Consider the following 57,671-nt stretch of genomic DNA (forward strand, 5'->3'; position numbering starts at 1 on the left):
GTCGGCCAGATCCTCCGTCATCCGCTTCGTAAGGGTCGTCACGAGCACCCGCTCGTCCTTCTCGGCGCGTTTGCGAATCTCCTCCATCAGGTCGTCCACCTGATTGCCGGTCGGCCGGACGTCGACCTCGGGGTCGGGAATGCCGGTGGGGCGCACCACCTGCTCCACGAAGACGCCGCCGCTCTGCTCCAACTCGTAGTCGGCCGGGGTGGCGCTCATGTAGATGGTCTGCGGCGTCAATTCTTCGAACTCCTCAAACGTGAGGGGCCGGTTGTCGAGGGCCGACGGGAGGCGAAAGCCGTGCTCTACCAGCTTCAGCTTGCGCTGCCGGTCGCCGTTGTACATGGCGCGCACCTGTGGAATCGTGACGTGGCTCTCATCCACCACCAGCATGAAGTCGTCGGGGAAGTAGTCGAGCAGGCAGTAGGGACGCTCGCCCGGCTCGCGGCCCGTCAAGTGCCGGGAATAGTTTTCAATGCCCGAGCAGTAGCCGACCTCCTGCATCATCTCGATGTCGAACATGGTCCGCTGCTCCAGGCGCTGGGCCTCTACCATCTTGCCCTCCTCCCGTAGCACCGCCAGCCGCCAGCGCAGCTCCTCCTTGATGTCGTCGATGGCCTGCTCCAGACGATCTTCCGGGGTCACAAAGATCTGTGCCGGATACAGCGTAAACTGGTCCACCTCCTCCAGCTCACGCCCGCTCTCTGGCTCGAACAGGGCCAGGCGGTCGATCTCGTCGCCCCAGAATTCGATTCGGAGGGCGAGCTCTTCGCGGTAGGCCGGGAAGATGTCCACCACATCCCCACGGACCCGAAAGGTCCCGGGGGTGAATTCAATGTCGTTGCGCTCGTAGAACAGGTCAATAAAGCGCCGCAGCAGGTCATTGCGCTCCACTTCCAGTCCCCGTTTCAGAGGCAAAATCTCTTTCCGAAATTCCGCCGGCGAACCGAGCCCGTAGATGCAGGACACGCTCGCCACCACAATAACGTCGTCCCGCCCACTGATAAGTTCGGAGGTAGCCCGGAGCCGTAGCCGCTCGATGCGGTCGTTGATGGCCACGTCCTTCTCGATGTAGGTGTCGTTGGGGACGATGTACGACTCCGGCTGGTAGTAGTCGTAGTACGAGATGAAGTACTCGACCGCGTTGTCGGGAAAAAACTGCTTCAGTTCCCCGTAGAGCTGGGCCGCCAGGGTTTTGTTGTGGCTCATGACGAGGGTCGGTTTGTTCACCTCCTCAATCGCATTCGCCACGGTAAAGGTCTTGCCTGTTCCAGTGGCCCCAAGCAGCGTCTGGTGCGCATCGCCCCTCCCTATCCCATCCACCAGCTCCTGAATCGCCTGGGGCTGGTCGCCCATGGGCTCGAAGTCCGACTCGAGCTGAAACTGATCCGTCCGGTCGTTCAGGACCTCCGTCATGTCCGCAGAGCGGTTGTGTGCAGGGAAACTGTAGAAAAGCTTGAATCCGCTCGCATCTGTTGGGTTTTGACCGAACCACCAGAAATTGCACCGACGTCATTGTCCACGTTGCGCCTGCCCCGGAGCCCCCACAGGTTTGGGCGATTCAACAGAGGGTTGCCGTACATTCCAGAACTTGTCGCCGAATCTTGACCGGTTTCTGACAAAGATGTGTGAGCGTGCCCCTATTTTGGAAGCGGTTCCAGATTATAAAGGATCTCACTTCCATTTTCCATCGGTCTGAGTCGGTAGGTCGGCGCACATCCGCATGCCCGTCCGCACGCAGCGTACTCCCTACGCTCTCTCCAACATGCCTACATCCACGGTGTCCTCTCAGTCTGACGAGGCGTCCCCCGATTCTGGTGACTCATTTTCGTCCGCCAAACTTCCCCTCGACCACCCTGCATCGAGTCTCGAGGAAGCGGTTGAAGAGCTGCGGCGTCGACCCGAAGATGAACTGCGACGAGCCCGGAAGCACCACCAGCGTGCTCTCAAGGCCCTTCAAAACGGGGCGTACGAGGCCCTCTCGGAGGAGACGCGCGGACGCCTTACGAATCAGTTCCGCTCCGGCCTGCACGCCCTGAACCAGGCACTGGACGAGGTGGAAGCGTCCAACGGCTCGGACGAAGGCCCCTCTTCGTCTTCGTCCACTTCACTTGGAGACGTGCTGACGGGACTATGGTAGTCGCCAAATAGGGACTCGCCACGCCCCTATTCCGTCACGGACTGGGGCTGAAAGAGAACAAGTCCGCCGCGGGTGCCCCCCACGACGAGGTCTGTCACGCCATTTCCGTCCAGGTCTCCCCAGGCAGGCGTAGCGTTCTGGGGAATGCCGTCGAGATCAATCGAGGTGGGGGAGCCGAACTTTGGTGCATCAGCTGTTCCCTCGTTGCGGGCCAGGAGCAGTCCCGCCTCCGTCCCAATGATCAGGTCCAGTGTCCCGTCGCCGGTCACGTCGTGGAGGGTGGGGGCGGCCCGTCCATCCACCTCAGCGAGGGTCCGCCCCTCTGAGACAAAGTTGGGGGACGCCTCGGATCCCGTGTTGCGGTGGAGCGTGACGTCGCCGCTTGCGGTTCCCAGTACGAGATCCAGGGCGTCGTTGCCCGTCACGTCTCCCAGGGCCGGCACCAGATTGTTTCCGCCCGACAGGTCGCTCAAGGCCTTGTCCACCGCACTGAATGTGCCGTCGCCCTGGTTTTCGTGGTAGGAGAGGGTTCCCTGCCAGGTCCCAAGGACGAGATCATCGGTCCCGTCGCCGTTCAGGTCACCGAGAGCCGGAGCGTAGCGGTACGCCTCCGGCAGATCAAGTGCCGGTCGTTTTCGGAGGCGACTACTGCCACCGTCACCGGTGGGCGTCAACGGATACACCAGGGAGGTCGCCCCCTGCGTCGGGTCAATTTTGTTTGCCACGAGCACGTCGGTTTGCCCATCGCCCTGAATGTCCCCAAGCGCCACGGTGCTTTCACTTCCCACATCGAGCCCCCCGGCAAACTGGCGCGTCCGGAGCTGATATCCATCCGCCGTGTGTTCGTAGAAATAGAAATTGTCCGCGAGGCTACTGTTGGAATCATTTGCCCCCCCGAGGACCCCGACAAACAAGTCCGGGCGTCCGTTGCCCGACCAGTCGGTAAGGGCGGGGGCGTTGTACCCACTGGTCAGGAGCGGATTCGACGATGGAAAGCGTTCCGGCTCGCCGCTGAGAACGGGATTTCCGCCCCCCCCCGTGTTCTCGATCAGGAGAAGTCCGGGCTCGAAAAAGTCGCCCCAGAACAAGTCGGAGTCGCCGTCGCCGTCCAGGTCCGCAAAGGTGAGGGTATTGGCCCCGTGGAGCGACGGCCCCTTCTGGCCCGTCCCGCCAACAATCTTAATCCCTTCAAATTCGTCCGCTGCGTGGGCGAACTGGGGCATGCCCTCCGCCGTCTTGCTGACCGACTCGTAGTGCGTGATGGTTCCGTCGAGCCGCCCCAGGAAGAGGTCCATCTGGCCGTCGCAGCCGAGATCTGTGACGTTTGGGATGTTTTGGCGATCCGAGAAGATGGGCTCCCCCTCCACCGTCCGCAGCGTGTCGGCGTAAAGCTCAAATTTCGGCGCCGTGGCCGAGCCGACATTCCGGTAGGCACGGAGGTGGCTGTACGGCTCCTCCGTCAACAGATCGGGCACCCCGTCCTGGTCAAGGTCCGCAAACCGGTACCATTCGCCGATGTCCAGGTCCCGGTAGTGATCCGTGCGCCACACGAGACGCGACGAGTCCCCTTCGGTGACGTGCTCAAAAAACGCGAGCTGGCCGGGACGCTCCTGGACGAAGAGGTCCGAGTCCTTGTCCCCGTCAATGTCCACAAACTGCGGGCGCGGCGCGTTGAAGCCGCCGTAGAACGGGTTTGAGATGACGGCACCGTCGGCGTTGATCACCTCAACGGACGGAGCCACCACGCGCTGGTAGTCGTCCGGAAACGAGGCCGATGAGGCGTCCGACGACACCGATTGCGAGGACCCGGCACAGCCCGCCAGGAGGATTCCGACGAGACCGACGACAAAGGCACAAGTACGCGGCATCAAGACTACAGGGCTGTCACGTCAGCGGAGCGAGTGGACGCGCTCACCCGCTAGGAGCCGGTGGGCTGTGCTCCGCCAAAGGTGCCAACGCCAGTGGGGTAGGTCCCCACCTCGATCACCTTCACAATCTCGTTGGTTTGCGTGTCGATCACCGTCACCGTTCCGGCTTCGGGGTTGTCTCCACGGGGCTCGTAGGTGCCCTCTCGGTTGTTGTTCGACACGAAGAGATGCCGCCCATCAGCCGAAAGGACCGTGCCGTGGGGCTGAGCGAGGCCGTCGCCCCGAATGGTAGCCTGTACCGACGCGTTGTCAACATCCACCACACTGATGGAGTGCGATGTCTTGTTCGGGACGTATGCCAGTCCGCTTTGCCGACCGATGACGGGGTGCCACGGCTGATTCCCCACCATCAAGGTGTCGGTCACGGACAGAGCCGGGGCCTCGCTGGCGTCGAACACGAGGAGCTGTCCTGTCTTCTGTCCCCCGGCAATAAGGGTCGACCCATCGGCCGTCGCCGCAAATTGGACTGGGGTCTGGGTCGTCCCGTCCAGTCGGGTCAACTGCGTTTCACGGGTGTCGGTGTTGATGCCCATCAGCTGGTTGGTGCCCAGGCTCGCGATGAAGGCATGCTCGCCGTTCGGCGTCACGGCCAGGGGGTGGGGACGCGGAAAAAACGTCCCGACCCGCTCCATGATCTCCATGTTAGACCGTTGGATCATGCCTAGACTCTTCGGCGGGTTCACGGCGCTCATCGAACGGCCCGCGTACAGGACATCCTTCGATGGGTCAAGGGCCAGCAGTCCTGGCACCTCGAAGTTATCGAGGCGGCCGACGACCTCGTTTTGCCGATTCATCTTGAGAATCGTGTTCGCCCCAATTAGGCTCACGTACCAGTGGCTTCCATCGGGCTCGGCCACGACGTGGTGCGGCTTTGCGTTCTCCGAGAAGCCACGTTCTTTGAGGTCGACGGTCGTCTCGACGGCCATCGACTCCATGTCAATCACCGAGACGGTGGCCTCTCCCTGGTTGCACACGTATAGCTTCGAACTCGAGGCCTGCCCCCATGCTGGAAGGGTGGCACACAGGAGCATGCCGACGATCAAAACCGAAAGGAAACGACGCATGATGGCACGTAAGGCTATTGGTTCCGAAGAATCAACCCAGTGGGGCCACGCAGACTCCGTCTCCGCGGCCCCCAATACCCTACTCTACAGTTCCTGCTGCGATTCTTCCAGCACGAACAGCCCCTCACCAATGCTCGACACGATGATAATGCCGCTCTCGAAGTACGGGTAGTTGCTCCAGGAGCCCTGGAAGCCCGTCCCGTTGTCGTCGTAGGGCTGCGTGTCGAAGTGGGCCACCTCTTCCGGGTTCTCCCGGTTGCTAATGTCGAGGATGCGCAGTCCGCTCTTGTAGTTGGACTGGTACATCGTGGAGCCGTCTACATACAGGTTGTGATCAATGGACTCGTTCGGCAGCATGAGCTGGTTGACCAGCTTGGGGTTGTCAAGGTCCTTCATGTCCCACACCAGGGTGCGCGTGTGGTCTGCCTTGCCCTGCGCCTCGTCCAGTTCATCGTTCTGGTAGAAGTAGCGCTGCTGCTCGTCGAACCAACCCTGGTGGACGTAGCCGTAGTCCGGGTACGAGGCCGTGGAGATGGCCGAAGTGCTGTCCTTGTTTGTGACGTCCGCAACGCTGATGGCCGTCTCGTTGGAGCCGACGCAGATCTCGCGGCCCTGATACTCGGGATCCGGTCCTTCGTAGACGACACACTGAGCATCGTGGCTGTAGCCGGTGCCGGAGCGGCCCGTGGAGGGGTCGGAGAAGCAGCCCTCAAAGGAGGGATTGACCGGGTCCTGAATATTGATCATGTGGAGTCCGCCACCACAGGTCTTCCCACCGCCGCTGCTGCCCACGGCGTAGGCGTACCCGGTCTGCTCGTTGATGACCACATTGTGGACGCTATTGACCTGGTCGTAGAGAGCGTCGTGGTCGAAGGTCATGGGCATCTCGCCAGCATCCACATCGCGGAGACGGGTCAAGTCGAAGACCTGCATGCCATGGTCTCCGGCGTTATCCGCTACCACAAACGCGTGGTTGTCGTAGACCTTGATGTCCCGCCAGGAGTTGACACGCGCCCCCTCCGTGAGCGGAAGCTCACCAATGTACTGCGGGTTCGTAGGATCGCTCACATCCACAAAGGCCGTCCCGTCGGTGCGGCCCACGAGGGCGTACTCCGTTCCCGTCTCCGGGTCGGTCCAGCCCCAGATGTCGTTCAGGTTGATTCCACGCTCGCCCCCGATGGACTGAATCGGGAGGAAAGACTTCATGTCGACGCCCTCACAGGAGAACTGGGCGACGCTACCGTCCGCACAGTCTCGCTCCTCGCCCGTCATGGCACTGAGGGCCTGACCCGTCGAAGGAGCAATGGGGGTTGTCCGGGTCCACTCACCAGACGCGATGGAGTAGAGTCCCATCGTGCCGGCTCCGTGGTCGTCCCCCGGCAGCCCCGTCGCGAGCACGTCCTTGTTGCCCGCGAGCGTAGCCCCCAGCCCATTTCCGGATTCCGTCTCCGGGTGTGTGATCCGCGTAGCGCCGGTCCAGGAGCCGTCACTGTGACCGTAGCGGTAGAGGGCGCCGCTCCGATCCGTCGCGCCCGGTGCTCCCACCCAGAGGTCTGTGCCGTTGTAGGCAAAGGCCGCTCCGAAGAGATGACGGGACGCACCATCAAACGGAAGGAGCCGTCCGTCGACGGACCAACTCTCCGCCTCCGCGTCGAATGAGAGGGTGTAGGCCAGTCCTGTGGCGTCGTAGGCCCGCGGGGCCCCGACGAGGACCTGATCGCCGGCGGCCTCGATCGCCGTTCCAAATCGGGCGTTACTGCTCAACTCTCCAGGCGTGACCGTCTGGAGCTCCGTCCAGCCGTCATCGCCCTGATGGAAGGCCACGACAGCCCCCCCGTTGTGCTGCGGCGCCGTGGCGAGCAGGTGATCACCGGACGTGAGCAGGGCACTCGCGAACCCTGCGTCCGCCCCGACCTCTTCGCTTCGGAGTGTCTCGGTTTCCTGCCAGGTCCCATCCTGCTGTTCGAAGACGTGGACGGCACCGGTCGTCAGCGTGTCTTCCTCCATCATTGACACAGTCGAGGAGGTACCCACGAAAAGCCGGTCCCCGTCCAGCACCACACTCTGCCCGAACTCCGCGGTGCTGTCGGCCACCGTCAGGCGAGCGCTCTGGGTCCATCCGTTCGCGCTTGACTCAAACACGTAGGCGGCGTTGGCCGACGGGGCGCCCACGACGACTTGGTCGCCCGCGGCGTCGAGTGCCGAGCCAAAGCTGTCTCCGACCTCGCCGTCGGTCGCTTCAAAGTAGGCGGCTTCCGTCCAGCCGTCCATTTCGTCTTCGTAGACGTACACCCGACCAGGGGTGTGGATATTCTGCGACTCCCCGACGAAGACCCGATCGTCTTCTACATCGAGGGCACGGCTGAAGCCGTTCATCTGCGCGGCCGAACCGGTGGGTGTTGTCTGGGCCGAGGCGGGCAGGCCCCAGACCACGAGACAAAGTGCGAGGCTGAGAAAGAGCGATATTCGTTTCATGAGGATCGGGATGCGTGTCCGCGAGGATTACGAAGCGAGAGTCAAGACAAAGCGACATTCCATGATAGCCATCTCTGCCGATGGGGTTTCAGGGGGTCCGTCGTGTGTTTTTTAAACTTTCGTAATGGGGCAGCAGAAGATACAGGAATCTACTTCTTTCCGACCACATGGGACGTTCGGCCCACTAACGCGGCCATGTCTATCGCCGGAGAGAGGCCTCAGAGCAGAAGTCGGTTGGGTCTTTCTTCGTGGCAGGGAAATGCTGTTCCACAACACAAAAGGAGCCAGCAATGAAGTGTCGGCCTCTAAGAGCGGAGACTGGCATTGACATGGAGAGGGAGTGAAGGATCTGCCTACTCCATCAGGAGGTTGAGCAGCCGGACAATGCGGCGGCGGAGGCGGCGCCGGTCCACAATCATGTCGACGAACCCGTGCTCCTGCAAAAACTCCGACTTCTGGAACCCCTCCGGCAGGTCGGACCCAATGGTCTCACGGATCACGCGCGGCCCAGCGAATCCGATCAGCGCGTCCGGCTCGGCAATGTGGATGTCCCCGAGCATCGCGAAGGAGGCCGTGACGCCCCCCGTGGTCGGGTGCGTCAAGATGGAGATGAACGGCAGTCCTGCCTCGTCGAGCCGGGTGAGGTGCGCACTCGTCTTGGCCATCTGCATGAGACTGAGGGCCCCCTCCATCATGCGAGCCCCGCCGCTCTGAGCAATGGTGATAAGCGGCATGCCTTCCGTGTAGGCCCGCTTGATCGCCCGGGCCACAGTTTCTCCGACGACCGACCCCATCGACCCTCCGATGAAGCTAAAGTCCATCCCCGCCATCGACACGGGGTGCCCTCCGATGGAGCCGGTGGCGGCCTGGACGGCCTCGTTTTGTCCCGTCTCCTCCACGGCGCTCTCCAGCCGCTGGCTGTAGGGCTTTCGGTCTTCGAAGTTGAGTGCGTCCACGGAGCGGAGGTCCGTGTCGTGCAGGTCGTAGTCCCCCTCGTCGAATAGAAAGCCGAAGTACTGGTGGCTGTCCATCCCGAAGTGGTATCCCGAGCCGGGAAAGACGAGCAAGTTTTCCTCCAGCTCGCGCCGGTTGGTAATTTCGCCGGTCTCCGGGCACTTCACCCACTGTCCCTCCGGCATTTCATTTTGCTCTTCGCGGGTGGTACGGATGCCGGCCTTCTCGCGCCGAAACCAGGGCATATCGGAGGGAAGTGACGAGTACGGGAAATCATGTGCGAACCAGTGGGCGCCCAGCTCAGGGCTTCGTTCTGTCGGAAAATCAGAAACGGCACCCGCAAAGTCCAAACGAAACTCAGTCGAAGGGGGACGGTGCTGGGGTAGCGTGCACGTCTTTCACGTACAACGGTTCGACCGTCGCCACATCGTCGGGGCCGTGTGCCTCAAGCCGCTGGCGGCCACACCGGGCCACCCAGCCCGCCGACGGCGGCGTCGTGTCGGCGGGGAGCACGGTGCTGGCAGACGTTCCACCGAGGGCGGCCTGGCTTTTCGGCGCCCCGTCCCCAACGAGCCACAGCCGCCCGTCCACCGTTCCCACCCAGCCGGGCAGATCGTCCACTGGAAGCGCCGTCGTAGACGCGTGCTGGTCCATTCCGTCCGTCGTTCGCCGGTACGCCCCGGCGTACACCTCGTCCCGACGGGCGTCGAGCAGCGCGCACACTACGTCTCCGGGCGCAGCGACCGGACGCAGCTGGGCAGCGTACGCCTCCAGCGTCGGCACCCCGACGAACGCCGCGTCGGCGGCCAGGGCCCACCCCTTCGCCGTGCTCACCCCGATGCGGAGCCCCGTGTACGACCCCGGCCCCATCGACGCGGCCACGGCGTCCAGGGCCCCCGTCGCCACGCCGGCGTGGCCGAGCAGGTCCTCAACCAGCGGGGTCAGGCGCTCGGCATGGACGCGAGGACGGTGTAGATGAGCTTCCGCAACCACCGTATCGTCGTCCAGGACGGCCGCGCCGCAGGTGGAAGTCGCGGTTTCGAGGGCGAGAAGGATCACAGTCGCAAGACGAAGCTGAGCAAGACACGATTCAGACGAGGGTTACCGCATCACGAGACCGCCGTCCACGATTAGGTTCTGCCCCGTGACGGCCCGGGCCCAGGGGGAGGCGAAGAAGAGCACCGCGTCGGCCACTTCCTCCGGGGTCGTTACCGTGCCACGGGGAGTGTTCTGCCGAATGGCGTCGAACACCGCGTCCGACGAGGCCGCGCTGGCATCCGTCTCGTCGAGCAGACCGCCCGACACTAGGTTGACCGTGATGTCCTCCGCGCCGAGCTCACCCGCCATGTTGCGCGTGAACCCGAGGAGGGCCGCCTTGCCGGTGGTGTAGTCGTGGTACGGGACCGCCGGATCCTGCACGAGGTTGGAACTGATGCCCACGAAGCGCCCCTCCCCCGCCGCCCGCATCTCAGGAAGGCACGCCTGGAGCAGGTGCAGCGCCCCTTTCACCGACCCATCCAGCTGCGTCTGATAGTCGTCCCAGTTGATGGTGTCGGCGGTCTCCCGGTTTGCCGCGTCGAACTGGTAGTCGATCAGTGCATTGTGGACGGCGGTCGTAACGGGCGCCCCGAAGTGATCCGCGGCGGCGTCAACCATCGCCTGCACGGCGTCTGGGTCGCGCACATCGGCCTGCACGGGCAGGGCCCGATCGCCAATGTCGGCGGCGACGGCCTCGGCCTGGTCGGGGCTCTGGTAGTAGTTAACCACCACGCGGGCTCCCTCTCGCCCGAAGGCGCGGGCAATGGCGGCGCCGAGCCCCCGGCTGGCTCCGGTGATGACAACAACTTGCGAGTCGAGATCACGCATGAGAAACTGGCTTCTTGATACGAACAGAGACGGTGAAGCCAGACGGTACGTCGCCCATGTACGGGCCCCCGGACGGTGCCGAGGCGCTTCCTGCGCCGGTGCAAACCGGATCAGGTTCGAAGGGTGTGTCTCAGCCCGTGCTCGACGAGCAACGGGTACCCCTGGCCATGATCGCAAGGTATTTGCCTCAACCTGCAGATGCAATTCGTCTATCCCCCGAAGGTAGGCTTCTTCTCGCCGGCCACCAGGGGCACGGCAATTCGATTCTTTGGGGGCGGAAGCGGACACGCGAAGTCCGGGTTGTAGGCGCAGGTGGGGTTGTACGCTCGGTTAAAGTCCACCACGACCGAATCTGAATCCGTCGACGTCAGATCTACGTAGCGCCCCCCTTTGTACGTGGCGTGTCGATTCGTGGAGTCGGCAAACGGAATCCATAGCCGTCCGCGGGGCGTGTCGCCCTCGCCCCGAAATACGACGAACTCTTCCGGTCCCTCCGGAAGCGGCACGGTCACCTCTCCCACTCGCTGCTGGGGCCGCAGAGCGCCCGTGCTCTCGGGGATCATGACCGTGTCGGGCGTCTCAAACCGCCGGAGCGGCACCGTATACCGGTAGGCCGGGTCGACCTCGTAGAAGTTGAGTCCGCGGAACGCCTCCCGGCGGCCGGGGGGCAGCACGCTCTCCTTCTCCCGCATCTGCATGTCCCGCTGCACGCGGTCCTGCATGACGACCTGCTTGTAGTCTTCCGACGATGGGCTCGTCCCGCAGGCCAGAACGAGCCCGGTCACGGACAACAGAAGAAGAACCCGAGCGCACATCATCCGGGAGCGCAAACGTGGAAGAGACATGGCCTACTGTCCGTACTGGGCAAACACCGTGGTCTCGCCCGACGGCGTGAACGTAACGACCTCGTGCGGGTCCACCCGTCCCCCCCGCTCCATGCCCGGAGACCCCACGGGCATGCCCGGCACGCTGAGGCCCCGTACATCCGGCTGTTCCCGGAGAAGTTGTTTCACGTCCTGCGCCGGCACGTGTCCCTCAACCACATAATTCCCCACCACGGACGTGTGGCAGGCCGCGAGCGACGAGGGCAGCCCCACCTGCTTCTTCACCGGCTTCATGCGCAGCTTCGACTGTACCTCAACCTCAAAGCCCTGGTCTTTCATGTGGGTGACCCACTCCGAACAGCACTGACACGAGGGACTCTTGTACACTGTCACCGTCGGCAAGCCCGCCGACGCCGACGGGCCAAACTGCAGATAGCCCCCCACGCCCAGCGCGGCGAGGACAATGCCAATCCCGAAAGCCTTGAGGTGGGTCTGGTACGACGCGAGCGAAGCCATGGCGGTGAAGGTACAGTCTGCAGGAAACAGGCAACTCCAAAAACCCAGCCCCCAGATCCGTGTTTCGCGATGGGCCTCTCCCCTTTCGAGACACGCGCAGCCGCAAGAGCCAGTGCCTACTCAGATTGGCCGTTCGAAGGCAGGAGCCGAGGCTCTTTTCGTCTCAGGTCTCATCTTGACTCCTCCCGTTCTTTTTCTGAACTTAAAGAATTAGAAGGAGATGTCATCTGCCGTCCGGTTCTGCTCTGTTGTCTCTCTTCAACATTTCCGCAGAGATTCCCCCGTCCCATGACCGTTTCCGCCCCCCAGCAGATTCGCAACATTGCCCTGGTCGGCCACCAGGGCAGCGGCAAAACCGCCCTGACCGAGGCCATGCTCCACACGAGCGGCGCCATCCCGCGCGCCGGCTCCGTGCCCGACGGCACGACCCAGAGCGACCACCACGAGAGCGAAAAAGAACGGCAGATGTCGATTTTCGCGACCCTGCTTCATGCCCCCTGGGACGACACGAAGATCAACATTCTCGACACCCCGGGTTACCCCGACTTCGCCAGCGAAGTGATCGCTTCCGTGCGGGTGGCCGACACGGCGCTTTACGTAATGGATGCCCGCTCCGGGGTCGAGGTCGGCACGGAAATGGCCTGGTCGTACGGTGAGCAGACCGAGACCCCCTCTTTGTTCGTCATCAACCACATCGACCAGGCGAGCGCCGACTTTCGGGGCATCATCGACGAGATTGAGGAGCGGTTCGGGCGGGGAGCGACGGTGGTGCAGTTGCCGGCAGGTGAAGGCACCCGCACTCTGGTCGACGTGCTGCACATGCGCCAGCTGTACTACCCAGAGGGCGAGACCGGCCCGGAGGTGCAGCCGATCGATGAGGCCTTCGAGGAGGAGGCCCGCGAGCTCCACGAGACGCTCGTTGAGGACATCGCCGCCAGTGACGACCGGCTCATGGAGACGTACTTCGAACAGGGCGAGCTGACGGACGACCAGATGCGGAACGGGCTCCGTGCGGCCATGATTGAGCGGGATCTGTATCCCGTCTTCGTCACGAGCGCAACGGAGGAGATTGGCGTCTCTCGTCTCCTCGACTTCATCGGGACGGTGTGCCCCTCCCCCGCCAGCCGACTGCTGGAGACCGAGAGCGGCCAGGAACTGACGGCCGATCCGGACGACGACCCGGTTGCCTTCGTCTACCGCACGATGGCCCAGGAGCACGTCGGGGAATACTCCTACGTCCGCGTGTTCGACGGGACCCTCCAGTCGGGACAGGACCTCGACAACGCACGCACCGGTGCCACCGAACGCATCGGGCAGGTCTATGAACTCAACGGCGAGGAGCGCAACAACGTCCCCCGCCTCGTCGCTGGCGACCTCGGCGCGCTCGTCAAGCTGGAGGACACCACCACGAACGACACGCTCCGGGCTCCGTCGTCGGACGTCGTCATTCCGCCTATCCAATTCCCCGCCCCCCGATATCGGATGGCGGTGCGGCCGGTGCAGGAGGGGCAGGAGGACAAGCTCGCTCGGGGCCTCCACCAGATCACCGACGAAGACCCGTCGCTCGTCTTCAATCACGACGCGCTGCTCAACCAACTTACCCTCAGCGGCGTGGGCGAGATGCACCTCCAGATTGCCAAGTCGCGGCTCGAACGGCAGGCCGGCGTGGAAGTCGCGTTCGTGGAGCCCCGCATCTCCTACCGGGAGGCCATCCAGAACCGGGCGACCGCCGAGTACCGCCACAAAAAGCAGTCGGGCGGTGCCGGGGAGTTTGCCGACATCTCGATGCTCATTGAGCCCCTCGACGGCGCGTTCGACCCGCCGGACGCCATCGACGTGCGGGACGAGGAGAGGGTCGAAACCGAGTGGGGCGCCGAGATACACTTCGTCGACGCCATCGTAGGCGGAGTCATTGACATGAACACGTTCTTCTCGTCCATCCAGAAGGGCGTCCTCAACACCATGGAGGAAGGACCGGTGGCCGGGTTCCCGGTCGGGAACGTGCGGATCGTCATTCACGACGGCGACATGCACCCCGTCGATTCGAACGAGGCGGCCTTTAGGCGCGCCGCTTTCGAGTGCTTCCGCCAGGCCTTTCAGAAGGCCGGCCCGGTCCTCCTGGAGCCGATCCACGAGGTCACCATTACCACGCCGGACGACTACACGGGCGACATCGTCAGCGACCTCAACACGCGACGAGGACGCGTGCAGGGCATCGATACGCAGGGGTCGCTTCAGAAAATCACCGCCGAGGTGCCGGAGGCGGAGCTTCACCGGTACTCCACCACGCTGCGCTCACTCACCCAGGGCCGCGGCCTGCACCGCACGAAATTCAGCCGCTACGAAGAGATGCCGGGCCACGTACAGGAAGAGGTCGTCAACGAGACGGCGGCCGCGGCGGCCGCAGCATAGGTCGGACACGGGCGCTAGGTGGCCGACTGGAGCCACGCGTCAACCTCATCCCCCAGCGAGAAGGCCTGTTCGGGCGGGTGCTCGAAGGAGCGGTGGACCCAGTCGCCGCTGCCATCGAGGCGGGGGCGGTATTGCTTGCGGTACCAGTCGGGCCGCGCGGCAAGGTCGGACAGCGCCTCGACGGCCGCATCGATGTCCTGCTCCGTATTGTACAGGCCGAGGGACGCTCGCACCATGCCCGGCTGCGACTCGGGCCCGCACTCTGCACCGCCCGCGGCCTCCTCACCACTGCCCGCCCGGCCCAGCAGATCGCGCACGAAGGGTTGCGCGCAGAAGCATTCATTGCGCACGGCAACCCCAAAGTAGTCGTTCAGTGCCGCGGCGACGAGGCCGTGCGGCAGGCCAGCGAGGTTGAAGGCAATGACCCCAATCCGGTCGGCCACCTCCAGGCGGTGGGATCCGTAGATCGTAAGACCGTCGACTGCCGCAAAGCGATCCAGCGCGTACTGGGCCAGCTCGCGCTCATCCGCCGCCACGAGGTCCATGCCGATGCGGCCTAGCAACTGAAGCGTGGCGGCCAGGCGCAGCGCCCCGGGCAGGTTGGGCGTGCCCGCCTCTTCCCGCTCCGGCAGTGCATCCGTGATCTCGTAGCGGTCCGTCTCTACCCGGTCCACAATGCCGCCGCCCACCACCTGCGGCTCCAGCCCCTCGAAGAGGGCCTCGCGGGCCACAATCACACCGGGGCTGCCGGGTGCGTACAGCTTGTGTCCGCTCATGCACACGACGTCGAGCGCCCCGGCCTCACTGCGTCCCTGCACGCTGATCGGCACGTGGGCGGCCGACTGGGCCGCGTCGACCACGCACAGGGCCCCCGCCTCGTGGGCGTGCCGGGCGACCTCGTGGACCGGGTTGACGATGCCGGTCACGTTCGACGCCGCCGTGACGGCGACGTAGTTGAGCCGGTCGGCATGCTCGTCGATGGCGGCCCGCAACGCAGAGAGATCCACCCGTCCGGCCTCCCCGTCCGGGTCGTTTTCCAACGGCACGTGCACCACCTCGCCGACATGCTTGCGGTGGGGCAGGTCATTGGCGTGGTGCTCCATCAGGGTGGTGATAACGAGGTCGCGCTCGGGCCGTCGCTCGGCCAGCACGCGGGCCATGCGGTTGAGGCCGCCCGTGACACCGCTCCCGGTGAAGATCGTCGTGTAGTCGTCGGGCGCATCCACGAAGCGGCCCACAATCTCGTGCGCCTGCTCGTAGAGATGCGTCATGATGCGGGCCCCGGCGTGCAGCGTCGAATGCGTGTTCGCGTAGTGCCGGAGGGCCCGCCGGACGATGGTATCGGCGGCGCTGCAGCGCAGGGTCGACGCGGCACTGTCGAGGTAGGTGCGAGGCGCCGTCGTGCCGTCGGCCAGTGGGTACTCGGTATCGAGTCCGGTGAAGGCGCGGCGGAGGGCGTCCAGCCGGGATCGCCGCTCCGTGCGTGACCCGTGCGATGCGATTTGAGAGGTGGGGGCAGAGTCGAGCATGGAGAGGCGTTGCGGGCGACGAGAAGACCGGATTGTTGGTTGAATTCCACACAATAATATAGGAACTGCGAACGAGAGATGCAGTCCGCCCGTCGACAGACATGCTCACATCAAAGAAGATACGTCCTCTCTTTCTGCTCTCCTCACTGCCACCGATGCCCCCATGCGTGATCTCCTCGTTCTGTTGCTCTCAATCGCCGGAGCGGGTGTGCTCGCGGTCCCGGCCCAGGGCCAGACCATCTGGTCTCGCCCCTACCAGCCCAACCAGGTCGCCCTGGAGGCCATCGTTCCGGACCTTCCGGCGGACGATGCGTCGGTGGCATCGGGTGCCGCATTCCTCACGGTCACCCGCTCTCTGAACAAGAATGTAGAGCTGGCGGCCGAGCTGCCGGTGGCCCGCTACGCCACCGACGCCGCTTCCTCCACGGCCGTAGGCAACCCGTACGTGGGATTTGGACTGAGTAGCTCCTCCCTCCCGGTCTTGCTCGAGCTCGGCGTTCGCATCCCCGCCACGCCTACCAACAATGCCCTGCGGGCAGGACGGCGCGCAGACATGGGACGTACCGCGGCGTTTCGCGACGAGTCCGTCGCGCCCTCCGTTCTTCTGAACGGGCGCCTGCCCTTCGGACGGCGTGCCTCTCTGCGCCTTCGCTCGGGGGTCACGTACGCCTCCGTCGAGAGCGCGGGGGAAATGGGAGCGCAGAACCGCTGGCGGCTTCCCTACAGCGCCCAACTTTGGTGGGACAGCGAGCAGTTCATGACAGGAGTGAGCCTGGAGGGGCGGCCTCTCCTCTCCGGCTCGGAGCCGGACCGGACCACGCACCGCGCTGTGGTCTCGGTCATTTTCGACGAGGCCCGCATACAGCCGGGGCTTCTGGTGGGCACTGGCCTCGATCCGCTCGTTCAGGACGGCCGGTTCGTAGCGGTGGCCGGCCTCACGATCTCGGCCTCCTACGGCCAGTAGGCCAGACGGAACGGCCGTGGCCCGCCTGGCCCTGAACTCTTGCGTCAGCCGTCGGCCAACTCCTCTTCGCCGAGGACGATCTCCCGGCGTAGGCGGGCGACCGGAATGCTGAGTTGCTTCCGGTACTTCGAAACCGTGCGTCGAGCAATTTTAAAGCCTTTCTCTTCGAGGGCGTCGGCCAGATCCTGATCCGACATCGGGTCGGTCTTGTCCTCGGCGTCTACGATCCGCTGAAGCTCGGCCTTTACCTCTTTATTGGACACCTCCTCCCCGTCGACGGTCTCTAGGCCCTCGGAGAAGAAGTATTTGAGCTCGTAGACCCCCCACTCGGTCTGGACGTACTTGCCATTGACCACGCGGCTCACCGTGGAGATGTCCATGTCGATGATCTCGGCCACGTCCTTCAGAATCATTGGCTTGAGGTGGCCCTCTCCGTACCGGAAGAAGTCCTCCTGCAGCTGCACGATGGCGTCCATCACCAGGTACATCGTGTGGCGCCGCTGGTTGATGGAATCGATAAACCACTGCGCCGAGCTGAACTTGTCTTTGAGGAACTCTTCGGTCTCCTCGTCGACCTCGTCCACGTCGTCCGACTTCTTCTGCGCCTTTAGCTTCTCGAGCATCTTGCGGTAGTGGCGCGAGACATGCAGGTCCGGGGCGTTGCGCCCGTTCAGGGTGATCACGAACTCCCCGTCTACGTACCGCACCGAGAAGTCGGGCGTGATGTAGTTGGTCTCTTCCGAAAACTCGCCCTCTCCCGGCTTCGGGTCGAGGCGCTGCCGGATGAGGTCAAACGCCGTCTTGAGTTCTCGCTCGTCCACGTCGAGCCGCGTCTGGAGCTTGTCGAAGTGCTTCTTCGTGAACGCCTCGTACTCGCCCTCCAACATGGCGATGGCCGTGTCGCGCCCCTCCACGTCATCCGGCATGCGACGAAGCTGAAGCAGCAGGCACTCCTGCAGGTCCCGCGCGGCGATGCCGGCCGGCTCAAGCGACTGCACCTGCCGCAGCACCTTCTCCACGTCCTCCGCGCCGATCTCGATGCCGTGGTTAAACAGAATGTCGTCTAGGATGGAGTCGGTTTCTCGTTTTAGGTATCCGTCCTCATCGATCGACCCGATGATCTGATCAGCGATGATCTGGTCGGTCTCGTCGAGATTCAGGAACGAAATCTGCCCCTGGAGCTGCTCAGGCAGCGACTGATCCGCGGGCATTGGGCGATCACGGTCCTCATCGTCGCCCTGATAGCCGGGACTGGCGTTGTAGCCGTACATGTCGTCGGTGTTGTTGAGGAGGTCCTCCACGTCGAAATCCTCCTCCTCGTCTTCCGTCTCCAGCTCGTTCTCCATCTCGTCGGCGGTGGAGTCGATCTCATCCTCTTCTCGCTGCTCTTCTTCACCGAGCCCCTCTTGAAGCAGGGGATTTTCTTCGAGCTCCTCCTCGATGCGCCGCTCCAGGTCGAAGGTGTCCAGTTGCAGCAGCTTGATGTACTGGATCTGCTGCGGCGAGAGCTTCTGCTGAAGGTCTTGCTCTTGCTTGAGTTCGAGGACGTTACTGCTCATATGACTGTGGCGAAGGCCGGTCTGGTGTGACAAACGCAAGGTGCCACCCAAGGGGCACGCGAAGGGACGTTCGGTTCCCCTTTCTTCTTTGGGACTCAATAATAAGCAAAATTCATTCCTGTGTTTCCAAACCCCTTTCTAGAGGCGACCGGCACCAGCCTGAGACGGGCGCCTGGGCCGGTCTGGGCCGGTGCGTCCCTCTCCCGCAGGTCCTACACAGTGGGCACACATGAAACCCTGTCCTCCCACCAGCCGTCCGGTAGGGTGCAATCCCCTTTTCTCCTTGACTGCCGTCTCTCCGTCCATGAGTAGCCCGCGCTCCGACGCCCTTAAGGCCGAGGCCGATCGCTCGGAAAACGACGTCGAAAAGCTACTTCGCCCACAGTCCCTCGACGAATTTACCGGCCAGGAGAAGATTAAGGAAAACCTGAATATATTCATGACGGCGGCGCTCCAGCGGGGGGAAACCCTCGACCACGTCCTGCTCTCCGGCCCCCCCGGACTCGGGAAAACAACCCTCGCCCACATTGTTGCCAACGAGATGGGCGCTCGCATCCGCACCTCTAGCGGCCCGGTTCTCGAAAAACCGGCCGACATTGCGGGCGTGCTCACCAATCTGGAAGAGGGAGACCTTCTGTTCATCGACGAGATCCACCGCCTGAGCTCCGTCGTGGAGGAGTACCTGTACTCGGCGATGGAAGACTACCGCATCGACATCGTCATCGACCAGGGCCCGAACGCCCGTACGGTGCAGATTGACCTCCCTCCGTTCACGATGGTGGGGGCGACGACACGCAAGGGCCTGCTGACCGCCCCCCTCCGTGCGCGCTTCGGGATCGATTTCCGCTACGACTACTACACCGCGGACCTTCTGCAGGAGATTACGCAGCGGTCCGCCCGCATTCTGGACGTGGAAACGACCCCCGACGGGGCCTACGAGATTGCGCGCCGCAGTCGCGGGACCCCTCGCGTCGCCAACCGCCTCCTGCGCCGCACACGCGACTTCGCGGAGGTGGAGGGCGATGGGCAGATCACCAAAGCCATTGCCGACCGCGCCCTCAACGCCCTCGACGTGGATGAGGAAGGCCTCGACGACATGGACGCGCGCATCCTCCTTACCCTGATCGACAACTTCGACGGGGGACCCACCGGCCTCAAGAACCTGGCCGTATCCGTCGGCGAAGAATCCGGCACGCTCGAAGAGGTCTACGAGCCCTACCTCATCCAGGAGGGCTTCATGGAGCGCACGCCCCAGGGCCGTGTCGCCCTCCAGCGAGCGTACGATCACTTCGACCGGTCCTCCTCGTCTGCCGACCAGGATCTCTTCGATCAGGAGTAGTTTGCTCCGATGTCGCGGGAAGCCGTCCCACGGAGGCGCCTACGTCTCTTCCGGGTTTCTCACCCCGCCGCGGAAGCGGCCGTGTTGGGCTGTCGACTCGTTCGTCGCCGTTTCTGCGCGCGGCATGTGTGCTGAGACGCGTGTTGAGAAAGGCCCGCCGGACACGGGAGCAGAAAAGACTCAACGGGGCCGTGACTTCTGCGGAAACGTCCGGTCCGAGCGAACACGCTTGGAACCGCTCTTCCCAACTGGTCTACCACACTACGGAAACTTAGCGCCCGCTGTATCTGCGCGTTCTTACCCGCCTTTTTGCCCCTGTATGCCCTACGTTGTCACCGAGCCCTGCATCAACTGCAAGTACACCGACTGCGTAGAAGTCTGCCCGGTCGACTGCTTCTATGAGGGCCCCAATTTTCTCGCCATTCAGCCGGACGAGTGCATCGACTGCAACGCCTGCGTGCCGGTGTGCCCGGTCGAGGCCATCTATCCGGATGACCAGCTGCCGGAGGAGTACGAACACTACATCCAGTGGAACGAGTACCTGTCCAACCAGTGGCGCGAGCTGGGCTACAACGTGACTGAAAAGTCTGAGGCCATAGAAGACGCCGAGGAGTGGGAGGACAAAGAGAAGTCGGAGGAGGACATTCTGACATGGGACGTGTAAGCTAGGTGTGAGACGCGCAGGGATGTACGTATCGTCTCTCCCTGCGTCGCCCCCCCTTGGCTTCATTTCTCCGCACGTTCGCGGACAGTTCCCCCTACCACGAGCGCCGCGCCGATGAGGACGGCGTTCTTGACGATGTACTGCCCCTCCAGGGTCAGCCCCCAGGGAATGTGTGTAAAGCAGACCTCGGGCAGCAGCACGAGCGGAAGGAGCGTGCCCGGCATCTGAAGGAATAGCAGAAAAATGGCGGTCCGATTGAAGGGGCGGTACAGGAGGCCCACCCCAATGGCGACCTCCCACCACCCCAGGATGGGGATAAAGAGGTCCGGCGGGACAAAGTACACCGTTCGACGCACCAGCTCCGCGGCGGGACTCATGCCGAAGGGCTTCAGGATGCCGTACCAGATGAAGACCGCGGCCAGCCCGAATCGCAGAACAAACAGTCCGTTGCGCTGCATCCAGCCTGCGATGTGGCGGTCGAGCGGTTCGAGGCCGAGCCGTTCGATGAGACGATCCTCCAGGGACATAATATGCTCTGATGCCGGTGTGTAGAGTGCGCGTACAGTAGTATCAGTGCGCCGTCGAATCGTCCCGTCTCCCTCTTTAATTCACGCCCGGTTGACGCTTTTCGTCGGGCCATCAGCGTGGGACGTTTAGAACGATACCCTGCGCTCAAGGTGGGCGCGTACACTGTCCCGGCTCAACCAGACCGGACGCATTTCCTTCCTAGCGTACAACTGGAGTTGGTCCCCCCGGTGCGGAGACCCGGGTTGGGACGCATTCCCGTAGGGCAGCACCGCCTTCGCCCGTGGACCCTCTTCGGTAAACTCGGTCAGGGCAACGTACGAGTCACCGAACGTTGCGCGCCGCCGCCCGTCCCCCATCTCGTCAAACCGGAGGACCCGGAAGAGACCAAAGAGACCGCTCCCTCCCGAGGCCGGATATGATTCCTCCGGCCCCGCCAGTCGGTGCACGGCTCCCCAGGACACATCGAGCGAATCGTATCGGGTCTCGACTGTGCCGGCGGCCTCCGCGAGGGTCTGGACTGCCGCTTCCGGATCGGCCAGGCCGTCCGGCGTTGTGCGCGGGGCACCGGGCCGGTACGGGGTGGCAAAGGGGCTCTCCGTCCCGCTGACCGTCGCGCGCAGCCAGCGGGCGAAGAGCACGCTCCCCTGACTCTCCGCGTCGGCGGTCCGGTCCCAATCGGCGAGCACGTCCGCGGCGCGCCGGGCCCGGTCGTTATCCGAGGCCCGCGCCGCCGGGAGCAGGTCGTCGAGGAGCCGATCGGCAGCGAGCATCCGGGTGTCGTTCTTGTAGGCCTGCAGCTCGGCAAAGGTGATGGAGGCATCTCCGTCGAGCATTTCGATCGAGCGCTGGGGCCGAAACATGTACGCCGGCTCAGCGGGGGCACGCGGGGCCATGTAGCTGGGCACCTCGGCAGAGTCCACTCGCGATGGCAGCGTAGACGTAAACGGCGGCTCGTTGGCATTCTGCACCCATCCGCTCGGGGGATCCACGACCCGGGGCAGCTCCTCGTAGTCGTGGACCGCGTTCCACAGCGTGGCGGAAGTGTCGCCCGGCACCACGCCTTGCCAGTACGCCCAGTCCCCTTGATCGCGCTTGGGCACCCGCCCCCCAAAGTGGTACAGGATGTGGCCGTCCCGGTCGGCGTAAACGGTGTTGAACATCGGCATCTGCTGGCGGCGGAGGGCGGCCTCAAACTGCGACAGATTGGTGGCCCGGAGCATGCGCCAGTACTGTTCGAACAGCTTCGACTGGGTCAGACCCGCAATGCGCAGCGCCAGCGCCGCGCCGTCTGCCTGCCCCACCACCGGCCCGTGCACCGATCGGCGCACCGTCATCGTATCGGCGCGAAGGGAGCCATCCGGCTGCTTCACCTTCAACACCTTAGTGTCCGTATTAAAGGGACGCACCGCGCCGTTCCACCTGTACCCGCCCCCGGCGAGGGGAAGGCGGTAGAGGTCCGAGGCATCGATGGGATTCACGGTATGGGTCCAGCCGAGCTGATCGTTAAACGCGACGGCCGGAAAGGGCATGCCGAGGAGAGCGGCCCCGTACGCGTCGATGTCCGGGCCCGTGAGCTGCGCCTCAAACCACGTAAATCGGTCGCCCCAGGACAGGTGTGGATTCGCGAGAAGCATCGCGTTGCCACTCGCGCTGCGGGACGGCCCCACGGCCCACGCATTGGAGCCGGCACGCCGCCGCTGGGCCTGTCGCAGGTCGCGCCCGGCCACGAAGGTCGCGTGGACCGTTCGCAGGGTATGAGCAAACACGTCCCTCGGCTCCACGGGCAGGACGGCCGTTCGGGGAGCGGAAATGCGGTCAGGGTGGGCCTCGGCGTACGCGTTCATGCCCGCCACGAACGCCTCCACGTAGCCCCCGAACGGCATGTCCTGGTCGTCGGCCCACCGCCGCGCGTGCTCCGGAAGCTCCAGGGTGCGCACCCGCCGGTCCGATGCAAGATGCTCTTCGCCCCAGTACTCCGCGGCCCGGCCCCGAGCCTCCCCGTACAGACGAAGCACACGGTCTCCATGGGCTCGCATCTGCGCCCATCCGAAGGCGTACATCAGCGAGTCGGTGTTCGAACTATACACGTGCGGCACCCCCCAGGTATCCCACAAGATTTCTGTCTGGTCCGGCCCCTGTCCCATTCCACACCCCGATAGTCCCACTGCAAAGAGGACGCCGAGGGCGATGGTGGTAACCAAGGATGCTCGTCGGGTGGTGAGAGCTCGCATGACGGGCTGAACGGGTGAGAGTGATGCCGACTATTCAAGGGCCGCGCCCTCCGACGTGATGTGCGTTTCGTGCTTGAGCCCGCCTTCGGCCCCTGCCGCAACGACCGTCTCCCCGATCATCGCCATCGTTGCCGCGCCGCCCGCCGCCCGCACCGACGCAACGGCCTCGGCCACGCGGTCGGTGGCGAGGCCGGTCTCCCGAGCAAACTGCCAGGACGCCTCAACCAGGTCGACGACCGGCCCGTCGGGATCGATGCCCGACAGGGCGGCCCGGCCCGCAGCCGTCACCTGTTCCACAGTGCTCTCGTCCCCGAGCACCGCGGCGGTCGTGATGCCGCCAAAGCTCTGATACTCGATCCGCGCACTGCGCGTGGCGTGCTCCAGGCCGTCGCCCACGTTCCACACGAGCCCGCCGCGCTCCTGAATAAAGACGTCCCCAAGCCCCGTGCCGGCCTCCACCTCGGCCTGGTGCGAGGCCTCGAGGAGCGCCTCGCGGTCGTGGCCGAGGCTCATTCGCTCATTGGTGGCCAACGCCGTGGCGAGCGTGGCCGCCCCGCTGACCCCAAAGCCACACCCAATGGGGACCGCCGTGTCGAGGCGGACCGTGGCGCTTACGCCGAGTCGGTCAAGCAGCCCACTCACCGGCGCCACCTGCGCGGGCCGTCCGTCCAGGTAAACCAGCGTCTCGCGGGCCGACTCGACCGTCGCCGTCACGCCGTCGGCCGTGGCAAAGCTGATGCCGAGCGACGACTGGCCGTCGCGCGGAACGAAAATCGGCGTAACACTCCCCGGGGCGTGGGCGGTAACGGGCATGGGCCGGTCGTCCAGAAGACGGGCGATCAACGAGAGACGCAGAGGGTCGGAGGACAAATCAGTCCTCCAGTTCAAACTCAATCCGATCCACATCGGCGCCCTTCGACGTGCGATTCGTGATGCGGACCCGCCCGACATCTCGGGTGCGGTCCACGTGGGTGCCGCCGCAGGGACAGAGGTCGAGGTCGCCAATCTTGACCATCCGCAGTGGGTCCACATGATCGGGAATGAGGTCGAGTAGCCCGCGGCCCTCCGGCGTCTGCTCCTCCGCTCGGGCGCGGGCCATCTCCTGTTTCTCGACCGGCAGGTCCTGTTCGATGGCCACGTTGGTTCGCTCCTCGATGAGGGCTGCGTCTTCCTCAGAGAAGTCGGCGGGCTCGAAGTCGATGCGCGAGCGGTCTGCGTGAATCTGATTCCCGGCCGTCTGCGCCCCAAACACGTCGAGCACGATCTTCGAGAGGATGTGCTGAGCAGTGTGCATCCGGCGCAGGACCCAGCGGCGCGCCTCGTCTACGTCTCCCGTTACCTCGTCGCCCTCCGCCGGCAGCGCTCCCTCCCGGGTTTCGATGTAGTGGCGCACCGCACCGTGCTCCTTCTGCACGTCGGTCACCTCCGCCGAGCCGCCCGCCCAGTGCAGTGTGCCGTGATCCGCCGGCTGGCCCCCGCCCTCGGGGTAGAAGTAAGTGCCGTTGAGCACGATGTAGTCGTCGGTCGCGTCCGCGACGGCGGCGCTGAAGGTGGTGACGTCGTCGCTGTCGGGCAGGTATCGAAGCTCAGTCATGGGCGTCGTGGTGAAAACGAATCAGCATAAACCCGGCGGTCCCAATGCACGCGACCACAGATTTCCATTCCTAAATTAAACTCACGCCCATCAAAAAAGAAATGCCTTCGCGTCTCGTCTCCTCATGATGATCTGTTTGAGCCTCCCCGCCACACCATCCATGGGGACCGGAGTTGGAAAAACCGCCCCCGTTGCCGGGCTCGCAAAGGGCGGCCGGGGAGGGTCGAGTCCCGCATGGGAGAAAGCCGGAACCGCTCGTCCCCCTATAGACGAAACGAGTATCCCAGCCTGATCCCGTACGCCCGGCTCCGAACCGTCGAGTCGACATTCAACATGTCGATCCCGGTGATCCCGGGATGGTACCGTGCGCCGAGCACGAGCGCCCCGGCCGCCGTCACGTCGTACTGAACCTCTACCCCCGCCACCGCCCCAAGCGTTTCGCGCGACATCGGAGACAATGCATTCTCTGGGAGGGCTGACTCGGAGAGCGTGCCCGTCACGATCTGCGTGTCCACGACCAGATCGAACGATGGCCCGGCCAGCAGTCGCAGGCTAAGGCCGTGCCCGAGGGGCTGGCGCCACGCAAGGAGTATCGGGAGCTGCACGTACGAGGCCCGGTACGTGCCATCGAGAGATGGGATGATGCAGTCCACGAGCGGCCCGCCACAGGTCTCCTGCGACCATGTCCCGCGAAGGGCCGCGCCTTTCTGGGCGTACTGGAGTTCGGCCTGCACCGCAACCCGGTCGCTCAGCGAAACGGCCAAGGCGCCAGCGACCTGAATCCCGGCCTGGTGAGTCGTGCGCACCTGCCCACCCTCGAATTCGAGGCCAGGGTAGAAGAGATCGCCCCGCAGGGTCGATACGACCACCCCGTTTCGCACTCCAATCTGTACGTCTTGTGCTTGAACGGGCGAACCGATCGCGATGCATCCAACAGCTAGGATGGCGAGGGCGCAGACGCGAGACAGTCTCATGGGGGCGAGGCGGACATCGAGGGGGAGCAAAAGGGGTTCGAAAACACACGCCTAGGCCTCGATGACTACGATCCCGGCTGGCACCTCCTTTGCACCCATGGTCCCGACGCCCGGTCCCACTCTCCATCCTGCCTCTCCCAATGTCTTCGAACATCACCGAACCAACGAAGCCAACCCAGTTTTTCCTCCGCCGATGGGGCCTCTCGGGGCTCCTCGCTCCCGTATGCGGCTACCTGCTCTGGGCCTACGCCGCCGGTACGTTCACGGTGCTCGACACGACCGCCCTAATCGTCCACGAGGCCGGGCACGTCTTCTTCGCCCCGTTTGGCTGGACCCTCCGGACCCTCGGCGGCTCGCTCTTTCAATTGATCCTGCCGGGGCTGTTCGTGGTGTCATTCTTGAGACGCCTGTACCGCCCCGGCGTGCAGATCGCGCTGGTGTGGTGGGGACAGAACGCGCTCTACGTGAGCACCTACGCCGCCGACGCGCAGGAGCGTGCCCTCCCCCTCATCACGAACGACCCGGCCACGCACGACTGGTGGGCCCTCCTCCGCGCCGCCGGGCTCCTGCCCTACGACGACGTGGTGGGCGGCCTCGTTCTCGGGCTCGCCCTGCTCGCCTTCGGGGCCGCGCTGCTTGTTCCCCGGATTCTTTTGTAGAGACCAAAGGAGACTCGGGGCACCCTCAATCGGATCGCCCCTTTCGTCGTCGGTGACGGTCGAGACCCGGTCGCGGGGGACCCTGGCTGACGGGATCGCTCGAGCCCCCCTCCACAATCGCAACGAGCAGGGAAAGGGCCCGGAGAAGCACCGAACGACGCGATGTGACGACCCGTCGTCTGCCATCGGGGACCTGTCCGCCCAGGGGTGAAGTGACAACTGAATATGACTCGCGACAGGAGACAACGGGCGGCATGCACGTCCGCAACCCATTGCGTCCTTCCGAAACGCTCAATCCGGGAATGACGATTATTGTGCGGACTCAAGACAATCTGACCTTGTGCACTGGCCTCGACTTTGTACGAGAGATCCTTTGGCGCGGGGTCAGCGGCGATCTTGCCCCACCGCGCCTGACGCTTCCACGCCTGGGCCGCGGGCATTGGCGTGGGAATCGATCGGCGTGAGGAGGAAGCTGTCGGTCCTGTCCACGACCTTCATGTCGCTCGTCTCGGCGTCCCGTTCGTCGGTGTCCCGTTCGTCGGTGTCCCGTTCGTCGGTGTCCCGTTCGTCGGTGTCCCGTTCGTGAGGCTGGGCACGATCCCCGGGGCTACAAACAAAAAACGCCGCTCCGACTCGAACACATCCGAGTCAGAGCGGCGCATCTGTGGGTCACCATGTAGCGGAGACGATTCTCCGCTCCTCTATTCGCTTACGTCCCAGCGGAATAGTCTGTGGCGTAGTGCTCCTGGTCCTCGGAGAGGCCATCGATCTGGATTCCCATCGTGCGCAGCTTCACCTCCGCAATCTCGTCGTCCATCTCCTGCGGGATATCGTACACCTTGTCCTCCAGCATCGCGGAGGACTCGTGGCGCTGGACGAGGTCGAGGTGGGCGCGGAACTGGTTGGCAAAGCTCATGTCCATCACTTCGCTCGGGTGGCCCTCCGCCGCGGCTAGGTTCACCAGGCGGCCATCGCCGAGCACGTACACGCGCTTGCCATTCTCCATCGTGTACTCGCGGTTGTTCTCGCGCACCTCTCGGGCGTCGGTGGACAGCTCGGCGAGCTCCTCCAGGTTGAGCTCCACATCGTAGTGGCCAGTGTTGGCGACGATCGCCCCCTCCTTCATCTTCAGGAAGTGGCGTCCCCGGATCACGTCCTTCATGCCGGTGGCCGTCACGAAGATGTCGCCCTTCTCGGCGGCCTCGTCCATGCTCATCACCTGGTGGCCGTCGAGGGTCGCCTTCAGCGCCTTCGCCGGCTTGACCTCGGTCACGATCGTGTTGGCGCCCATGCCCTTGGCACGGGTGGCAACGCCCCGCCCGCAGTGGCCGTAGCCCGCGATGACGAAGTTCTTGCCCGCGATCATGGTGCTGGTCGCTCGCAGAATGCCGTCGATCGTGGACTGGCCGGTGCCGTACACGTTGTCGAAGTCCCACTTCGTCTCCGCGTCGTTGACGGCGTACACGGGATACTGCAGCTCCCCGTCGTCGTCCATGGCGCGAAGCCGGTGCACGCCCGTCGTGGTCTCCTCGGATCCGCCGATGATGTGGTCGGCCATCTCCGGATGGTCGGAGTGGACGGTGAAGATGAGGTCTGCACCGTCGTCGAGCGTGAGGTGCGGCGGCGTGTCGATCGTCCGCTCGATGCACCAGTAGAAGTCTTCGGTGTCGAGCCCGTGCCACGCGTAGATTTCGGTCCCGCCGTTGGCGAGGGCGGCGGCAATGTCGTCCTGGGTCGAGAGCGGGTTGCAGCCGCTCCAGGCCACCTCGGCGCCGCAGGCCTGCAGGGTCTCGACGAGCACCGCGGTTTCCTTCGTCACGTGCAGGCAACCGCTGATCTTGTAGCCCTCAAAGGGCTTCTCGTCGGCAAACTCTTCACGGAGCTCCATGAGCACGGGCATCCGGCTCTCGGCCCATTCGATGCGCTTGCGGCCCTCGTCGGCCAGGCCCAAGTCGCGTACCTTATACTGTCCTTCTTTGTGATCCATGTGGCTTGATGTAGTTGATTTGTGGTAGACGTACAGATCCAAGAGGTCCCAGGCCGTGACGAAATATGCCCCACGCGACCGGCAGCCCGGAGTGCGTGCGTGACAGCCCGACGGGAATTGCTGTTCTCAAATGGATGCTACCGGAGCGCTGGGCAACAGTTTGTAAGTTTGGCGGAAATCTCCCCCCAATTCATCAATGGCCTCCATCATGCTCCGGTCGTCAGGGGTCCGTCACGCCCCGTCGTCCCACAAAATGTCCCCTCGACCTGGCCCATCGGAGATGAGATCGGGGCCGAGGGGCCCGCTTCATGTGTGTCTTTCCCGCTGGGTTCGTGGCAGCCACTGTCCTTCAAGGGGCACTCGCATGTTTATCGAATGGTAATCAACTCGACGATCCTGTCACGCGTTTTGGAAGCGCTTTCAAAAGTGGAGTGTAGGCCCCATATTGGGTTTAGCTATCGCTATTCTATAGAGTAGCCTGTCGGCACTCTGCAAGTGGAACTCGGTAGGATTTAGTACCGACGCGCACATGTTCTCCGAGCAACGCTCCCCTTCGCTCTTCCTGTCAGCAGTCCCCCCTTATTTTCGTATGCCCGACGCTACGACGCCCTCTGCACCCGACGCCGCAACGCCCCCCAAGACAGCGTCCGCGATTCGCTGGTTCGAGACGCTCGACAACGAGGACATTCCCTTGGTCGGTGGGAAGAATGCCTCTCTCGGCGAGATGATTGGGGCCCTGAAGGACTCTGGCATTCGCGTCCCCGACGGATTTGCGACGACCGCCGATACCTACCGGCGCTTTTTAGAGGCCAACGACCTCACGGAGCACATCCAGGCGGAGCTTGAGGCCTGGGCCGCAGGCGAGAAGCCCCTGAACGAGACGGGCACGGCCATCCGTACCCGAATCCGGCAGGGCTCTTTTCCGGAGGACGTGGCAGAGGAGATCCGGGAGGCCTACCGGTCCCTCAGCGCCGCTTACGACACCGACGCCACGGACGTGGCCGTGCGGAGCAGCGCGACGGCCGAGGACCTGCCCGACGCCAGCTTCGCGGGACAGCAGGAGAGCTACCTGGACGTGCGTGGGATCCCCGCCGTCCTCACGGCCTGCAAGCGGTGCTTCGCTTCCCTCTTCACCGACCGCGCCCTGGGCTACCGTGAGAAGCAAGGCTTCGACCACCTCGACGTGGCCCTGTCGGTGGGCATCCAGAAGATGGTGCGGGCCGACAAGTCGGGCGTTCTCTTCACGATCGACACCGAGACGGGCTTTCCCGACACGAGCGTCATCAACGCGGCGTATGGGCTCGGCGAGAGCGTCGTGAAGGGCATCGTCAACCCGGACCAGTATACCGTCTACACTCCCTTCGTGGAGGACGAGACCCTGTCCCCCATTCTGGAGAAGACCAGGGGCGACCAGGCCCAGAAGATCGTGTCTACGGGCGAGGGCGGCACGACCACGATGCCCACCTCCGACGATGAGCAGTCCGGCTTCGTGCTGTCCAACGAGGAGATTCTCGCACTGACCCGGTGGGGGAAAATTATTGAGGAGCACTACGACCGTCCGATGGACGTAGAGTGGGCCCGCGACCGGGACAGTGGCGAGCTGTTCGTGGTGCAGGCCCGGCCCGAGACGGTGCAGTCCCAGCAGGCCGCCGGCACCCTCCGGACGTACCGACTGACGGAGGACGGGTCGCCATTGGTCACGGGCGTCGGCATCGGAAAGTCCATTGTGTCGGGGACGACCCGCGTGCTCGACAGCGTCGACGAGGCCGAGCGGTTCGAGGACGGGGACATTCTCGTCACCGAAATGACGGACCCCGACTGGGGCCCCATTCTGGAACGGGCCGGCGGCGTGGTCACGGACCGGGGAGGGCGGACGTCCCACGCCGCGATCGTGAGCCGCGAACTCGGCATTCCGGCCGTCATCGGCTCGGAGACCGCCACGGAGGCGCTCCGGGACGACCAGACGGTGACCCTGTCGTGCGCCCACAGTGACGCCGGGTACGTCTACGAGGGGCAGCTCGACCACGAGAGCGAGGAGATCGACCTCGACGCGCTTCCGGACCCCGACACCCGGGTCATGCTAAACCTGGCAAGCCCGTCCGCGGCGCTCGATTGGTGGAAGCTTCCCGTGGAGGGGGTTGGACTCGCCCGCATGGAGTACGTCATCAACAACATCATCAAGGTCCACCCGCTGGCGCTGGTGGCGTTCGACGAGGTGGAGGACAAGACCGCACAGCGTCGCATCGAAGACCTCACTCAGGGGTACACCGACAAGGCGGAGTACTTCGTTGACCACCTCTCACGCGGGATCGCCACGATTGCCGCCACCCAGCACCCCCACCCGGTGATCGTGCGCCTCAGCGACTTCAAGACCAACGAGTACGCCGATCTCATTGGCGGGAGCGGCTTTGAGCCGGAGGAGGCAAACCCGATGCTCGGCTGGCGCGGGGCCTCTCGCTACTACAGCGACGCGTACGAGAAGGGCTTCGCGCTGGAGTGCCGGGCCCTCAAGCGCGTCCGCGACGAGATGGGCTTTACAAACGTGGTGGCCATGGTGCCCTTCTGCCGCACGCCAGAGGAGGCCGACCGGGTGCTCGACGTGATGGCCGACCATGGCCTGAAGCGCGGCACGAACGGGTTGGAGGTGTACGTGATGGCCGAGATTCCGGCCAACATCGCCCTGGCCGACAAGTTTGCGGAGCGGTTCGACGGATTCTCCATCGGCACGAACGACCTGACGCAACTCACGCTGGGCGTGGGGCGGGACGCGGAGCGCCTCACCCACCTGTTCGACGAGCGCAACGCGGCGGTGAAGCGGCGGATTGCGGAGCTCATTGAGGAGGCCCATGCCGCCGGGCGCCCGGTGGGCATCTGCGGGCAGGCCCCCAGCGACTATCCCGAGTTTGCGGAATTCCTGGTCGAGGCCGGCATCGACTCGATCTCCGTCACCCCCGACAGTGTCCCCAACGTCCTCCGGCACGTTGCCCAGGCGGAGGCCCGAACGTCGTAGCCGGATGCCTCTCGCGTCCGCCCCGTCTACACGAAGAGCACGACCAGGACCGTGTAGAGGACAATGGCCATCCCGCCGGCGACCGACGCGAGCGGGAGCTGCGTGTTTACGTGGTCCATCAGGTCCGATCCGGTGGCCAGCGACGACAGGACCGTGGTGTCCGAGATGGGCGAGCACTGGTCGCCGTAGACGCTGCCCCCCACGACCGCCCCGAAGCAGAGCGTGATGAAGAACGGATCCTGCGACACGCTCCACGCCAGCGGCAGGGCCACCGGAAAGACCACCGCGTAGGTGCCCCACGACGTGCCGGTCGAGAAGGCGATGATGAGGCAAAGGACCACCAGCAGGCCCGGCAGCACGGCGGGCGGGATGGCCTCGCCGACGGTGGCCACCACGTACTCGGCCGTGCCCACGGCGTCGGCCACCTCCTTCAGTGAGACGGCCAGTGCGAGAATGATCGCGCCGATGGTGACGCCCTTGCAGCCGTCGATGAACCCGTCGATTGCCTCCTGGAACTCCATGCCCTTGAACAGCGCGAGGGCCATGCCTGCCAGCACCGCCAGCACGAACGCCTCCGCAATGAGCAGGGTTGGGTCCTCGGTGTTGCCGAGGTAAAAGTAGGTGTACAGGTACGGCAGGATGGCAACCGCCAGCAGCGTCCCGATGGGCCCGACAAAGTCGACCAGACTAGGAGTGTAGTCGTCCGGGATGTTCATCTCCGTGAGTTCCCGGGCGGTGAGTGGGGTGGCGTCGTCCCGGTCGAGCTTGCCTGTGGTGCGCGCCCGCTCGGTGGCCTCCCGCATCTTTTTGCTGGGCACCCAGGGCAGCACCTCCCAGGCGAAGAGAAGCGTTAGGGCCACCGCGAAGAGGGCGTAGAAGTTGGCCCAGATCGACGAGAAGAAAAACGCAATTCCCTCCTGGGACGTCTCGATGAGCGGGATGGTGCCCGCCACGAGCCCGCCCACGTAGATCGGCCACACGTTGAACGGGATGAGGGTGGCGGCGGGGGAGGCCGTCGAGTCGACCACGTACGACAGCTCCTCGTGCGATACGTCATGCTGATCCCCGATGGGACGGGCCGTGGCCCCGGTCAGCACCGTGGAGATGGTGCCGCCCTGGTGGAAAAGGAGGCCCATGAGCCAGGTAAAGAACTTGGCCGTCCGCGGACCGCGCACCATCTTCTCGCCCGCCCATTCCGCAAAGCGGACCGCCCCGCCCGTTCGTGTCCACAGCCCAATGAGCCCCCCCAGCGCCCAGAGGTACACCAGTAGGATGAGCGCAAAGTCTTCGGTGCCGATGGCCGGCAGCAGAAAGGCATCGATGATGTTGACCTGCCCCGCGATGATGCCCCCGGCCGCAATCCCGATGAAGAGGGCGCTCACGACCTCCTGCAGCCAAAAGGCCAGCACGATGGCGATGAGCGGGGGCAGCACCGACCAGAAGCCATAGTGGCCGTCGGTCTTGGGGATGTCGCCGGCCACGTAGACCGCCGCCCCGAGGCCGCCCAGGACCAGTGCCGCGACAATCCATCGTCGCCACCGCGACACCTCGTCGCCCGTCTCGTCCGGAGCATCCGGGGGGGCGGACCCCGAATCCTGAACATCAGTGATTGAAGCGTCGGGCTCGGCGGGGTCGGACATGAACGGTGGGCAGGGTTATTGGCGTCGCGTCGCAGTCCCCAAATAAGGCATCGACGGACACGGACGCCAACTGCCCGATGCCGCGAAGGTGGCAGCCTGGATGCTTAGATTCAGCGGAGCGGTTCGTTGGGGGATTCGGCCCCGTTGCCGTCAATCAGCCCCCCAAGGTCCCGCATCACCTCTTCAACAACCGACTGAGCTTCGGGCTCGGCACGCTCCAGTGCCTCCACCGCCACCGCAGTTCCCTCGTCTCTGCCTCGTGGCTCCAGTACCACGAGGGCCGCGTGGCACGGGCCACCGCCCGATTCGCCCGCCCCACCCATTGGACTGACGGTGGCCACCCGCCAGCCCGTTTCGAGTTGACGGTTTAGCTGCTTGAGCCCTTCGTGCCCTTCGGGACCTGTGCGCACAATGAGCGCCTTCTGCATCATGGTTGTGGTGCTTGCACGCTGAAAATCATGGAGTTCAGATGAACGCCACGGGAGGGGAGTTGTTGAGGGTCCCCTTGGCTAGTATCGTGCGCAGAGCGTATCTCTTCAACCTTCTTAGCACGACCCACGAGACAATGCGCATCGGTCTCCTCTACGACACCTTCGACGCCTATCCGTGGACCGACGACGACCCACCGGACGCCGACGCCGAGTACGAGCCCGAAGAGACGGTCGACACCCTCGCGGCCGCCGTGGAGCACCTCGGGCACGTCCCCGTTCGCATCGGCACCGCGGTTGACCTGCGCGATCAACTCGGTGGGGGGCTGTCGCTCGACGCCGCAATCAACATCACAGAAGGGGCGCACAGCCGCAACCGGGAGGCCTATGCACCAGTTCTGCTGGAGATGGCCGGCATCCCCTGCCTCGGCTCCGACGCCCTCACCCTCTCGGTAACGCTGGACAAGGCCTGGACGAAGGACCTCGTTTCGGCGGCTGACGTCCCTACCCCCCCACATCGAGTCTATGATGCGCCCGAAGCGGTCGACGCCGAGGACCTTCCGGGCGCTTTTCCGCTGTTCGTAAAGCCGCGCTACGAGGGCACGTCGAAGGGCATCACGCCCGAAAGCAAGGTCGAGGACGTAGCGGCCCTGCGGCGTGCGGTGGACCGGATCACGACGACGTACGACCAGGACGCCGTGGCGGAGGAATTCGTGGCGGGGGGCGGCGAGTTCACGGTGGCCGTCGTGGGGCACGACCCGCCCGAGGCGCTGCCCGTTCTTCAACGCGGGGTGGAGCCCACGACGGGCCTCGGCCTGCACGCCCTGGAGCACCGCGGCGCCCCCACCGCCGACCGGGACTGGGACTATGAATTACGCGGCACACTCGACACCGCCCTCGAAGATCGCCTGCAGGCCCTCGGCCGGAGGGCCTTTGACACGCTCGATTGCCGCGACTTCGCCCGCGCTGACTTCCGGGTCGACGGCGATGGAGCCCCCTGGTTTCTCGAAATCAATCCACTCCCGACGTTCAAGCCCGACGACACCTTCGCGATCGTCGCTGAGCTTATGGGCTGTGATTACGTAGACTACCTCGCCGACGTGTTTGGGCAGGGGCTGCGGCGACTGGGGCTTGCGTAGCCCTGCCTGTTTCTGCGCCTTCTCACCGGACGGACGCAACGTTCCGTCTGTGGGTCTCGTGCAAGGCCCCATAGAGCGCTTTCCACCGAGAACGCCCCCCCGATGGCTCCCTCTGACCCACGCCCCAGCCCCGACCACCCAAAGTGGACCGACTGGCGCTGGCAGATGCAAAACCGCATCCACAGTGCCGAGGCCCTTCGGAAGTGGATTCGCCCGACAGACGACGAGCGTGCGGCCATCGAGCGGGCCGGGGACGCCTTTCGGTGGAACGTGACCCCGTACTACGCCCACCTGATGGCCCCCGACGACCCGTCGTGCCCGGTACGGCGCCAGGCCGTGCCCACGATGGACGAGTTCGGGGCCGACATCGTCGACGAGCTCGACCCCCTCGACGAAACCGGGCACGAGCCCGTCAAAAACCTCATCCACAACTATGAGGACCGGGTGGCCTTCTGCGTCACCGCCGAGTGCGCCATCTACTGCCGGTACTGCCTGCGCAAGCGCATGGTCGGCGACGCCGAGTACTTCATGCGGACCGACGAGCACCAGGCGGCCATCGACTACATCGCCGCCCACGACGAAATTCGCGACGTGCTGCTCACGGGCGGCGACCCGCTTACGTTCAACGAGGCAAACCTGGAGTGGCTTCTCAGCAGACTACGGGCGATCGACCACGTGGAGCTCATCCGCTTCGGGTCCCGCATGCCGGTAAAGCTTCCGTACCGTATCACCGAGGAGCTCTGCGACCTGTTGGCCCAGTACCACCCGCTCTGGATCAACACCCACTTTAACCACCCGAAGGAGCTCACCGACGATGCCGCCGCGGCCATCGCCCGGCTCAAGGACGCCGGCATTCCCGTGGGCAACCAGACCGTGCTCTTGCGGGGGGTCAACGACGACCCCGATACGATGAAAGCCCTCAATGAGGGCCTCGTCCGCATGCGGGTGCGTCCCTACTACCTCTACCAGGCGCAGATTATCGGCGGCACCGGCCACCTGCGCACGCCCATCGAGGTGGGCATGCACATCATGCGGCAGCTTCGGGGACGGACGTCTGGGTTTGCCATTCCAGACTACGTTCTCGACACGCCCCACGGCAAAGTGCCCCTCAACCGCAGCTACGTGAAGGGACGGGCGGGCAACCACGTGCTCATGGAGAGCTACGACGGCACGCTCTGGGCCGAGCCGAATCCGGTCCCGAAGGGCCACGACCTCCCGGTTCGGCTCCCCCCGGTCGACCTGCCCCCCGACGTTGACACCATCCCGACGAACGACTCGCTAGGCACACGCACCGCGAGCGCGTAGTGCGAATCGGCGTTCATTCTGTTGACATTACCGGTGGGTCGGGATACCTTCAATTACCTATCTATTTCCGCTCGCCAAGGGAATTTCGTCCCGTCCCCGAATGGTCCGCTTCCTGCTCGTGCTTCTGGCCGTCCTCGTCGTCGGGCTTGCCGTCCTGTTCGGCCGTCCGTGGCTCTACGTCGCGACGGGCCTGATCCTCGTCGGCGGCCTCGGGGGGTTGGGCTGGTGGCTCTGGACCACGTATCAGCAGGACCAATCGCCCCCGGAGCGCCCCGGTCCCAAGCCCAATCCCGACGACTCGTCGCTCGACGACTTTGGGATCATGGACATCCAGCCGGAAGGATCGGGGCCCGGCGCGTCGGACGCCCTCCCTGACGACACGGCCGAGCGCAGTCCAGACCGGGCGCCCTCGAACACGGCCGTCCCCGCCGAAACGGATGCGTCGTCCGAAAATACTCCGGCGTCCACGGATACGCCCCGGCCTTCGTCCTCGACGTCCTCTCCGGCACAGGAGGCGACGGATGGACAAGCGGATTCCGTGCTTGCGCCCCTGCTAGAGGCCGCACGCATGGCCCTCGACGCCCAGACGGTCGGTCTCCTGGTCCAGGAAGACGTGGCGCTAACCTACCGCATTGAGGCCCTCGCCAGCCGCCACCCCTCCGTTCGGGAGAGCGGCTCGTTCGACACCCAGACCCCCCTTCTCACCGCCACGATGTCGCGGGAGTCGGTCACCTACCGGTCCCTCACCGGGGCCGAGGTGGCGGTCGAAGACCTGGGCTACTACGACGATCCGCCGACGGTGGATCACCTGGCCCTTGCCCCCGTGGCTCAGCCGGACGCCTCCTCCACGACCTTTCTGGTGGCGGATGCCCCCTCGGACACCGACCTGGGGTCGTCCCGGGCCCGCACCGTGCTGTCCCACTTTGCCGACACCGTGGCCCTCCTGCTCGACGTGGGTCGGTCGCCCGATGGGCCGGAGCCGGAGCCCTCTCCCGACAGCGCCCACGAGGTCGACGACGCCGACATGCCGTCTCCAAGCGCGAACGGCACGGTCGAGGCGGACACTGAGGCGGAGGACGCCCCGGAGGAGTCCCCCCGTCCCCGCCGCGAACTGATCGCGGAGGAGATGGAGACTGCCCGATCCTCGTCGGAGCCGCTCGCCCTGGCCCTCGTCCATCTCAACCGGGCCGAGTCTATCGCTCGTCAGGGCGAGGAAGCCGTTGCCTCCGCCGAGCGCCTGTTTCAGGCCCGCCTGGAACAAAAGGCCCCCAACCACCGGGTCGAGCGCTTCGGCGAGCTCACGTACGGCGTCTTCTTTCGGGCCGGGCCCGACACCATCGAGCCCTGGATCGCGGACTTTGAAGCCGCCATGGCGCAGGAACAGGGCCAGCTCGAGGGCGGCGCGAGTGTCGGCGTGGCCATGTGGACCGACGAGACCCCAGAGGCACTCCGGACCGCCGCCACGGAGGCCCTGCGGGAGGCATACGAGACGGGCACCTGCACGATTGTGACGTAACTGGGCATGAACCCGCCTCCCTGAAGCGGCGTTTCAAGGGAGAGGGTCCTTCGTCACTTCCGCTACGTACTCTTTCGTCGCCATGCAAGAGACCGACTCGTCGCCGCGCATCACGCACGTGTCGTGGGGCCGCCTGGAAGTCGAGCCCGCGTCCGACGACGGTGCCCAGTCGTTCAAGGACGCCAAGCTGTATCCGGGCGGGGCACGCACATGGGACTGGAACGAAACCGGCACGTCACACACGCCGGGCATTCAGCCCGCCGACGTGGAGGAGCTGCTGGAGCATGGGGCCTCGGTCGTAGTTTTGTCCCAGGGCATGAACAAACGTCTCCAGGTACAAACGGAGACCCTTGATCGGCTCGACGACGCGGGCGTGGACACCCACGTGCTGCCGACCGACCAGGCCGTGGAGCGGTACAACAAACTGCAGGCCGCCGACGAGGCCGTTGCGGGCCTCTTTCATTCGACCTGCTAGCATCTCCGGCGCACCGATATGCACCTACCCGCCCCCACATGGACGTCGTCGTGGCCGGCGGGACGCCCGGTCAGCGTCTGGCGGCTTCGCCTGAACGCCCTCGGCGGCGATCCGGAGGAGGTGCTGCGCCCGCTCACTGTTCCGTCCGAGCAGGAGCGGGCCCGTCGATTTGCGTTCGCCGCGGACCGGCATCGCCACCTCGCCGGCCGCGCCCTGGTTCGTCTCGTGGCGTCTCGCCGCTACGACTGCACGCCAGACTCGTTCACGCTCACGGAGGGCCCGCACGGCAAGCCCAGGCTGCAGGACCCACCGGGCGATGCCCCGCGTCTTCACTTCAACGTCGGCCACACCGGCACCGTGGTCGTGGTGGCCTTCAGCCGGCGTCAGCCCATTGGGATCGACGTGGAGCCCCGAGCCCGGACGGTCGATGCTCCCTCGCTCGCGGGGCGGGTCCTCACCGCCTTGGAACGGGACCGGTGGCAGTCCCGACCCGCGCCTCACCGACAGGCGGCCTTTCTGCACGTGTGGACGTGCAAGGAAGCATTTCTCAAGGCAACGGGCGAGGGCCTGCACCGCGCCCCGAAGACAATCGAGTCCATCGTCGACGGCTCCACGGTCGTGGCACTCCGCGACGCGTCGGACGCCCCGGACACACCTCCTTCCGCAAACGAATGGGCCGTTCGCCCCTTCTCGGCAGCGGACGGCGTCATCGGGGCAATCGTGCGGAAGGGCGAGGTGCCCACCCCACTCTCCTGGGTCGACGCGACGGACCTCTTGTCTCGCGTCGGTGGGTAGCGCGCCGGGTCCCACCTATTTGCACTCGTCACTCACGACCTCTCCCCCGCTCAGGACGGTGCAGACGTGCGTGGTGTACTCGAAGGGATCGCCGTCGAAGAGGGCCAGGTCGGCGCGCTGCCCCGGGGCCAGAGTCCCAACGGATTCCAGTTCGAGGATTTCGGCCGCCTCACTGGTGATGCTGGCCAGGGCCGCCTCGCGGGGCAGGCCGTGGGCCATGGCGATGGCCGCCTCGTAGAGCGCAATGCGGGTCTTGGGCACGTAGGGCTCCCAACCGGTCTGAATGGCAACAGGGATGCCCGCGTCGTGCAGAGCGGCCGCCGTCGTGAAGGCCGCGTTCTGCGTGGTGCCCGAGGGCCGGGCCATGGTCGGGTGCAGAATGACGGGAACATCGGCCTCCGCGATCTCCTCGGTCATCAGGTAGGCCTCCGCCGCACCGTCCAGAATCATCTCAAACCCAAACTCTTCCTGGAGCCGGAGGGCGGTCTGGATGTCGTGGGCCCGGTGGGCGGTAATCAGGGCCGGCACCTCCCCCCGGAGCACATCCTGCAACACATTCTGCCCCAAATCTTCTCCAGTCGCCTCTCCCCCACTCATCGCGGCCTGCGCGTCGTGCAGGGCCTGTCGGAGCATCGAGACCCCCTTTGCGCGGGTCCCGGGACGCTCGAACCGGGCCTGCGCGTCGGGCCCCAGCGTGAAGGCGACCGTGGTGATCGAGTCGCGCAGGGAGGCCTCCACCGTCTCGCCGGCGGTCGAGAACGTGGCCGTCTGCCCACTGATGAGGGCGCCCGGCGCGTGGCCGGTGTGGACGGTGGTGAACCCCAGCTGCTGGACGAAGGACACGAGCTGCTCTCGCGGGTTGTACGCGTCGAGGGCGCGGAGCGCAGGCTGCATGGGCTCCGAGGTGTCGAGCTGGTCCTGATCGGCGGAGACGTTGTAGATTCCCGACAGGCCCACCGTGCCCCGCGGGTCGATTAGGCCCGGGGTCACGACGGACGCCTCGTGCACCTCGGCGGACGCCGGGACCTCCACCTCCGACGCGGGCCCGACGGCCTCAATCGTTTCGTTCTCGATGAGCACCACCCCATCCTCGATGGGCGCGCCCGTCATGGTGTAGAGGGTATCGGCGCGCACGGCCCGCTGCGACTGAGCGGAGGCCGGCGACAAGCCGCCCCCCAACAAGAGCACGGCGAAAAGAAATGAGAGACACTGAGGGCGAAGGAGCGGAGTCGACATGGCAGAACGGTCAGTTGAGAGACGGAAGCAGACGGACAGGAGTGCGGGTACGAAGCAGGCGTTACTCGTGGACGTGCTGAGCCGCGCCGTCGTAAACCCGGTACCCGCCGGTGGCAAACTCGCGATCCTCGGGGTCGGACCGGTCGAAGACCGGCGTGCCCTCCACCCAGGTCTGCTCGATCTTCGTGTACACACTGAGCGGATCGCCAGACAGGACGATGAAGTCTGCATCCTTCCCCGCTTCGAGCGATCCCACCTCGTCCTCCAATCCGAGCATGCGCGCACCCGCCAGGGTGACCGATTCGAGCGCCGCGTCCCGCGACATTCCCGCGCGCACCCCAAAGGCCGGGGACCGCAGGAACAGCCGGGAGTCCGTGATGGGATCGTCGGTGTGGTAGGCCACGTCCACGCCCGCCTCTTCGAGCACGCGCCCCGTGCGGTACACGAGTTCATCGGCTTCGTGCTTGCCGCCCGGCGAGTCGAGCACGATGATGGAGGCCGGGACGTCGGCCTCGGCAATCTCGTCGGCCACCTTCCATCCTTCACTGACGTGGTGAAGCACAAGGTCGAAGCCAAACTCTTCACTCAGCCGGATGGCCGTAAGAATGTCGTCGTGCCGGTGCGTGTGGAAGTGCACGGCGCGCCGCCCCTCCAACACATCGATCAGGCCCTCCATGCGGAGGTTGCGGTCCGGGGCCTCCGACGGATCGTCGGCCTGCTCTTTCTTACGCCGGTACTCCTGCGCCGCCACGAACTGCTCTCGGACCATGGCCGCGGCCCGGGCTCGAGTGCCCGGGAAGGGTCCGTTTGCCCGCTGGGGGTTTGTGCCGTTGGCCATCTTCATGCCACCGCAGTCCTCCACCGGACGCTCTTCACAGGCGGAGAGGTCGCGAACCGTCCCCCCCTCGCGCAGCTTGAGGTAGGTGGTCTGCCCGCTCATCAGGTGGCCGGACCCCGAGATCAGCTGCACGGTCGTAATGCCACCGGCCCGGGCTCGGTTCATCGACGGGTGGCGCACGTTGATGGCATCGATGGTGCGGGCGTCCGGATGCATCGCCGCGGACCCGTCCCCGCCGCCTACCTCCCCAATGTGAGAGTGCGTGTCCACGAGGCCGGGCATGATTTCCTTCCCCGCCACGTCGTGCTCCACCGCGTCGGTCGGCACGTCGACCGACCCAGCCGGCCCGACGGCCTGAATCGTGCCCCCTTCCACCACCAAGACGCCCTGCTCGATGGGCTCGCCGCTAATCGGGTAGAGGGTGGCGTTTCGGAAGACGTGGGGCTGATCCTGGGCCTGGGCGGGCGCGCAGAGGCACAGTCCCGCGAGGCTTAGGATGAGAAGGGCAGTCCGCATGGGAAGGAGAAGAAAATTCGGAAAGGGCAAGTGGCACTGGCTCCATAGAACGTAGGATGTGCCCTTCACACTCGCAAACGATCCAAAGACCGCATGACACTCTGGGGAGAAGAGCACGGCTTGGCCCTTCCTGCACCCTTTTTTGGCATCTTCTCGTGACAATGCCCCCAAAAAAAGCCTCGGGCGCTTGAGATGGATTTGGGGAAAGGGACTGCCAATAGTGACGATAACGGCCAGCCCCATTTCGCTTTCGTCCGGCATTCGTTTGTCCCGTGCTCACCTCGGCAGCATGGGTCGTGAGGAAGCACGTTGCACCTCGGGCTCGGTGTGTTGCGTAGCGACCCTGCCCTGAAGCGTTGAATCCTGTGATCGATCGTTCCACCGATTCGGTGTCTCTCGCCTCTTCTATGTTCTCGGTCCTCGGGTGGGGGGGTCTAGTCGTTCTCCTCCTGGTGGCAGGCGTCGGGGGAACCCCCACGCACGCTCAGCAGCAAGAGGTTCCCGACTCCATCCGGAATGACCTGGAGGCCCGCAACCTGTCCCCCGACCAGGCGCGGCGGCGGGCGCAGCAACTCGGCCTCGACCTGTCCGCCCCTGCACAGGCCGCCGACGAGGCCCGACGCCGCGGCATCCCCGAGGCCCGTGTCCGGGCGCTGCTGCGGGCGGCACGGGCGGCCTCCACGATGGACACCACCGCACGGTCGCTCTCTGCATCAGACGTGGCCGCGACGGGCGCCGCTCCGCCCGACACCACACCGCCGGCCTCGAAGCCGCTCGCCCCGGACACCACGGCGGACGGCGACCAGCCCAGCGGCCTTTCCTATTTCGGCTACAACACCTTCGATAGTGTCCCGGACGCCTTCGCGCCCTCGCCCTCGGGCCCCGTCGACGACAGCTACGTGGTGGGCCCTGGGGACGAGTTGCGCCTCGTGGTGTGGGGCGCCCCGGAGTTTCAGTACGACCTTACCGTCGACCGCCAGGGACGCGTCTTCGTGCCGGACCACGGCCAGTTCACGGCCGCGGGCCAGACGATCGAGGCGCTCCGGGCCGACATGAAACAGTGGCTCTCCCAGCAACACTCGGGGCTTACGGAAGACCCCCCGACGGTCTTCATGGACCTGTCGGTCACGCGCCTGCGCCCCCTCAAAGTTTTCGTACTCGGCGAGGTGGCCCAGCCCGGCGGCTACACGGTCAGTGCCACGGCGACGGCCTTCAACGCCCTCTACAGCGTGGGCGGGCCGCTGCGGCGCGGGTCCCTGCGCCGGATTCAGGTCATTCGGGACGGATCGGTGGCCGACACGGTCGACCTGTACGACTATCTGGCCGAGGGGGGCCAGCCAACCCCTGTCAACCTGCAGGGCGGCGACTACATTCGGGTGCCGGTCCGCGGCAAGACCGTCGCGGTTACGGGGGCCGTCGGCCGCCCCGCCTACTACGAGATGGCCGATGGCGAGACCGTTCGGGATCTGATTGAGTACGCGGGGGGCGTGGAGCCGGACGCGTACGGGGCTGACTTTGAGGTGCGCCGGCTGATCCCCCCAGGCAAGCGCGAGGACCCGGGGGCATCGGTCCCCCGAAGGGACCTCAACTTCTCCCTCGACGCCGTGCTCAACGGCGACGCGACCGTCCCGCTGTCCGACGCCGACCGGGTCCGCATCCGGGCCGTGCCCACCCGCGACGACCCCGCCGCGGCAAGCAACGTGGCCTCCGCGGCCGTGGCCGGCGCCGTGTACCAGCCTGGCACCTACGCGCTCGGGGACAGCGTGCGCACCGTGCGCGACCTCCTCCGCGCTGCCAACGGGCCGACCGACGCCGCCTACCGACAACAAGCCTCTCTCATTCGCTTCGACGAGAACCTCGACGAGGCCGTCCGCTCCGTCAACATCGACAGCGTCCTGGCCGGGGTGCCCCGAGCCAACCTGCCGCTCGTGCCCGGCGACAGCCTCCACGTCCGCTCCGTCCAGTCGCTCGAAGCGACGCGCACGGTCCGCATTACCGGCCAGGTGCGCAATCCGGGGCCGTACCCCTACCGGAGCAACATGACGGTCCAGGACCTGCTGTTGCGGGGCGGGGGCCTGGCGGACAGCACCTACCTCAGCAACGTGCTGCGCTCCCGGGCCGACCTCTATCGGGAAAGCGACGACGGGCGTTCGGAACGGGTGCGTCCGTTCAACCTCGCCCGCGCCCTCCGCGGCAACGGCCTCGCGGACGAGCCCCTCCGGCCCGGCGACCGGATTCGCGTCTATCCGTTGCGGGCGGAGGTGAACCCGGACAAGTTCGTGGAAATCAGCGGGGCGGTGAAGGAGCCCGGCCGCTACGACTACCAGGAAAACCTGTCGGTGAAGGACGTCATTCTCAAGGCAAACGGCTTTGAGGAGGACGTCTACCTGGACGAGCTTCAGATCGCCCGCCCGAAGGCGGGAGCCCCCGGGATGCGGACCCTGCGGGTATCCCTCGATCGATCGCCGGGCTCGTCGGGGGCCGTGCGCTTCGCGGCGGACGACACGACACACGCGCTGCAGGCGGCGGCGACCGTTCCGGTGCAGCACCGCGACCGCGTGCTCGTCCGCTCGGACCCGGCGTACAGCGATCGGGACTTCGTGACGCTGCGTGGCGAGGTGCGCTTCCCGGGGGAGTACGCCCTGGAAGAACAAGACGAGCCGTTGTCCTCGGTGCTGGAGCGCGCCGGGGGACTCACGCCCGACGGATACCCGGGGGGCGGGCAACTCGTGCGGGACGAGGAGCGGTTTGTCCTCGACCTCCAGCGGGTCCTCCGGGGCGACGAAGACCTTGGGCTGCGGAACGGGGACGAAATCGTCATCCCCACGACGCCCAACAGCGTATCGGTGCGGGGCAACGTGGCACAGGAAGGACGCATCAAGTACCAGCAGGGCGAGGACGTGGACTACTACCTGGAGCGGGCGGGCGGCGTCCGCGACAGCACAAAGAACATCTACCTGACCCAGGCCACCGGCGAAACCCGGAAGGTAGAGTCCGGATGGTTTGCCCGCTCGCCCGCCGTGACCGACGGGGCCGTGATCCGCGTCACCAAAGAGGCCCCGCCCCCGGACGACCAGGACGGCGTGGACATCGGCAAGACCATCCGGGACGTCACCGGCGTCCTCTCCGGCGCACTCACCATCATCGTGCTCGCCACGCGGGCGTTCGACTAGTCCCCGCGGTGGTTCACAGTGCTCTCGTTTCCCATGGGCAGTCCTTCACCACCAGAGCCATCAGGCGACGGGTCCCCCGCTCGCCTTCCTGCGCCGGGACGCGAGGTCGCCCCCCTGGATGTTTTGGTGACATTGGTCCGTGAGCGGGGCCTTTTCGTCCTCGTGGCGGGAGCAGTCGTTCTGGGCGGTCTGACATACGCCGTCGCAAGCCCGAGCCAGTACACGGCGGAGTCGACGGTCGTGCGGGAGGCCGTGGACAAAGATCAGACCCTTCCGGGCAGCCTGCCCTCTCTCCCCGGGCTGGACCTCAGCACGGGCGATGCCGGCGGTTCAGGGCCGCCTCCAAGCTCGTATCCAGATCTTCTCACGAGTCGCGAGGTGCGCCTCGCCGTCGCCCGCGATACGTTTTTCTTTCCGACGACTGGTCGCCACAGCACAGTTGTCGCACACGTCGACCGCCCGGCCAGTCTTGGTCAGCGCCTCCTCAACTACACCGTGTGGTTGCCCTGGACGCTCAAGGAACGGGCCATGCAGGGTCTGGGGAGCGAGACTGTCTCCCCGATCGGTACGCCCGGAGACGAAAACGGACTTATTGTGCCGACGGAGGCGGAGCAGGAGGCCCTCGACATGCTCGCCGAAGCTGTGACCGCCGAGGCACAGGGGGGCGGCTCGCTCGGGGAAACTCGGAGGCTCATGACCATATCCACGACGGCCCCCGGTCCAGGCCTCGCGGCGCGACTCAACGAGAGTTTCGTGGAGCACCTCCGGCGTCGCGTTCGGGCAATTCACGCCCAAAATACCCAGCAGGACCTTCGGTTTGTGCGGACCCGGCTTGCGGACGCCCGCCGCGAGCTGAAGCAGGCCGAAGACAGCCTGTCTCAGTTTCTGGAACAGAACCGGAGTGTTCTCGCCGATGGAGATGTCCCTGCTCTTTCGTTTCGACGCGACCGTCTCCGGCGCCAGGTTCGCTTCAAGGAACAGTTGTATAGCCAGTTGCAGGGGCGGCTCACGGAGACCCGCCTCCGGCTTCAGCGGCGGCAGCCTGTGGTGACGGTGGCTGAGCAGGCGGCCCCCCCACCCACTCCAAGTGCGCCCAACCGCCTCTTGATCGTGTTCATAAGCATCGGGATCGGGCTCGTCGCCGGGGCTGGGGCCGTCTACTTCCGGTCTCTGCGAACGTCCGTGGAGGAGGACGAGGATGGACAGGAAAAGCTGGCAAGAATCCGCCAGGGTCTCACCGTCGCGGGACTTGCTCAAGGCGTGCGCGACGAGATCGGGAAGAGGCGAAATTGATGGTCTCCGGGCGGCGACAACGACCGAGGACTTTTACAACGAGACCGCGCCGGCAATGCCGCAGGACGCCCTCGTTTACCCACAGACCAGAAGGTGCGTACGTATTGCTGGTTCTCTTTCACGATCTGGAGGCCTACTCTCTGTTCGTCCCTCCTCTAATCTATCCCTCCTCTAATTTAAACGACGCAAGCATGTGTACAGCGCACCCGCGCTCGGAGACCTCAAGGGACAACAGTCTTCCAAGAATCAGTCATGATGTCGCCTCCTTCATTATTCGCCGTACGCGATGAGTCAGTTGTTCATTGTCGGAAGCCGAGGCATTCCGGCGGCCTATGGAGGCTTCGAGACGTTCGCCGAGGAACTGTCCACACGCCTCGCTGCCCGTGACCGGACGGTGTACGTCACCTGCGAACAGGTGGTCGAGGACGCCGAGCCGCCCGCCACGTATCAGGGTGTCAAACTCCTCCACGTGACAACGCCCGACCACGCCCTCCGGCCAATCCTTGCCGACCTGATCGCGCTGTGGAAATGCTACCGCCGTGGAGAGCCCGGCGATGTCGTCTATCTTCTAGGCTACGGGGTGGGCCCGTTTGCGTGGCCGCTGCTGAAGGGTCTCCGCGCACAGGGAATAACAATTTGGCTCAACCCAGACGGGGTTGAGTGGCGCCGCTCCCACTGGTCGTGGGGAGCAAAGCTTTACCTTCGCTTTTGTAGCTGGTTTCTGCCTCGTCAGGTCGATAGACTGATCTGTGATTCGGAGGCCATCCAGGACCACCACTCCCAGAACAACGGTGTCGACCCCTCTCATACCGACATGATTGAGTACGGGGCGCCAGTCGTGCACCCGGACAATCTGACCGCGTCGGTGAAGGCACAGCGGGACCAGTACCTCCGCCAGTACGATCTCTCTCTGGACGAGTACTACATCCAGGTGGGACGACTCGTCCCCGAAAACAACCTCGAACTCATGATCCGGGCCGTGTCCGACCCGCAGATTTCCCGACCGCTGTTAATTATTGCAAATCGCGACTCACACAACGGATATCATCAGAGGCTGCGAGCCCTGGCGGAGGAGCACGGTGCCTCTGGACAGATCGTTTTCGGAGGAACCGTCTACGATCAGCCCCTCCTGCGGGCCATCCGAATCGGTGCCCACGCCCATCTGCACGGCCACGAGGTGGGCGGCACCAACCCGGCTCTCGTCGAAGCAATGGGCCTCGGCTCCCTCATTCTCGCCCTCAATACCCGATTCAACAGAGAAGTGCTCGGTCGGGCCGGGCTGTATTTCGGAAAGAGCGTGAAGGACCTCGTCCGAATGCTCCATCTCGCGGACCGACTTTCTGATGCGACCATCCAGAAGCATCAGCAGCGGGCCGTCGAGCGGGTCCGGTCGCATTACAACTGGCCCCGAATCGTCGACGCGTACGAACGCCGCATTTGGGACACCGCCACGCGCCCCGGCTCGGGAGCAGAATCGAAGCCGCCGCGGAATGCCGTTCGGCTCAACGGCCCGGATTGCCGTTGACTCGGGAGGGCCCGTGGATTACGTTTGGAACACCAATTCATCGACGGAAACTGAGGGGTCTGTGGCTTTTGGAGGACGCCCCGGTTCCTGCGCCTCCGGGTAGCCCCTGTCCTGCTTTGCATTCTCTCACGGCATTCCGTCCTCCGCGAGTCCTCCCGTTAGGCTGTTTTTGGGCCTCTCACTTTGGGCCTCTCAAGGGCAGGCCATCGAACATCTTCGTCAATCTGCTTCGTGCGATGCCCCAAGTCACTGCCGCTATCAGGCGACGATGTTTTGTCCCCTCCCCCCTGATGCGTGTGCTCCTGCTCGGGGGGCTCGTGGCGACGATCGGACTCACCACGGCCGGCAGTGCGTCGGCCCAAGTGCAGGCGGACACGACAGCCTCCTGTGCCGACCGGCTGGACACCGCGGAGCAGGCGTACCGCAACCGGAATTTTGGGGAAGCCCTCTCCCTGGCCTCTCAGTGCACCGATCAGGAGGAGGTGGGGGAGGAGACAGCCCTCCGGGCCTACCGGCTCATCACGCTCGCGTCCCTGCGGCAGGGCGCCCTGCTGCAGGCCCGCACCGCCGTCGAAAACATGCTCCAAATCGACCCCGGGTACACGGCCGACCCGGTGAACGACCCGCCCTCCTACGACCTCTTCGTCTCGATGGTGCGGGAGGACACCTCCCCCGAGGCCACGGCGGACGCGCAGCCCGACACGACGAGGGCCGGGGGGAACGAGCCCCCCGAGCCCCCAGAGGCCCGGTCCGCGCCTCGCGCAGGCCGAGGGGTCTTTGTCAAGTTCGGGGGCGGGATTTCAGACTACACCGGCGACTACCCAGCGCAGAACGTGGGCCACCCCCTCGACCTCCAGGAGTTCATTACAGGATCGGGGGCTCCGCTGATGGCATCGGTCGAACTGGGATATCAGGTGTCGCCGGGCTGGGCCGTCGTAGCCGGCTTTCAGGTCGGCAACTACCCCATCGTGGGGTATAAAAAGCCCACGATTAACGACTCGCACCGCTACACGCCACAGCTTTTGATTCGTCACACATTCCGAAACCCCGAGCGAACAGTACGCCCTTACATCGACGTCGGCGGAAACGTGACGTTCGGCGGCGAGCGGTTCACGAGCATGGGCGCCGGCCCGTCCGTGGGTGGGGGGATCAACATTTCACTGGGCCGCACCGCCTCATTTTACATTGAGTCCCGGCTCAACACCACATTCCCAGACGGTGCGATTGACGCCGCCGAGTTTAGCGATACCGGGGTTTGGGGCTCGTTTGATTCTTTGAATCAGCTTCTCGGGGTGGGAATACAGCTCCAATTGTGGGGATCTTGACCGTGATCGGTCCGGGTGAGCGGGGTCACGTGACACTGCTCAGAATGTCCAGATACTGTTCGGTTACTCGGTCCCGTTGGAACCGATTTAGCGCCGATCGCGGAGCCGGGTCAATCTTTCCATCGAGGGCCTCCTCAACCCCCATTGCCAACGCGGATGGATCTTCGACCGGGACAAGCTTCCCATGTTTTCCCCCTTCGAGAATCTCGGCCGGGCCGCTCGGACAGTCTGTCGAAACCACCGGCGTACCGCAGGACATCGCTTCGATGAGCACATTTCCAAGTCCTTCGGATTTCGACGATAGCACAAAGACGGACGCTTTCGACATGTATTTCAGCGGATTCGAGACAAACCCCGGCATCCAGACCTGATCGCTCACTCCGAGATGCTCCGCCTGCTGCTCAAGGGCTCGACGTTCCGACCCTTCGCCGAAAATGACGAGGCGAGCGCGACGACTTTTTCTCACCTTAGCGAAGGCTTCGAGGAGGACCGAGAATCCCTTCTCCTCAACCAGCCGCCCTACACCAAGAACTACGGGAGTGCCTGAATTCTGAAACCAGGAGTGTTCGACATCCCGGTTAGCATGCCCGAGCGTTTCCATACTAACCACCGGGTTGTATACAACATCAAACTTCTCTCGTCGCATGTGGAGCCTTTCAGAAACCCTGTCAGCAACCCCCTCAGAGACAGCGACCGCCCGATCTGCAAGTAAATAGGTCGCCTTTGTAATGTGTGTGAGCCCCCAATCCGGAAGCATGGACCTGGATCCAGCAATCGGGGAGACGTTGTGCTCGGATATCACAATCGGGGTGAACCCTCCAGTGATCACTTTGGCGAGTAGAGCAACACGATTGGGATAGGGAGCAGCTGAAAGAAGGACAGAAGTATGATGATGCCGTAGGTACGTAGCGAGGGAGGGGACACTCTCGACGAGGCCATTCGCCCTCAAGTTGAAGACCCGACAATCAGAGGGAAGGCTGCCTAGCAACTCTCCCTTCTTCTTCAGAAGTACAATGTCCGTATCTATTCCCCGGTTCAGAAATCCTTGGGCCAGGGCGACCATCACATGTTCTATACCACCGCCGACCAAGCTTCCCCAAAAGAGTGAAACTCGGGAGGGCCTTTCGCACATGATCACCAGCCATTCTTGATACGAGGCTCAGTTAAAAACCGGAGCAGAGGCACTCTCCTTCCCCAACGAGTTCAATCCGGTTTAGCTCATCTGATAGGCCTTGAGAATCAAGACTCAGCTCACCAAAACTACTCGACACTACTCAAAATATCGAGATACTGATCCGCCACCTGGTCTCTTCGAAACCGATCCAGCGCCGATTGGGGAGCGGGGTCAATGTCTCCGTCGAGGGCCTCCTCGATCGCCGCTGCCATCGCGTGTGGATCTTCGACCGGTACGAGCCGGCCGTGCTCTCCCCCTTCCAGGATTTCAGATGGACCGCTCAGGCAGTCCGTAGATACGACCGGTGTACCGCAGGCCATCGCTTCAACAAGCACATTGCCGAGTCCTTCCCACCGTGACGATAACACGAATACGGAGGCTCTAGACATGTACCTCAGTGGGTTCGATACAAATCCCGGCATCCAGACGTGATCGCTCACACCGAGGGCATCGGCCCGTCGTTCAAGGACTGTCCGCTTTTTGCCTTCGCCAAGAATGACGAGTCGAGCCCGATGGGTTCTCACCACTTCGGCGAACGCTCGGAGAAGGGTGGAAAAATTCTTCTGTTCGGCGAGTCTCCCAACTCCGAGAATCAAGGGAATACCACCATCCGAGAACCAAGGATGTTCGACGGTCTCCTCCGCACGTTCGAAGGTGTCCGGCCCAATCACAGGATTGTAGACCACCTCGAACTCTTTTCTGTTGAACCCCAGTGACCGACAAATGTCCTCAGCAACCCCCTTCGACACCGCAATCATGCGGTCCGCAAGCGGGTAGGTCCACTTCGTGAGTTGGTCGATGACCCAGTCGGGAAGACTGGAATTGGAAGTGGAAACCGACAGGGTGTTGCGTTCTGAAATCACGATCGGAGTGGAAGTCCGAGCGATCGTGCGTGCTAACACAGCAATCCGGTTCGTATAGCCTGCAGAAAGTAACACAGAGGGGCGTCGCTGGCGCAAGTATTGAGCCAATGCGGGTGGCCCCGTGATGATTTGTGAGGCTTCTAGGTCAAAAACTCGCGCTCCCGCCGGGACGTTGTTGACGAGTTCGCCCTTTTTTTCCATCAGGACGACATCCACTTCGATTCTACGTTCCAAAAATTCTTCGGTGAGGGCCAGCATCATATGCTCTATACCGCCACCTCCGAGCGTCCCCCAAAATAATGCAACTCGAGAAAGCTTGCTGCTCACAAAACTTTATGGTTGTCTAAGAAGGACTTCTCAGTTTAGACCTGAAGGACATGAGAAAGGTCGCACTACGGATCGTCTATTTTTTGACAGTATATCTCCCGCTAGAGGATTTTCTCCTCAAGTGGATCCCTGTTCCGTACCCGATTTACCTGGGACTTCGACAGGCATCCGACGCCCTCGTCCTGATTCTTGCCGGGATGGTGCTTGGCATGCGGTTTCGAGCCACTCGTCGATTCCGGATCGTCGGACGGGGAGCGGATTTTTGCCTCGTAGCCTTCGTTGGTCTGGCGTTGTGCACGGTGGCTTTACGCGAGGGGAATCTGCTGTACACCGTTTTAAATCTCAAAGCCCTCTTGCGATACGTCCTGCTGGTCTACGCGCTCTTGAATCTGAGTCTCCGTCGGGCCGAGGTTTACGTGCTACTTCGGCTTATGTACGTGTCTCTGGGAATTCAATTCATCGTCTCGATGATCCAGATCGCTGGGCCTGTCAGTATAGACCAGTTTTTCTTTCCTAGAGTTCAGGGCACAGAAGTTGCCGGCGTGGAACTCGGTTCCACAGCGTATCGGGAATCAGAAAAAGGGTATATCTCCGGCACGATGACCAACAACATTTCCTATGGGGGATTTCTCCTCGTTGGCCTGGCCACATACGTCACTCGCTACATCCGTGATCGACGAACGCTCCTCTACTGGGGAGCTGTGGCCGTTTTCCTGTTTCTTGCGTACATGTCTGGCTCCCGGGCCGTCACGTTTGCGGTCGTCCTCCTGGTGGCTACCGATCACTATCTCAGTGGAGAGGCGGGTCAATTCCTGAAGGTGAGCACCCTCACATTTTTGCCCTTTGTGCCTCTGGTTCTTCTTATGGGAGTCAACCTTTCGGGCCTTCACATATTTGAGGTGTTCTCGGCAGAGTACCTCCGCGTTGCGATGGAACAGCGGCTAGGGATTGTGCTGAATGTCCTCCCACAGTTTCTCACCGATTTGAGCGTCGCCGATGTTCTCTTCGGCTTAAGTCCCGACCGGACAATCCTTAGACGGTTCGTAGCCGATGTTACGGAACTTCCCGCAGTCCTCATCGGCAATGTAGCGGTGATCGAGGATGTCTACTGGGTGGCGCTCCCCGTGTACTACGGGCTCGCCGGTCTCGGGCTCTTTGTCGGATTCTTTGCCCTAGTCGCCCGTGAAGTCTACCGCATTGCCCAAAAGGGAAAAGAGCTACTAGAACGACGGCTGGCCCGCATTGCACTGTTGCTGCTCGTGGTGGCGGTGCCGCTGAATCTCATCGGGCAGTACTTTGAAACGCGTCAGTTTTCCTTCTACCTCTGGCTGTTCGTGGGCGTGAGCCTATCCTACACCTACACGAGGATCGTGACGGATCAGCGGGCGTCTTCATGACTTTGCAAAGGGGTAGGCGTCGTCCTACTTCATGCTTATAAGCGCAATGCGCATTCTGAACGCCGGGCACCACCATCACGTCCAGGGCGGCTCGGATCGAGTGATGCTCCGGCTCGGCGAACTGCTGGAGGCGCAGGGGCACACGGTCGTCCCCTTCGCCTCGCAGCATCCGGAGAACCGCCCGTCGAGGTGGGAGGACTACTTCCCAAAGAGAGTCGATACGAAAGACCCGTCCCTGGGCGACGCGGCACGCTTCGTGTATTCGCCAGAGGCGAGACGACAGATGGCACGCCTCCTCGACGACGCCGGCCCGCTCGACCTCGCACACCTGCACATTTACTACGGACAGCTGACCGCGTCTATCCTCAAGCCCCTCGTTGAGGCCGATGTCCCCATCGTGCAAACCCTGCACGAGTACAAGTTGACGTGTCCGGTCCACTCTCACCGGTCACAGGGAGAGATTTGCGAGGCGTGTGCGGGCCACGCGTTCTGGCGGGCATTGCCCCGACGGTGCAACGAGGGGTCCCTGGCCCGCACGGCCCTGAGCGTGCTGGAGGCGTCGGTCTCTCGGGCGCTCGGAGATGCCCACCACGTCGACCACTTCATCGCGGTGAGTGATTTTCTGCGCGAGAAGATGATCGAGCACGACGTGGCCGCCCCGGAAACCATCACGACGGTCCACAACTTCGTCGATCCGGATCGCATCGAACCGTCGCGGGGGCGCGGCGAGCATATATTATACTTCGGGCGGATTGCCCCAGAGAAGGGCCTCCGCACACTCATTGACGCGGCGGCGCCCCTCACCGACCTGCCGGTCCGGATTGCTGGGACGGGCAAGCAGCGGGAGGCGCTGGAGGCGGAGGTGGCCCGTCGCGGTCTCGACCACATTCAGTTCGTTGGGTTCCAGAACGGAGAAGAGCTGTGGGACTTGGTCCGGCGGAGCATCTGCACAGTGCTACCATCTGAGGTATACGACACTTGTCCCCTGACTGTACTAGAGTCCTTTGCATGTGGATGCCCGGCTATAGGGGCCGACATTGGAGGCATTCCAGAGCTGATCGACGATAGGGTGGACGGTCAGCTGTTTCCATCCGGCGACGAGGAGGCCCTTCGCGAGGCCCTCGTGTGGATGCAGACGCATCGCGGTAAAGCCGTGGAGATGGGGCGCCAGGGGCGGACAAAGGTCGAAGAACATTTTTCGCCGGAGCAGCACTACCGGCAGGTGCGCGAGGTGTACGCCGAGGTTTTGTGAACGGCCGCTCATCGTCCCAGCTATGATCGCTCAGCTTGACGCCGACTACGTTTGGGCCCGCCCGGCGAAAGCACTCTCGCGGCTCGTCAGCTACGCGCTGTTTGAGGGACGGCCGGTCACGACGCGGGGCCGGTGGATCAATCCCCTGGTGTTTGCCCAGCTCGCCGCGACTAAAAAGATCCCTCAGCTGAAATCGGTGCATCAGCCCATCTTCATCGTCGGCACCGGGCGGAGCGGGACGACGATTCTCGGAAAGGTCCTTTCGCTGCACCGGGACGTCGGGTTTGTAAACGAGCCGAAGGCGCTCTGGCACGCCATCTATCCCCACGAGGACGTCATTGGAAACTATGATCGCGGACCAGCCACCTACCGGCTCGGCGTCCACGATGCCGATGAGGCGGTCGTCCGCCGGGCCCACCGGTTGTTTGGGGCGTACCTGACGGCCGTCGGGGCGTCGCGGGTGCTCGACAAGTATCCGGAGCTGATCTTTCGCATTCCGTTCGTGCGGTCGATCTTTCCGGACGCGCAGTTTCTCTTTGTCGTCCGAAACGGGTGGGACACGATTCGCTCTGTTGAGGCGTGGTCGGAGCGGCACGGGACGCAGGGCGACGGGGAGCAGCACGACTGGTGGGGCGTTGACGACCGCAAGTGGCGCCTCCTCGTGGAGCAGGTGGCCCCGACCCATCCAGCCCTACAGGTTCGGCGGGAAGAACTGCTCGGCCTCGACCGTCACGTGGACCGGGCCGCGCTGGAGTGGGTCCTCGCGATGGACGAGGGGATGGTGTACGAAGAAAAATACCCCGACGCCGTCACGCGCGTTCGCTACGAGGACCTCGTGTCCACGCCCCGGGAGACCGTCCATCGAGTATTTGACCGCTGTCACCTTTCGGGAGACGACACCGCCCTCTCGTATGCACAGCAAACGATACGCGCCACCTCGTCTAAAGAAGCTGTCGACCTAAATGGGCGTGTAGCCCCGGTCTTCCACAAGAAAATGGAGGCGCTCGGGTACGCGTGACGGAGTTTTCTCTCTCCGATTCTTCTAGCAGAACCGTCCGGCATCGAATGTCTCATGGCCTCGCCGATCACCGCTGCACTTTTGTGGTTGGCAGTAGCCGCAGCGGCACCACGATGATGGGGCGCATTCTGGGACGGCACCCGGCGGTGTACACCTTTCACGAGCTCCACTTCTTCGAACAGATGTGGAGTCCGGGTGCAGGGACGTTCACGGACCGGACGGAGGCGGTTGAGGTGGCGACAAGTCTACTCCACCTGTAACGCGATGCGGGCTACCTCCGTGACGACAGTTCGGCGGCCTACCGGGCAGACGCAGAGGCACTAGTCGACGAGGGACCGCCCATCCGCGGAATGACACCACTCGACATCTACCGAATCTTTCTGTGTCGAGAGGCCGCGGCGAATGAGGCCCAGATTCCGTGCGAGCAAACGCCTCGCAACGCCTTCTATCTAGAGCACATTTTGAAGCAATTTCTTGGCGCGCGAGTGATCCATATGGTTCGGGATCCGCGCGACGTGGTACTCTCCCAAAAGCGGAAGTGGAAGCGACACTTCTTGGGAGCATCCAACATTCCACTCACGGAGGCCTTTCGGTCCTGGGTCAACTATCACCCTCTCACAATCAGCCAGCTTTGGCGGGCCTCCGCGAAAGCCGTAGCTCTGTACCGCGACCATCCCCGCGTCCGGACCGTGGCGTTTGAAGAGATGCTCGCCGCTCCGGAAGCGACCGTGCGCGGCATCTGCGAGTTCGTGGGGACCCGTTTCGAAGAGCAAATGCTTTCCGTCCGCCAGGTCGGGTCCTCACACGAGGAAGACCGTCCGGATCAGCGTGGCATCGATCCGTCTCGATCGGGAAACTGGGAAACAGGCGGTCTCTCGGACACAGAAATCTTTCTGTGTGAGACGATCACCGCGAAGCCAATGGACGACCTCTACGATTACGCGACCAACGGCAATCGTCCCAATCCGCTGATGCTCATCCTGAGTGTCTTGCTCTTTCCGGTCAAACTCGGGGCCGCATTCTTCCTCAATCTCCCGCGCATGGACAGCGTCGGGGATGCTCTGCGTCGCCGTCTCCGGTGAGCGCGAGTGCCCTTCCTCCTGCCGACGTCTGCCCTACGCTTCCCCCAGCGCCGCGGTCACCTCGTCGGCCGCCTCCTTTAGCAGGACCGCCGACCGCAGCGACAGGTCGCTCTCGTCGAGCAGGCGCTTGCCCTCCTCCGCGTTGGTGCCCTGCAGCCGGACGATCAGCGGCACGTCGATGTTGATGTTCTTGGCTGCCTCGATGACGCCCTGGGCCACACGGTCGCAGCGCACGATGCCCCCGAAGATGTTGAGGAGAAGGGCCTCCACGTTCGGGTCCTCCAGGATGATGCGGAAGCCCGCCTCCACCGTCTCGGCGCTCGCCGCCCCGCCCACGTCGAGGAAGTTCGCGGGCTCCCCCCCCGCCAGCTTGATGATGTCCATCGTCGCCATCGCGAGGCCGGCGCCGTTGACCATGCACCCCACGTTGCCGTCGAGCGTGATGTAGCTTAGGCCGTGCTCGCCGGCCTTTACCTCCGTCGGGTCTTCTTCGTGGAGGTCGCGCATCTCCTCCAGGTCCGGGTGGCGGAAGAGGGCGTTGTCGTCGAGGTTCACCTTTGCGTCGACGGCCTCGATGTCCCCATCGGGCGTCTGCACGAGCGGGTTGATCTCGGCGAGCGTGCAGTCGCTCTCTTCAAACGCCCGGTAAAGGCCCTGGATCGACGAGACGGCCTGCTTGAAGGCGTCGCCCTCTAGTCCCATGGCGAAGGCGAGCTGGCGGGTCTGAAACGGCTGCAGGCCAAGCGACGGGTCCACCCACACCCGCTGAATCTTTTCGGGGGACTCCTCCGCGACCGTCTCGATGTCGACCCCGCCCTCGGTCGACACCATGATCGCGTTCATGCTCTTCTCCCGGTCCAGGGTGACGCCCAAATAGTACTCCTGGTCAATGTCGACGCCCTCGGTCACGAGAATCTTGCGCACCGTCTGGCCCTCCGGCCCGGTCTGGTGCGTCACCAGGTCCATGCCCAAAATGTTGTCGGCGTGCTCGCGGACCTCCTCGACGCTGTGGGCGAGCTTGACGCCGCCCCCCTTCCCGCGCCCGCCGGCGTGAATCTGCGCCTTCACGATAAACAGGGTGGCGTCGTTCTCGTCCTCCAGCCGACGCGCTGCGTCGACGGCCGCGTCGACCGTCTCGGCCACGATGCCGTCCGGAACCGATACGCCGTAGTCGCGAAAGAGACCTTTTGCTTGGTATTCGTGGAGCTTCATGGAGTGGGGCGGATTGGATGAACGTCAATTTTGCTGGCAAGTAAACGGTCGGGGAGGACAAGGTCTAGCACGCTGTCCATTTTTGCGGGGTGTTCGCAGGCGGCCCCGTCCGCCCCCTCCTCTCCCCTCACGCACGACCCGCCGTCATGTCGACCTTCGAACGGCACATCATCAAGCGGTTGTTGAAGGGCTTCGTTCTGTTCGTCGGGGCCCTCCTCGTCTTCTTCATCGTGCTGCACTGGGTCGAGTACAGCGACGACTTCCTCGACGGCGGGGCCACCATCTGGGAGGTGTTTACGGTCTTCTACCCCAACTACGTCCCGGAAATCATCCGGCTCACCTCCCCGCTGGCGCTGTTTCTGTCCTGCATCTACCTGACCGGCACCCTCGCGCAGGAGCTCCAACTCACTGCCCTTCAGACCTCCGGGGTCTCCCTCTACCAGCTCATGCGGCCGTACGTAGGGGTGGGCCTGCTTGTGACCGTCTTCATGTTTGGATTCAACGGATGGGTGGTGCCCAAAACGAACGAGGTGGTGGTGCGCTACGAGAATGAGTACCTGCCCGGCAACCAGACGAGCGCCCAGACGAGCGAGATCCACCGCCGAAACGGCCCCAACAGCATCCTGTCGGTCGGCTACTACGACTCGGAGCGCAAGCGCGCCCACACCGTGTCGCTCCAGCAGATGGCGGGGGACGCCCGCCTGGCCCGCCGCGTCGACGCCAGTCGGATGGAATGGGACGACTCCCTCGAGGTGTGGACGCTGGACGACGTGACGCGCCGTACGTTCGTGAAGGGCGAGACGCAGCGCAAACAAACCGTTGCCTCGCTGGACACGACCCTTCAGATCTACCCCCGCGACCTCGCCCGCTCAAAAAATGACGTGGCGGCCATGACCATCCCGGCGGCCGCGGAGTACCTGGCGGC

At 64.2% G+C, this 57,671-nt stretch carries 46 protein-coding genes (2 of these 46 running past the window's edge); 22 read left to right on the forward strand and 24 right to left on the reverse strand.

Annotated features, from left to right (window positions below; all coding sequences use genetic code 11):
* A protein-coding gene (gene uvrB / locus OJB03_RS09455; protein WP_263786776.1) for an excinuclease ABC subunit UvrB crosses the window boundary here: on the reverse strand, positions 1-1,416 show its 5' portion. The gene continues 660 nt to the left of window position 1, outside the view; 1,416 of the gene's 2,076 nt are visible here — the first part of the coding sequence; the start codon lies at positions 1,414-1,416; its stop codon lies off the left edge, out of view.
* Positions 1,417-1,765: 349 nt separating this feature from the next.
* On the opposite strand from uvrB, the gene OJB03_RS09460 reads away from it, so the two are divergent.
* Entirely contained in the window at positions 1,766-2,140 is a 375-nt protein-coding gene (locus tag OJB03_RS09460) for a hypothetical protein (RefSeq protein ID WP_263786777.1), read from the forward strand.
* 26 nt (positions 2,141-2,166) lie between these two features.
* Here the strand turns inward: OJB03_RS09460 and OJB03_RS09465 are convergent, their stop codons facing one another.
* The 8 genes from OJB03_RS09465 to OJB03_RS09500 all read right to left on the reverse strand — a co-directional run bounded on the left by OJB03_RS09465 (position 2,167) and on the right by OJB03_RS09500 (position 11,767).
* Positions 2,167-4,008, reverse strand: a complete 1,842-nt coding sequence (locus tag OJB03_RS09465) for an FG-GAP repeat domain-containing protein (RefSeq protein WP_263786778.1) — start codon at positions 4,006-4,008, stop codon at positions 2,167-2,169.
* Between the two features lie 50 nt (positions 4,009-4,058).
* The gene (locus OJB03_RS09470) at positions 4,059-5,132 is read right to left on the reverse strand and encodes a YncE family protein (protein ID WP_263786779.1); all 1,074 of its coding nucleotides are present in this window, start codon (positions 5,130-5,132) and stop codon (positions 4,059-4,061) included.
* Positions 5,133-5,216: 84 nt separating this feature from the next.
* Complete coding sequence (locus OJB03_RS09475; RefSeq protein ID WP_263786780.1) at positions 5,217-7,607, reverse strand: choice-of-anchor B family protein; 2,391 nt, start codon at positions 7,605-7,607, stop codon at positions 5,217-5,219.
* A gap of 353 nt (positions 7,608-7,960) precedes the next feature.
* Positions 7,961-8,806 (reverse strand): acetyl-CoA carboxylase, carboxyltransferase subunit beta, encoded by an 846-nt coding sequence (gene accD / locus OJB03_RS09480; protein WP_263786781.1) that lies wholly within the window; start codon positions 8,804-8,806, stop codon positions 7,961-7,963.
* A gap of 112 nt (positions 8,807-8,918) precedes the next feature.
* The gene (gene tsaB, locus OJB03_RS09485) at positions 8,919-9,620 is read right to left on the reverse strand and encodes a tRNA (adenosine(37)-N6)-threonylcarbamoyltransferase complex dimerization subunit type 1 TsaB (protein WP_263786782.1); all 702 of its coding nucleotides are present in this window, start codon (positions 9,618-9,620) and stop codon (positions 8,919-8,921) included.
* A 42-nt stretch (positions 9,621-9,662) separates the two neighbouring features.
* Entirely contained in the window at positions 9,663-10,427 is a 765-nt protein-coding gene (locus OJB03_RS09490; protein ID WP_263786783.1) for a 3-oxoacyl-ACP reductase, read from the reverse strand.
* 209 nt (positions 10,428-10,636) lie between these two features.
* Positions 10,637-11,272: a DUF1684 domain-containing protein gene (locus tag OJB03_RS09495; protein ID WP_263786784.1), complete on the reverse strand. Its 636-nt coding sequence runs from the start codon at positions 11,270-11,272 to the stop codon at positions 10,637-10,639.
* Positions 11,273-11,275: 3 nt separating this feature from the next.
* The gene (locus OJB03_RS09500) at positions 11,276-11,767 is read right to left on the reverse strand and encodes a DUF411 domain-containing protein (protein WP_263786785.1); all 492 of its coding nucleotides are present in this window, start codon (positions 11,765-11,767) and stop codon (positions 11,276-11,278) included.
* A gap of 288 nt (positions 11,768-12,055) precedes the next feature.
* Here OJB03_RS09500 and OJB03_RS09505 point away from each other — a divergent pair, with 288 nt between their 5' ends.
* Positions 12,056-14,179 (forward strand): elongation factor G, encoded by a 2,124-nt coding sequence (locus OJB03_RS09505; protein ID WP_263786786.1) that lies wholly within the window; start codon positions 12,056-12,058, stop codon positions 14,177-14,179.
* 14 nt (positions 14,180-14,193) lie between these two features.
* Here the strand turns inward: OJB03_RS09505 and OJB03_RS09510 are convergent, their stop codons facing one another.
* Positions 14,194-15,708 carry an aminotransferase class V-fold PLP-dependent enzyme gene (locus OJB03_RS09510; protein WP_263786787.1) on the reverse strand — a complete coding sequence of 505 codons (1,515 nt, stop codon included), beginning with the start codon at positions 15,706-15,708 and terminating at the stop codon, positions 14,194-14,196.
* Between the two features lie 163 nt (positions 15,709-15,871).
* On the opposite strand from OJB03_RS09510, the gene OJB03_RS09515 reads away from it, so the two are divergent.
* Positions 15,872-16,672, forward strand: a complete 801-nt coding sequence (locus OJB03_RS09515; protein WP_263786788.1) for a hypothetical protein — start codon at positions 15,872-15,874, stop codon at positions 16,670-16,672.
* 44 nt (positions 16,673-16,716) lie between these two features.
* On the opposite strand, the gene rpoN is transcribed toward OJB03_RS09515, so the two are convergent.
* Positions 16,717-18,231: an RNA polymerase factor sigma-54 gene (gene rpoN, locus OJB03_RS09520; protein ID WP_263786789.1), complete on the reverse strand. Its 1,515-nt coding sequence runs from the start codon at positions 18,229-18,231 to the stop codon at positions 16,717-16,719.
* A gap of 304 nt (positions 18,232-18,535) precedes the next feature.
* On the opposite strand from rpoN, the gene ruvB reads away from it, so the two are divergent.
* Complete coding sequence (ruvB, locus tag OJB03_RS09525; protein WP_263786790.1) at positions 18,536-19,570, forward strand: Holliday junction branch migration DNA helicase RuvB; 1,035 nt, start codon at positions 18,536-18,538, stop codon at positions 19,568-19,570.
* Positions 19,571-19,889: 319 nt separating this feature from the next.
* The gene (fdxA, locus tag OJB03_RS09530) at positions 19,890-20,234 is read left to right on the forward strand and encodes a ferredoxin FdxA (protein WP_263786791.1); all 345 of its coding nucleotides are present in this window, start codon (positions 19,890-19,892) and stop codon (positions 20,232-20,234) included.
* Positions 20,235-20,296: 62 nt separating this feature from the next.
* Here the strand turns inward: fdxA and OJB03_RS09535 are convergent, their stop codons facing one another.
* From OJB03_RS09535 to OJB03_RS09555, 5 genes are all read right to left on the reverse strand, one after another.
* Positions 20,297-20,761, reverse strand: a complete 465-nt coding sequence (locus OJB03_RS09535) for a DoxX family protein (RefSeq protein ID WP_263786792.1) — start codon at positions 20,759-20,761, stop codon at positions 20,297-20,299.
* A gap of 126 nt (positions 20,762-20,887) precedes the next feature.
* Positions 20,888-22,993, reverse strand: a complete 2,106-nt coding sequence (locus OJB03_RS09540) for an acylase (RefSeq protein WP_263786793.1) — start codon at positions 22,991-22,993, stop codon at positions 20,888-20,890.
* A 30-nt stretch (positions 22,994-23,023) separates the two neighbouring features.
* Positions 23,024-23,836 carry a GHMP family kinase ATP-binding protein gene (locus OJB03_RS09545; RefSeq protein WP_263786794.1) on the reverse strand — a complete coding sequence of 271 codons (813 nt, stop codon included), beginning with the start codon at positions 23,834-23,836 and terminating at the stop codon, positions 23,024-23,026.
* Positions 23,837-23,864: 28 nt separating this feature from the next.
* Complete coding sequence (locus tag OJB03_RS09550) at positions 23,865-24,587, reverse strand: alanyl-tRNA editing protein (RefSeq protein ID WP_263786795.1); 723 nt, start codon at positions 24,585-24,587, stop codon at positions 23,865-23,867.
* Between the two features lie 263 nt (positions 24,588-24,850).
* Positions 24,851-25,561 carry a PorT family protein gene (locus OJB03_RS09555; RefSeq protein ID WP_263786796.1) on the reverse strand — a complete coding sequence of 237 codons (711 nt, stop codon included), beginning with the start codon at positions 25,559-25,561 and terminating at the stop codon, positions 24,851-24,853.
* Positions 25,562-25,701: 140 nt separating this feature from the next.
* Between OJB03_RS09555 and OJB03_RS09560 the strand changes: the two genes are divergently transcribed.
* The gene (locus OJB03_RS09560) at positions 25,702-26,220 is read left to right on the forward strand and encodes a hypothetical protein (protein WP_263786798.1); all 519 of its coding nucleotides are present in this window, start codon (positions 25,702-25,704) and stop codon (positions 26,218-26,220) included.
* A 709-nt stretch (positions 26,221-26,929) separates the two neighbouring features.
* Here OJB03_RS09560 and OJB03_RS09565 read toward each other — a convergent pair.
* Complete coding sequence (locus OJB03_RS09565; RefSeq protein ID WP_263786799.1) at positions 26,930-28,207, reverse strand: adenosylhomocysteinase; 1,278 nt, start codon at positions 28,205-28,207, stop codon at positions 26,930-26,932.
* A gap of 589 nt (positions 28,208-28,796) precedes the next feature.
* On the opposite strand from OJB03_RS09565, the gene ppsA reads away from it, so the two are divergent.
* The gene (gene ppsA / locus OJB03_RS09570) at positions 28,797-31,217 is read left to right on the forward strand and encodes a phosphoenolpyruvate synthase (protein ID WP_263786802.1); all 2,421 of its coding nucleotides are present in this window, start codon (positions 28,797-28,799) and stop codon (positions 31,215-31,217) included.
* 26 nt (positions 31,218-31,243) lie between these two features.
* Here the strand turns inward: ppsA and OJB03_RS09575 are convergent, their stop codons facing one another.
* Both OJB03_RS09575 and OJB03_RS09580 read right to left on the reverse strand, forming a co-directional pair.
* Positions 31,244-32,857 (reverse strand): Na+/H+ antiporter NhaC family protein, encoded by a 1,614-nt coding sequence (locus OJB03_RS09575; RefSeq protein ID WP_263786804.1) that lies wholly within the window; start codon positions 32,855-32,857, stop codon positions 31,244-31,246.
* A 110-nt stretch (positions 32,858-32,967) separates the two neighbouring features.
* Entirely contained in the window at positions 32,968-33,288 is a 321-nt protein-coding gene (locus OJB03_RS09580; RefSeq protein ID WP_263786806.1) for a hypothetical protein, read from the reverse strand.
* Between the two features lie 134 nt (positions 33,289-33,422).
* Here OJB03_RS09580 and OJB03_RS09585 point away from each other — a divergent pair, with 134 nt between their 5' ends.
* The 5 genes from OJB03_RS09585 to OJB03_RS09605 all read left to right on the forward strand — a co-directional run bounded on the left by OJB03_RS09585 (position 33,423) and on the right by OJB03_RS09605 (position 38,515).
* Positions 33,423-34,424 (forward strand): D-alanine--D-alanine ligase family protein, encoded by a 1,002-nt coding sequence (locus OJB03_RS09585; protein WP_263786808.1) that lies wholly within the window; start codon positions 33,423-33,425, stop codon positions 34,422-34,424.
* A gap of 102 nt (positions 34,425-34,526) precedes the next feature.
* Positions 34,527-35,729 (forward strand): KamA family radical SAM protein, encoded by a 1,203-nt coding sequence (locus OJB03_RS09590; RefSeq protein WP_263786810.1) that lies wholly within the window; start codon positions 34,527-34,529, stop codon positions 35,727-35,729.
* A 100-nt stretch (positions 35,730-35,829) separates the two neighbouring features.
* Complete coding sequence (locus OJB03_RS09595; protein WP_263786812.1) at positions 35,830-37,245, forward strand: GGDEF domain-containing protein; 1,416 nt, start codon at positions 35,830-35,832, stop codon at positions 37,243-37,245.
* An 82-nt stretch (positions 37,246-37,327) separates the two neighbouring features.
* Positions 37,328-37,720 carry an Mth938-like domain-containing protein gene (locus OJB03_RS09600; RefSeq protein ID WP_263786814.1) on the forward strand — a complete coding sequence of 131 codons (393 nt, stop codon included), beginning with the start codon at positions 37,328-37,330 and terminating at the stop codon, positions 37,718-37,720.
* 18 nt (positions 37,721-37,738) lie between these two features.
* A complete protein-coding gene (locus tag OJB03_RS09605; protein ID WP_263786818.1) occupies positions 37,739-38,515 on the forward strand; it encodes a 4'-phosphopantetheinyl transferase family protein in 777 nt (258 codons plus the stop codon).
* A gap of 15 nt (positions 38,516-38,530) precedes the next feature.
* Here OJB03_RS09605 and OJB03_RS09610 read toward each other — a convergent pair whose 3' ends face one another.
* Both OJB03_RS09610 and OJB03_RS09615 read right to left on the reverse strand, forming a co-directional pair.
* On the reverse strand, positions 38,531-39,751 hold the full coding sequence (locus OJB03_RS09610) for an amidohydrolase family protein (protein ID WP_263786820.1): 1,221 nt from the start codon (positions 39,749-39,751) through the stop codon (positions 38,531-38,533).
* Between the two features lie 61 nt (positions 39,752-39,812).
* A complete protein-coding gene (locus OJB03_RS09615; protein ID WP_263786822.1) occupies positions 39,813-41,105 on the reverse strand; it encodes an amidohydrolase family protein in 1,293 nt (430 codons plus the stop codon).
* Between the two features lie 365 nt (positions 41,106-41,470).
* On the opposite strand from OJB03_RS09615, the gene OJB03_RS09620 reads away from it, so the two are divergent.
* The 4 genes from OJB03_RS09620 to OJB03_RS09635 all read left to right on the forward strand — a co-directional run bounded on the left by OJB03_RS09620 (position 41,471) and on the right by OJB03_RS09635 (position 48,421).
* A complete protein-coding gene (locus OJB03_RS09620; RefSeq protein ID WP_263786824.1) occupies positions 41,471-44,278 on the forward strand; it encodes an SLBB domain-containing protein in 2,808 nt (935 codons plus the stop codon).
* Positions 44,279-44,404: 126 nt separating this feature from the next.
* Positions 44,405-45,571: a GNVR domain-containing protein gene (locus tag OJB03_RS09625; protein WP_263786826.1), complete on the forward strand. Its 1,167-nt coding sequence runs from the start codon at positions 44,405-44,407 to the stop codon at positions 45,569-45,571.
* Between the two features lie 286 nt (positions 45,572-45,857).
* A complete protein-coding gene (locus OJB03_RS09630; RefSeq protein ID WP_263786828.1) occupies positions 45,858-47,096 on the forward strand; it encodes a DUF1972 domain-containing protein in 1,239 nt (412 codons plus the stop codon).
* Positions 47,097-47,386: 290 nt separating this feature from the next.
* Complete coding sequence (locus OJB03_RS09635; RefSeq protein WP_263786830.1) at positions 47,387-48,421, forward strand: hypothetical protein; 1,035 nt, start codon at positions 47,387-47,389, stop codon at positions 48,419-48,421.
* Between the two features lie 25 nt (positions 48,422-48,446).
* On the opposite strand, the gene OJB03_RS09640 is transcribed toward OJB03_RS09635, so the two are convergent.
* Both OJB03_RS09640 and OJB03_RS09645 read right to left on the reverse strand, forming a co-directional pair.
* Positions 48,447-49,553, reverse strand: a complete 1,107-nt coding sequence (locus OJB03_RS09640; RefSeq protein WP_263786833.1) for a glycosyltransferase — start codon at positions 49,551-49,553, stop codon at positions 48,447-48,449.
* 128 nt (positions 49,554-49,681) lie between these two features.
* Positions 49,682-50,785: a glycosyltransferase gene (locus tag OJB03_RS09645; protein ID WP_263786835.1), complete on the reverse strand. Its 1,104-nt coding sequence runs from the start codon at positions 50,783-50,785 to the stop codon at positions 49,682-49,684.
* Positions 50,786-50,835: 50 nt separating this feature from the next.
* On the opposite strand from OJB03_RS09645, the gene OJB03_RS09650 reads away from it, so the two are divergent.
* The 5 genes from OJB03_RS09650 (at position 50,836) to OJB03_RS09670 (ending at position 55,534) form a co-directional block, all read left to right on the forward strand.
* On the forward strand, positions 50,836-52,182 hold the full coding sequence (locus tag OJB03_RS09650; protein WP_263786837.1) for a hypothetical protein: 1,347 nt from the start codon (positions 50,836-50,838) through the stop codon (positions 52,180-52,182).
* Positions 52,183-52,228: 46 nt separating this feature from the next.
* Positions 52,229-53,434: a glycosyltransferase family 4 protein gene (locus tag OJB03_RS09655; protein WP_263786839.1), complete on the forward strand. Its 1,206-nt coding sequence runs from the start codon at positions 52,229-52,231 to the stop codon at positions 53,432-53,434.
* Positions 53,435-53,456: 22 nt separating this feature from the next.
* On the forward strand, positions 53,457-54,452 hold the full coding sequence (locus OJB03_RS09660; protein WP_263786841.1) for a sulfotransferase family protein: 996 nt from the start codon (positions 53,457-53,459) through the stop codon (positions 54,450-54,452).
* Positions 54,453-54,499: 47 nt separating this feature from the next.
* Positions 54,500-54,712: a sulfotransferase gene (locus OJB03_RS09665; protein ID WP_263786843.1), complete on the forward strand. Its 213-nt coding sequence runs from the start codon at positions 54,500-54,502 to the stop codon at positions 54,710-54,712.
* A 90-nt stretch (positions 54,713-54,802) separates the two neighbouring features.
* Positions 54,803-55,534, forward strand: a complete 732-nt coding sequence (locus tag OJB03_RS09670) for a sulfotransferase family protein (RefSeq protein WP_263786845.1) — start codon at positions 54,803-54,805, stop codon at positions 55,532-55,534.
* A gap of 33 nt (positions 55,535-55,567) precedes the next feature.
* Here the strand turns inward: OJB03_RS09670 and sucC are convergent, their stop codons facing one another.
* The gene (sucC, locus tag OJB03_RS09675) at positions 55,568-56,746 is read right to left on the reverse strand and encodes an ADP-forming succinate--CoA ligase subunit beta (protein ID WP_263786847.1); all 1,179 of its coding nucleotides are present in this window, start codon (positions 56,744-56,746) and stop codon (positions 55,568-55,570) included.
* Between the two features lie 146 nt (positions 56,747-56,892).
* Here sucC and OJB03_RS09680 point away from each other — a divergent pair, with 146 nt between their 5' ends.
* Positions 56,893-57,671 carry the 5' portion of an LptF/LptG family permease gene (locus OJB03_RS09680; RefSeq protein ID WP_263786849.1) on the forward strand. The gene runs 307 nt beyond the window's last position, so the window shows 779 of its 1,086 coding nt (coding positions 1-779); the start codon lies at positions 56,893-56,895; its stop codon lies off the right edge, out of view.

Source organism: Salinibacter grassmerensis, from assembly GCF_947077765.1.
Taxonomy (GTDB): Bacteria; Bacteroidota; Rhodothermia; order Rhodothermales; family Salinibacteraceae; genus Salinibacter; species Salinibacter grassmerensis.

What these genes read in the sequence shown, in the direction of transcription:
- OJB03_RS09475 (WP_263786780.1), bottom strand. Translation starts at nt 7,607, where the DNA reads ATGAAACGAATATCGCTCTTTCTCAGCCTCGCACTTTGTCTCGTGGTC.
- sucC (WP_263786847.1), bottom strand. Translation starts at nt 56,746, where the DNA reads ATGAAGCTCCACGAATACCAAGCAAAAGGTCTCTTTCGCGACTACGGC.
- ruvB (WP_263786790.1), top strand. Translation starts at nt 18,536, where the DNA reads ATGAGTAGCCCGCGCTCCGACGCCCTTAAGGCCGAGGCCGATCGCTCG.
- OJB03_RS09540 (WP_263786793.1), bottom strand. Translation starts at nt 22,993, where the DNA reads ATGCGAGCTCTCACCACCCGACGAGCATCCTTGGTTACCACCATCGCC.
- OJB03_RS09660 (WP_263786841.1), top strand. Translation starts at nt 53,457, where the DNA reads ATGATCGCTCAGCTTGACGCCGACTACGTTTGGGCCCGCCCGGCGAAA.
- OJB03_RS09600 (WP_263786814.1), top strand. Translation starts at nt 37,328, where the DNA reads ATGCAAGAGACCGACTCGTCGCCGCGCATCACGCACGTGTCGTGGGGC.
- OJB03_RS09640 (WP_263786833.1), bottom strand. Translation starts at nt 49,553, where the DNA reads ATGTGCGAAAGGCCCTCCCGAGTTTCACTCTTTTGGGGAAGCTTGGTC.
- OJB03_RS09515 (WP_263786788.1), top strand. Translation starts at nt 15,872, where the DNA reads ATGCGTGATCTCCTCGTTCTGTTGCTCTCAATCGCCGGAGCGGGTGTG.
- OJB03_RS09670 (WP_263786845.1), top strand. Translation starts at nt 54,803, where the DNA reads ATGACACCACTCGACATCTACCGAATCTTTCTGTGTCGAGAGGCCGCG.
- OJB03_RS09650 (WP_263786837.1), top strand. Translation starts at nt 50,836, where the DNA reads ATGAGAAAGGTCGCACTACGGATCGTCTATTTTTTGACAGTATATCTC.
- OJB03_RS09565 (WP_263786799.1), bottom strand. Translation starts at nt 28,207, where the DNA reads ATGGATCACAAAGAAGGACAGTATAAGGTACGCGACTTGGGCCTGGCC.
- fdxA (WP_263786791.1), top strand. Translation starts at nt 19,890, where the DNA reads ATGCCCTACGTTGTCACCGAGCCCTGCATCAACTGCAAGTACACCGAC.
- OJB03_RS09655 (WP_263786839.1), top strand. Translation starts at nt 52,229, where the DNA reads ATGCGCATTCTGAACGCCGGGCACCACCATCACGTCCAGGGCGGCTCG.
- OJB03_RS09495 (WP_263786784.1), bottom strand. Translation starts at nt 11,272, where the DNA reads ATGTCTCTTCCACGTTTGCGCTCCCGGATGATGTGCGCTCGGGTTCTT.
- OJB03_RS09580 (WP_263786806.1), bottom strand. Translation starts at nt 33,288, where the DNA reads ATGATGCAGAAGGCGCTCATTGTGCGCACAGGTCCCGAAGGGCACGAA.
- OJB03_RS09590 (WP_263786810.1), top strand. Translation starts at nt 34,527, where the DNA reads ATGGCTCCCTCTGACCCACGCCCCAGCCCCGACCACCCAAAGTGGACC.
- OJB03_RS09535 (WP_263786792.1), bottom strand. Translation starts at nt 20,761, where the DNA reads ATGTCCCTGGAGGATCGTCTCATCGAACGGCTCGGCCTCGAACCGCTC.
- OJB03_RS09555 (WP_263786796.1), bottom strand. Translation starts at nt 25,561, where the DNA reads ATGAGACTGTCTCGCGTCTGCGCCCTCGCCATCCTAGCTGTTGGATGC.
- OJB03_RS09510 (WP_263786787.1), bottom strand. Translation starts at nt 15,708, where the DNA reads ATGCTCGACTCTGCCCCCACCTCTCAAATCGCATCGCACGGGTCACGC.
- OJB03_RS09460 (WP_263786777.1), top strand. Translation starts at nt 1,766, where the DNA reads ATGCCTACATCCACGGTGTCCTCTCAGTCTGACGAGGCGTCCCCCGAT.
- OJB03_RS09490 (WP_263786783.1), bottom strand. Translation starts at nt 10,427, where the DNA reads ATGCGTGATCTCGACTCGCAAGTTGTTGTCATCACCGGAGCCAGCCGG.
- OJB03_RS09665 (WP_263786843.1), top strand. Translation starts at nt 54,500, where the DNA reads ATGTCTCATGGCCTCGCCGATCACCGCTGCACTTTTGTGGTTGGCAGT.
- OJB03_RS09615 (WP_263786822.1), bottom strand. Translation starts at nt 41,105, where the DNA reads ATGCGGACTGCCCTTCTCATCCTAAGCCTCGCGGGACTGTGCCTCTGC.
- rpoN (WP_263786789.1), bottom strand. Translation starts at nt 18,231, where the DNA reads ATGAGCAGTAACGTCCTCGAACTCAAGCAAGAGCAAGACCTTCAGCAG.
- OJB03_RS09470 (WP_263786779.1), bottom strand. Translation starts at nt 5,132, where the DNA reads ATGCGTCGTTTCCTTTCGGTTTTGATCGTCGGCATGCTCCTGTGTGCC.
- OJB03_RS09610 (WP_263786820.1), bottom strand. Translation starts at nt 39,751, where the DNA reads ATGTCGACTCCGCTCCTTCGCCCTCAGTGTCTCTCATTTCTTTTCGCC.
- OJB03_RS09605 (WP_263786818.1), top strand. Translation starts at nt 37,739, where the DNA reads ATGCACCTACCCGCCCCCACATGGACGTCGTCGTGGCCGGCGGGACGC.
- OJB03_RS09505 (WP_263786786.1), top strand. Translation starts at nt 12,056, where the DNA reads ATGACCGTTTCCGCCCCCCAGCAGATTCGCAACATTGCCCTGGTCGGC.
- OJB03_RS09635 (WP_263786830.1), top strand. Translation starts at nt 47,387, where the DNA reads ATGCGTGTGCTCCTGCTCGGGGGGCTCGTGGCGACGATCGGACTCACC.
- OJB03_RS09595 (WP_263786812.1), top strand. Translation starts at nt 35,830, where the DNA reads ATGGTCCGCTTCCTGCTCGTGCTTCTGGCCGTCCTCGTCGTCGGGCTT.
- OJB03_RS09630 (WP_263786828.1), top strand. Translation starts at nt 45,858, where the DNA reads ATGAGTCAGTTGTTCATTGTCGGAAGCCGAGGCATTCCGGCGGCCTAT.
- OJB03_RS09500 (WP_263786785.1), bottom strand. Translation starts at nt 11,767, where the DNA reads ATGGCTTCGCTCGCGTCGTACCAGACCCACCTCAAGGCTTTCGGGATT.
- accD (WP_263786781.1), bottom strand. Translation starts at nt 8,806, where the DNA reads ATGCCCTGGTTTCGGCGCGAGAAGGCCGGCATCCGTACCACCCGCGAA.
- OJB03_RS09465 (WP_263786778.1), bottom strand. Translation starts at nt 4,008, where the DNA reads ATGCCGCGTACTTGTGCCTTTGTCGTCGGTCTCGTCGGAATCCTCCTG.
- OJB03_RS09575 (WP_263786804.1), bottom strand. Translation starts at nt 32,857, where the DNA reads ATGTCCGACCCCGCCGAGCCCGACGCTTCAATCACTGATGTTCAGGAT.
- OJB03_RS09585 (WP_263786808.1), top strand. Translation starts at nt 33,423, where the DNA reads ATGCGCATCGGTCTCCTCTACGACACCTTCGACGCCTATCCGTGGACC.
- OJB03_RS09550 (WP_263786795.1), bottom strand. Translation starts at nt 24,587, where the DNA reads ATGACTGAGCTTCGATACCTGCCCGACAGCGACGACGTCACCACCTTC.
- OJB03_RS09560 (WP_263786798.1), top strand. Translation starts at nt 25,702, where the DNA reads ATGTCTTCGAACATCACCGAACCAACGAAGCCAACCCAGTTTTTCCTC.
- ppsA (WP_263786802.1), top strand. Translation starts at nt 28,797, where the DNA reads ATGCCCGACGCTACGACGCCCTCTGCACCCGACGCCGCAACGCCCCCC.